This window comes from Pseudomonas sp. BN606, from assembly GCF_029873115.1.
Lineage (GTDB): Bacteria > Pseudomonadota > Gammaproteobacteria > Pseudomonadales > Pseudomonadaceae > Metapseudomonas.
In genome coordinates this window covers 57672-107116 of the sequence record NZ_SSOF01000087.1, presented here as the reverse complement: position 1 = coordinate 107116, position 49445 = coordinate 57672, and the positions used below count along the sequence as shown (strand labels likewise).

At 60.6% G+C, this 49445-nt stretch carries 38 protein-coding genes and 6 pseudogenes (1 of these 44 only partly in view); 32 read left to right on the top strand and 12 right to left on the bottom strand.

What is annotated here, in order from left to right; translation table 11 throughout:
- Positions 1–62: 62 nt before the first annotated feature.
- The 3 genes and pseudogenes from E8E75_RS28390 (at position 63) to E8E75_RS28380 (ending at position 4102) form a co-directional block, all read left to right on the top strand.
- A pseudogene (locus E8E75_RS28390) lies at positions 63–1218 on the top strand (IS3 family transposase).
- Between the two features lie 350 nt (positions 1219–1568).
- A pseudogene (locus E8E75_RS28385) lies at positions 1569–2851 on the top strand (site-specific integrase).
- Between the two features lie 306 nt (positions 2852–3157).
- Entirely contained in the window at positions 3158–4102 is a 945-nt protein-coding gene (locus E8E75_RS28380) for a transporter (RefSeq protein ID WP_028628317.1), read from the top strand.
- Between the two features lie 199 nt (positions 4103–4301).
- On the opposite strand, the gene E8E75_RS28375 is transcribed toward E8E75_RS28380, so the two are convergent.
- Positions 4302–4457 (bottom strand): hypothetical protein, encoded by a 156-nt coding sequence (locus E8E75_RS28375; RefSeq protein WP_280360058.1) that lies wholly within the window; start codon positions 4455–4457, stop codon positions 4302–4304.
- A gap of 237 nt (positions 4458–4694) precedes the next feature.
- On the opposite strand from E8E75_RS28375, the gene E8E75_RS28370 reads away from it, so the two are divergent.
- From E8E75_RS28370 to E8E75_RS28335, 8 genes are all read left to right on the top strand, one after another.
- Complete coding sequence (locus E8E75_RS28370; RefSeq protein ID WP_280360056.1) at positions 4695–4823, top strand: hypothetical protein; 129 nt, start codon at positions 4695–4697, stop codon at positions 4821–4823.
- Between the two features lie 137 nt (positions 4824–4960).
- Positions 4961–7975: a Tn3 family transposase gene (locus E8E75_RS28365; RefSeq protein WP_280360054.1), complete on the top strand. Its 3015-nt coding sequence runs from the start codon at positions 4961–4963 to the stop codon at positions 7973–7975.
- Positions 7972–8334: a Tn3 family transposase post-transcriptional regulator TnpC gene (gene tnpC / locus E8E75_RS28360; protein WP_280360052.1), complete on the top strand. Its 363-nt coding sequence runs from the start codon at positions 7972–7974 to the stop codon at positions 8332–8334. The genes E8E75_RS28365 and tnpC overlap by 4 nt, the downstream gene beginning before the upstream one ends.
- Positions 8335–8623: 289 nt before the next feature.
- Positions 8624–8791 (top strand): periplasmic nitrate reductase, NapE protein, encoded by a 168-nt coding sequence (gene napE, locus E8E75_RS28355; RefSeq protein WP_280360051.1) that lies wholly within the window; start codon positions 8624–8626, stop codon positions 8789–8791.
- A 61-nt stretch (positions 8792–8852) separates the two neighbouring features.
- A complete protein-coding gene (locus E8E75_RS28350; protein WP_280360049.1) occupies positions 8853–9146 on the top strand; it encodes a chaperone NapD in 294 nt (97 codons plus the stop codon).
- On the top strand, positions 9146–11650 hold the full coding sequence (gene napA / locus E8E75_RS28345) for a nitrate reductase catalytic subunit NapA (RefSeq protein WP_280360048.1): 2505 nt from the start codon (positions 9146–9148) through the stop codon (positions 11648–11650). Before E8E75_RS28350 ends, napA begins: the two co-directional genes overlap by 1 nt.
- 10 nt (positions 11651–11660) lie before the next feature.
- Complete coding sequence (locus E8E75_RS28340; RefSeq protein ID WP_280360046.1) at positions 11661–12149, top strand: nitrate reductase cytochrome c-type subunit; 489 nt, start codon at positions 11661–11663, stop codon at positions 12147–12149.
- Positions 12150–12158: 9 nt separating this feature from the next.
- Positions 12159–12758 (top strand): cytochrome c3 family protein, encoded by a 600-nt coding sequence (locus tag E8E75_RS28335; protein WP_280360044.1) that lies wholly within the window; start codon positions 12159–12161, stop codon positions 12756–12758.
- Positions 12759–12995: 237 nt separating this feature from the next.
- Here the strand turns inward: E8E75_RS28335 and arcD are convergent, their stop codons facing one another.
- Complete coding sequence (arcD, locus tag E8E75_RS28330) at positions 12996–14486, bottom strand: arginine-ornithine antiporter (RefSeq protein ID WP_280360042.1); 1491 nt, start codon at positions 14484–14486, stop codon at positions 12996–12998.
- Positions 14487–15454: 968 nt separating this feature from the next.
- Here arcD and E8E75_RS28325 point away from each other — a divergent pair.
- Positions 15455–16221, top strand: a pseudogene (locus tag E8E75_RS28325) (ParA family protein).
- Entirely contained in the window at positions 16202–17065 is an 864-nt protein-coding gene (locus E8E75_RS28320; protein WP_280360040.1) for a CHAD domain-containing protein, read from the top strand. Before E8E75_RS28325 ends, E8E75_RS28320 begins: the two are co-directional and overlap by 20 nt.
- 5 nt (positions 17066–17070) lie before the next feature.
- Here the strand turns inward: E8E75_RS28320 and E8E75_RS28315 are convergent, their stop codons facing one another.
- The 6 genes and pseudogenes from E8E75_RS28315 to E8E75_RS28290 all read right to left on the bottom strand — a co-directional run bounded on the left by E8E75_RS28315 (position 17071) and on the right by E8E75_RS28290 (position 20117).
- The gene (locus E8E75_RS28315; RefSeq protein WP_280360062.1) at positions 17071–17253 is read right to left on the bottom strand and encodes a hypothetical protein; all 183 of its coding nucleotides are present in this window, start codon (positions 17251–17253) and stop codon (positions 17071–17073) included.
- Positions 17254–17568: 315 nt separating this feature from the next.
- Positions 17569–18150, bottom strand: a pseudogene (locus E8E75_RS28310) (IS66 family transposase); the annotation flags it as partial.
- Between the two features lie 96 nt (positions 18151–18246).
- Positions 18247–18378, bottom strand: a pseudogene (locus E8E75_RS28305) (transposase); the annotation flags it as partial.
- Between the two features lie 211 nt (positions 18379–18589).
- Complete coding sequence (locus E8E75_RS28300) at positions 18590–19093, bottom strand: Hsp20/alpha crystallin family protein (protein ID WP_280360039.1); 504 nt, start codon at positions 19091–19093, stop codon at positions 18590–18592.
- Between the two features lie 59 nt (positions 19094–19152).
- The gene (locus tag E8E75_RS28295; RefSeq protein WP_280360037.1) at positions 19153–19524 is read right to left on the bottom strand and encodes an Hsp20/alpha crystallin family protein; all 372 of its coding nucleotides are present in this window, start codon (positions 19522–19524) and stop codon (positions 19153–19155) included.
- A 29-nt stretch (positions 19525–19553) separates the two neighbouring features.
- Positions 19554–20117: an Hsp20/alpha crystallin family protein gene (locus tag E8E75_RS28290; protein ID WP_280360036.1), complete on the bottom strand. Its 564-nt coding sequence runs from the start codon at positions 20115–20117 to the stop codon at positions 19554–19556.
- 249 nt (positions 20118–20366) lie between these two features.
- Here E8E75_RS28290 and E8E75_RS28285 point away from each other — a divergent pair, with 249 nt between their 5' ends.
- A complete protein-coding gene (locus E8E75_RS28285) occupies positions 20367–20795 on the top strand; it encodes an SCO family protein (RefSeq protein ID WP_280360035.1) in 429 nt (142 codons plus the stop codon).
- Between the two features lie 146 nt (positions 20796–20941).
- Here E8E75_RS28285 and E8E75_RS28280 read toward each other — a convergent pair.
- Positions 20942–21460, bottom strand: a pseudogene (locus E8E75_RS28280) (IS5 family transposase); the annotation flags it as partial.
- A 1241-nt stretch (positions 21461–22701) separates the two neighbouring features.
- Between E8E75_RS28280 and E8E75_RS28275 the strand changes: the two are divergent.
- From E8E75_RS28275 to rpoS, 4 genes are all read left to right on the top strand, one after another.
- Positions 22702–23664, top strand: coding sequence for a diguanylate cyclase (locus E8E75_RS28275; RefSeq protein WP_280360034.1), 963 nt, complete (start codon positions 22702–22704; stop codon positions 23662–23664).
- Positions 23654–28324 carry a CHASE domain-containing protein gene (locus tag E8E75_RS28270; RefSeq protein WP_280360032.1) on the top strand — a complete coding sequence of 1557 codons (4671 nt, stop codon included), beginning with the start codon at positions 23654–23656 and terminating at the stop codon, positions 28322–28324. Before E8E75_RS28275 ends, E8E75_RS28270 begins: the two co-directional genes overlap by 11 nt.
- Before the next feature lie 638 nt (positions 28325–28962).
- Complete coding sequence (locus E8E75_RS28265; RefSeq protein WP_280360031.1) at positions 28963–29235, top strand: hypothetical protein; 273 nt, start codon at positions 28963–28965, stop codon at positions 29233–29235.
- Between the two features lie 696 nt (positions 29236–29931).
- Positions 29932–30927, top strand: a complete 996-nt coding sequence (gene rpoS / locus E8E75_RS28260; protein ID WP_280360029.1) for an RNA polymerase sigma factor RpoS — start codon at positions 29932–29934, stop codon at positions 30925–30927.
- Positions 30928–31027: 100 nt separating this feature from the next.
- On the opposite strand, the gene E8E75_RS28255 is transcribed toward rpoS, so the two are convergent.
- The 3 genes from E8E75_RS28255 to E8E75_RS28245 are packed head-to-tail and all read right to left on the bottom strand — an operon-like array spanning position 31028 to position 34095.
- On the bottom strand, positions 31028–32329 hold the full coding sequence (locus E8E75_RS28255) for a three-Cys-motif partner protein TcmP (RefSeq protein ID WP_280360027.1): 1302 nt from the start codon (positions 32327–32329) through the stop codon (positions 31028–31030).
- Between the two features lie 21 nt (positions 32330–32350).
- The gene (locus E8E75_RS28250) at positions 32351–33094 is read right to left on the bottom strand and encodes a phage Gp37/Gp68 family protein (RefSeq protein ID WP_280360025.1); all 744 of its coding nucleotides are present in this window, start codon (positions 33092–33094) and stop codon (positions 32351–32353) included.
- A gap of 29 nt (positions 33095–33123) precedes the next feature.
- The gene (locus E8E75_RS28245; protein WP_280360023.1) at positions 33124–34095 is read right to left on the bottom strand and encodes a site-specific integrase; all 972 of its coding nucleotides are present in this window, start codon (positions 34093–34095) and stop codon (positions 33124–33126) included.
- A 180-nt stretch (positions 34096–34275) separates the two neighbouring features.
- Between E8E75_RS28245 and E8E75_RS28240 the strand changes: the two genes are divergently transcribed.
- The 14 genes from E8E75_RS28240 to E8E75_RS28175 all read left to right on the top strand — a co-directional run.
- Positions 34276–35277, top strand: coding sequence for a DNA-binding protein (locus E8E75_RS28240; protein WP_280360021.1), 1002 nt, complete (start codon positions 34276–34278; stop codon positions 35275–35277).
- Positions 35278–35331: 54 nt separating this feature from the next.
- Entirely contained in the window at positions 35332–36831 is a 1500-nt protein-coding gene (locus tag E8E75_RS28235; protein ID WP_280360019.1) for a diguanylate cyclase, read from the top strand.
- Between the two features lie 965 nt (positions 36832–37796).
- On the top strand, positions 37797–38630 hold the full coding sequence (locus tag E8E75_RS28230) for a phytanoyl-CoA dioxygenase family protein (protein WP_280360017.1): 834 nt from the start codon (positions 37797–37799) through the stop codon (positions 38628–38630).
- Between the two features lie 14 nt (positions 38631–38644).
- Positions 38645–39061 carry a RidA family protein gene (locus tag E8E75_RS28225; RefSeq protein ID WP_179058723.1) on the top strand — a complete coding sequence of 139 codons (417 nt, stop codon included), beginning with the start codon at positions 38645–38647 and terminating at the stop codon, positions 39059–39061.
- A gap of 44 nt (positions 39062–39105) precedes the next feature.
- Positions 39106–39402, top strand: coding sequence for an EthD family reductase (locus tag E8E75_RS28220; protein ID WP_280360015.1), 297 nt, complete (start codon positions 39106–39108; stop codon positions 39400–39402).
- A gap of 158 nt (positions 39403–39560) precedes the next feature.
- Positions 39561–40265, top strand: a complete 705-nt coding sequence (locus tag E8E75_RS28215; RefSeq protein ID WP_280353285.1) for a TetR/AcrR family transcriptional regulator — start codon at positions 39561–39563, stop codon at positions 40263–40265.
- Positions 40266–40571: 306 nt separating this feature from the next.
- Positions 40572–41630, top strand: a complete 1059-nt coding sequence (locus tag E8E75_RS28210) for an extracellular solute-binding protein (RefSeq protein WP_280353287.1) — start codon at positions 40572–40574, stop codon at positions 41628–41630.
- A 191-nt stretch (positions 41631–41821) separates the two neighbouring features.
- On the top strand, positions 41822–43441 hold the full coding sequence (locus tag E8E75_RS28205; protein ID WP_280360014.1) for a methyl-accepting chemotaxis protein: 1620 nt from the start codon (positions 41822–41824) through the stop codon (positions 43439–43441).
- Positions 43442–43470: 29 nt separating this feature from the next.
- Positions 43471–44631, top strand: a complete 1161-nt coding sequence (locus E8E75_RS28200) for a porin (protein WP_280360013.1) — start codon at positions 43471–43473, stop codon at positions 44629–44631.
- An 11-nt stretch (positions 44632–44642) separates the two neighbouring features.
- Positions 44643–45047 (top strand): phosphate ABC transporter substrate-binding protein, encoded by a 405-nt coding sequence (locus E8E75_RS28195; protein WP_280360012.1) that lies wholly within the window; start codon positions 44643–44645, stop codon positions 45045–45047.
- Between the two features lie 182 nt (positions 45048–45229).
- Positions 45230–46717 (top strand): FAD-dependent oxidoreductase, encoded by a 1488-nt coding sequence (locus E8E75_RS28190; protein ID WP_179058730.1) that lies wholly within the window; start codon positions 45230–45232, stop codon positions 46715–46717.
- On the top strand, positions 46717–46902 hold the full coding sequence (locus E8E75_RS28185) for a hypothetical protein (RefSeq protein ID WP_179058731.1): 186 nt from the start codon (positions 46717–46719) through the stop codon (positions 46900–46902). The genes E8E75_RS28190 and E8E75_RS28185 overlap by 1 nt, the downstream gene beginning before the upstream one ends.
- Positions 46899–47570, top strand: coding sequence for a c-type cytochrome (locus tag E8E75_RS28180; RefSeq protein ID WP_280360011.1), 672 nt, complete (start codon positions 46899–46901; stop codon positions 47568–47570). The genes E8E75_RS28185 and E8E75_RS28180 overlap by 4 nt, the downstream gene beginning before the upstream one ends.
- A 260-nt stretch (positions 47571–47830) precedes the next feature.
- Positions 47831–49445, top strand: partial view of a DUF1302 domain-containing protein gene (locus E8E75_RS28175; RefSeq protein ID WP_280360010.1) — the 5' portion only. 158 nt of this gene lie beyond the right edge of the window; only the first 1615 of its 1773 coding nucleotides appear in the window; the start codon lies at positions 47831–47833; the stop codon falls past the right edge of the window.

Below are 49445 nucleotides of genomic sequence, written 5' to 3'. Positions count from 1 at the left end.
GGGTTCTACCCCGTTAGCACGGACACTTTCGAGTAAGCTCACGCTGAGCTGAAGGAGTGTTCATGTCCAAGCGCAAGAGATACAGCCCCGAGTTCAAGCGGGAAGCCATCGAGCTGGTTCGTCGTTCAGGGGCGAGCTGCCGACAGGTTGCCCTGGAGATTGGTGTTGCTCCGAACCTGCTCACCCGCTGGGTTAGAGAGTCGCAGCCAGGCGTAGAAAAGGCGTTTCCAGGAACCGGAAGTCCGCGAGATGAGGAGCTTGCCCGCCTCAAGCGTGAGTTGGCTCGGGTGACCAAGGAACGTGATTTTTTAAGAGACGCGGCAGCGTACTTTGCCAGGGAGTCATCGAGCGGTACTCGGTGATCCAGCGCTGCCGCAACGAGTACCCGGTACGACTGATGTGCCGTTGCCTGAAGGTTTCTGCCAGCGGCTATTACGACTGGCAGGATCGCGAACCAAGTCCACGCGCTCAAGAGAATGCGCGCCTAGTAAGGCGCATTCGGGAGATTCATGAGGACAGCCGTGGTGTGATCGGCGCTCCTCGTATGCGTGAGGATCTGCTCGACGAAGGTGAAACCGTCAGCCTGAACCGCGTTGCTCGCCTGATGTCCGCAGAGAGGATTCAAGGATGGCCACGTCGGAAGAAGCGCGGCCTTGGTCGAGTAGCCTCTGGTCGTCCAGCTGGCGTGAAAAATCTACTGGAGCGCGACTTCACCGCCGTGGAGCCGGAGCGCAAGTGGGTCACCGACATCACGGAAGTCGCCACCCTGGAGGGCAAACTGTTCTGTGCGTGGTGCTCGACCTGTACAGCAAGCTGGTGATTGGCTGGTCGATGCATCACCGTCAGGATCGGCAGATGGTGATCCGAGCGGTGGAAATGGCCATCTGGCAACGCCAGGGCGATTGGTCAGTAATCCTGCATTCGGATCGTGGCAGCCAGTTCACCAGTGCGGATTACCAGCGCTTTCTGACTCGCAACACGCTGGTTTGTAGCATGAGTGCCGTCGGGCATTGTGGCGATAACGCTGCCTGTGAAGGCTTCTTTGGCCTGCTCAAACGGGAGCGTGTTGCCCATCAAGCGTATCGAACGCGCGATGAAGCACGGGCGGATCTATTCGACTACATCGAGCGGTTTCATAACCCACGAATGCGTCGTAGAGTCGCCCGGCAAGATTTGAGGTTTTCAGCCCTTTTCAAACCGTCCGTGGAAATGGGGTAGAACCCCAAAGCGCAATTACCTGGCGGCGCTTTGCGCTTTGCAAGGTGATCACTGTGTGCTGTGTGCTTGCCAACCACGGCATGGGCGTCTTGTTGACATGGTCAACATAGACTCCTAGCATGCCCGCAACACGGCCCCTCTTGGCCTCCAGTTTCTTGGAGGCTACTGAGGGGTTTTTTATGCCTGCGATTAGAGCGGCCACCACTGAAGCGGCCAATAGGGATACCGCGCGTACCTACTGGATGAAGAGCAACACGCTAGCAATATCCGATAATCACCAGACCCGGATATTGCTCTATGCTGCGCCGAAAGCACCAATCTAGATGCACATACCCAGGTTGACCATTTCCATGCCGCGGCATCCGCAACCGCTTTTCGAGACCTTCGATCGATTTCACGAGCTCAACTTTCTCAACCTCAATGGAGAGCTTCCCCTGGTTCGGGACTTTGTCCTGAGCTGTGCCGGCGGCTGAGGGCTATCGAGCGGTCCGCGGATTTCTGAAGTCCTACGCGGGCAACGAGGCCACCTACAACTCCTACAGGACTCATGTCGAGCGGCTACTTCTTTGGTCCCTGCTGGTGGCGGCCAAGCCCCTCGTCGATTTGCGTCGACGGGATGCCGAAATCTTCATGTAGTTCTGCCTCAACCCGCCAGCCGACTGGATCGGCCCTGTGGTGAAATCCCGCTTCTTGCGCGTCGGTGGCCGCAAGAAACTGAATACCGATACCTATATCATCAATGAGCACTGGCGGCCGTTCAGTCATACGGTGGCCAAGCACGAACGCAAGATCGCCGATGAAACCCTCGTCGCCCTTCCCCCCCGCCCTTATCGTATGTCCCAAGGGTCAGTGGCCCAGGGTATTCGCCGTGTGCGGCAGCTTCTTCCAGCACGCCATAGATGAAGGCCTGACCGAGGTAAACCCCTTCCGGGCCGTGAAGCAGAAATCCATCTACAAACAACGCAACACTCTGGATGTCGCCTCCCGTTCCCTGACCCAGTTGCAGTGGAGCTATGTGATCGAGACCGCCGAACAGATGGCTGCCGCCGATCCGATCCATGAACGCACGCTATTCATCGTTGCCACCCTATTTTCCATGTACTTGCGGGTACCTGACCTGGTTGGGCGTGATAACTGGACACCCACCATGGGCGACATCCGCCGTGATAGCACGGGCAACTGGTGGTTCCATGTGGTGGGCAAGGGCAATAAGGCGGCGAAGATCAGCATCCGCGATGACTACATTCAGAGCTATCTGGTGCGCTATCGCCAACACCTGCAGCTCTCTCCCCTACCCTCCGCCCATGAGAAAGCGCCGCTGATCAGCACCCTAAAGGGACGAGGTGGCCTGTCCGATCGGCATCTCCGACTGCTGTTGCAAGACGTGTTCGACAGCACGTTGGCGCGGATGGCCCTGGAAGGCTGGAATGACGACGAGATCGACCAACTCCGCTCGGCCTCGCTCCACTGGTTGCGGCATACCTCCGCTACTTTCGATGCACCCCACCGGGATATGAAGGACCTACAGGCTGACTTGCGCCACAACAGCCTCAGCACTACCCAGAACACCTATTACAACTCGTTGGACGAGCAGCGGGCACATTCGGTCAAGCGCCTTCCTGTTAAGCGCTAACTGCGTTGAGGGTCCTACATACAGTTCTGTATCAGGTTTTGCTGGCTGCAGCCGTGCTCACCAATATTTTGCTGGTCGATTCCAATGTCTGATCATCAAGTCTGGTCCAGACAAGTTCCTATCGGACACTCGCCTCGCGGCCCCTGACGCTATCATCTAAACAGCGGAGATCATGGCGATGGAAGACCCCGTGCATGAATGTACGCTTGCTGACCGCCAATACCCCTGCCCCAACGGCCAATTCGGCCTATACCTAGAGCAGGGCCAAGACCTGCCACTCCGTATCCAATAATGATGAGCGCAAACATGACTTCGACCCTTGCGCGTACGCCGCTGCGTGTGGCGACCTGCCTCATCCTGGCCCTCAGCGCGTCCGCCCACGCCACCGAGAACGGCGTGGACAACATCGCGCCGGGAACCGATGGCTTCTTCACCCTGCCCCTGGACGTGGACAACCTGCCCGACCACCTGTTCGCCTTCGTTCTCTACTACAACCATTACAAAGCCAGAAAGCTGAACATCAGCTCCCAAGGAGGCGAGGTTCCCGGCGCCGAGATCACCTCGGATTCGATCACTGCGCGCCTGGACTACGTGAGCCCGCTGCGGGTCTTCGGGGGGCGGCTAGGAGGCTACGTCGCCGTACCCTACGTACGGCAGCGGGTCTCCGCATTTGGCCTGAACGACGAGCGGAAAAGCATCGGTGACACCACCTTGGCCCCGATCATCCTCTGGGACATGGGCAAGAATCTCACCCTGGGCGCCGCGCTGGAAATCACCATTCCCACCGGCGATTACGACCCCGGCCGGCTGGCCAACACCAGCAACAACTTCTACACGTACAAGCCGCTGTTTTCCTTCACCTTGCTACCCACGGAACGCACCGAACTGTCGCTGAAGGCTACCTACAGCTTCAACAAGGAAAACCACGACACTGACTATCGCTCTGGGCAGATCTTTCATTTCGACTATTCGGCCAGCTATCGGGTGGCCGAAAACCTGCGCCTGGGGCTGAATGGCTACTACCTCAAGCAGACCACCGACGACAAACAGCATGGACGATCCGTGCAGTTCCTCGGCGAGGATGTGGATGACGGCGTGCGCGGCCAGGTCTTCGCCATCGGCCCGGCACTGCACTACACCTTCCTCGAGTACTGCAGCGCCGAGATCCGCTGGGCCAAGGAGTTCGACGTGGAGAACCGCCCGGAGGGCGACATGCTGTGGGCTAAGCTCAGCATTCCGTTCGAGCTCTGACCTTCCGGAGAGGTCCGAAAGCTCAGGCAGGACACTGGGCTAGCGTAGCGTGCAGCGGACCTTCCCCCCACCCCCTAACCGGATACGGGTCAGCGCTCGACGATTTGCCTGCCCCGCCAGCAGGTCGCCGAATTGCAGCAGCACCGACTCGGACTGGATGGACCGCAGGGCCACCTGAACATCCGCGCTCAGGAATCAGTTAGCGTTCCAGGTCGGTGGCATCGAGGATGCGAAGGTTCAGGGTCTTGAGCAGAGCGTAACTTTCACCGTGCCGACCGTGGCAGGTCGCGCAGGTGCCTGGATAGACATTTTTTGCCATGGGCTGCCCCGGCTTGACCACCGGCTCCTTGGCCATCTCCAACCGCTGGCGGGCATAGTGGCCGCAGCCCTCCTCCTCTTCGCTCAGTCGCTCACGGCCAGTTCAAAAAACCGGCAGCGCCGTCTTGACGCGGAGTCGCGAACGTGGTGGCACGGATGGCGTCATTCAGGCGTCGCCCAGCAACAATGTCGATGACAAATTCCTTTGGATCACCTCCACCAAAATGAAGGCGGGGGTAGTAGTGAATACCCACGCTGAATGGAGAACGGTCAGTTGATTTTGGAGGTCAGGGTGGAAGACTCGGAGCGACTGCGCCAGTACTACAGCGAACACACACTCGTGGTGATCATGACCCAGCTACGCGAGGACTGTCTGCATCCCGTGACACCGCTGTACGCATAGTTGGGGGCATGCCGGGATAAGGGGAAAATTCATTCATTTGGTCTGTAAGTAACTAATTTAACGAGATTTTTAAAGCGGCAGAGGTTGCTGCTAATCCATGGTCTATCTTTTCCGCTTAGCCGAGAAAGGAGTTGTCCATGGCATCCCTCGAACGTACTGCCTACCCCGCTCTGTCGCGTTCCTATTCGAGGGCGGAGCTGCAGCGGGATTTCACGTTCTCTGCGGAAGAAGTCACTTGGGTGAAAAGCCGCTCTAATTCTGCCTTTCGACTGAATCTCGCGGTTTTATTCAAGACCTTTCAGGTCCTGAGGTACTTCCCAGAGATAGCTGACGTGCCAGAGCCAGTTGTCGACTTCATCCGCACTCAGATAGGTCTGCGAAACAAGATAGCTTTGTCGCCCTATAAGTGGATGCAGCTTTACCGCCATATGAATGCGGTGCGGGAAAAGCTTGGGGTTCAGCCGTTTTACGGGTCAGAGGGCCAGGACATCGCTGCCGCACATGCGCAGCTGATGGCCCCTCTGCTCGAACAGCGAGCCGACATCATCAATGCGGTCATCGAGGAACTGCTTAGCCGGAATTACGAGTTGCCTGCCTATTCGACGTTGAACGATCTGGCGGAGGCCGCTCGGGCGGAATCTCAAGAGAAAATTTTCAACCTGGTGGTAACCCGAGCGCCTATCGAGGTGATTTACCAGTTGAAGGACCTGCTGGATACGGACTTTGGGCGGAGGCAAAGCGACTTCAATTCCCTCAAGCAGGCGCCCAAGAAGCCGTCGCGCAAGCATCTTGAGGTTTTGATCGACCACCTTGCCTGGCTGGATAGCTTTGGCGACCTGGACACTATTTTCGAGGGAATTGTTGAGACGAAGATTCGGCATTTTGCTGCTCAGGCCGCCGCCGCAGACGTTTCAGAACTGAAGGAATGCTCACTACCCAAGCGCTACACCCTGATGTTGGCGCTGATCTATCGGATGCGAGTGCGAACCCGGGACCACCTGGCTGAAATGTTCATCCGCCGCATTTCGACCATTCACAAACGCGCCAAGGAGGAGCTGGAGCAAATCCAGGTCCGACAACGTCAGAAGGTGGAACAACTGGTAGCCACCCTGGGCGGGGTGCTGCAGATTCTGGCCCAGGAGCCAAGCAACGAGGAAGCCGGCAGCCTGATTCGAGAGTACCTCTGCCCCGACGGCAATCTCGATCGGCTGCTGGAGTCCTGTGCCGAAGTACAGGCCACCGGGGGCAATAACTACTTGCCCCTGATCTGGAAACACTTCAAATCTCATCGCTCGCTGCTGTTTCGCTTGAGTCACCTGCTGCAACTGGAGCCGACCACCCAGGACCGCACACTGATTCAGGCCCTCCAACTGATCCAAGACAACGAGAATTTGCATCGCGAGTGGATCGATGAACATGTCGATCTTTCGTTTGCAACGGAACGTTGGGGCAAAGTCGTACGCCGCCCCGCCAGCGAGGGTCCGCCGACCAACCGCCGCTACTTGGAAGTCTGCGTGTTCTCCTTCCTGGCCAGCGAATTGCGCTCCGGGGATCTTTGCGTGCTAGGGTCTGAGTCCTTCGATGATTACCGAAGGCAGCTGCTCCCTTGGGAGGAGTGTTTGGAGCGACTGCCGGCTTACTGCGAGAAGGTTGGCCTGCCCAGTTCGGCCAAAGAATTTGTTGCATCCCTCAAGGCGCACTTGGAGGAAACCGCGCAACAACTGGACGACAAGTTCCCTTCCTGCCGTGGCGATGTTTCGATCAATGACGCCGGCGAGCCCGTGCTGCGGCGGGTGATGGCGCGGGATATCCCGCCCTCAGCCATCTCCTTGCAAACGGCGGTTATCCAGCGGATGCCCGCCCGGCACGTGCTCGACATCATGGCCAACATCGAGCACTGGATTCAGTTCACCCGGCATTTCGGACCGATCTCTGGCAACGAGTCGAAGCTCAAAGATCCAGCTGAGCGCTACCTGATGACCATCTTCGCCATGGGCTGCAACCTGGGGCCCAACCAGGCGGCCCGGCATCTGGCCGGAAATGTTACGCCGCACATGCTCTCCTACACCAATCGCCGCCATCTTTCGCTGGAAAAATTGGACAAGGCCAACCGGGAGCTGGTGGAGCTCTATCTGCAACTCGATCTGCCCAAGCTGTGGGGAGACGGCAAGGCGGTGGCGGCGGACGGCACTCAATTCGACTTCTACGACGACAACCTGCTGGCCGGCTATCACTTCCGCTATCGCAAAATGGGGGCGGTGGCCTATCGGCACGTGGCCAATAACTACATCGCCGTGTTCCAGCACTTCATCCCGCCGGGCATCTGGGAGGCGATCTACGTAATTGAGGGTCTGCTGAAGGCCGACCTCAGCGTGGAAGCGGACACGGTGTATTCCGACACCCAGGGACAGTCGGCCACGGTGTTCGCGTTTACCCACCTGCTCGGCATCAACCTCATGCCGCGCATCCGCAATTGGCGCGAGCTGGTGATGTGCCGACCGGAGCGCGGGGTGGCGTACAAGCACATCAACCGCCTGTTCACCGATACCGCTGACTGGCAACTGATCGAGACCCATTGGCAGGATCTGATGCAGGTGGCGCTGTCGATCCAGGCCGGGAAGATCTCCTCGCCCATGCTCTTACGCAAGCTGGGCTCCTACAGCCGGCGCAACAAGCTGTACCACGCAGCTCAGGCGTTGGGCAGCGTGGTGCGGACGATCTTCCTGCTCAACTGGATCGGCAGCCGCGAGTTGCGCCAGGAAGTCACCGCGAACACCAACAAGATCGAGTCCTACAACGGCTTTTCCAAGTGGTTGTCTTTCGGCGGCGATGTGATCGCCGAGAACGACCCGGACGAGCAGCAGAAGCGGCTGCGCTACAACGATATGGTGGCCTCCTCGGTGATCCTGCAGAACACCGTGGACATGATGCGTATCCTGCAGAAATTGGCGCGCGAGGGCTGGCAGTTCACCGATGAGGATGTGTCCTTCCTTAGCCCCTACCTGACCAGTAACGTCAAGCGCTTCGGTGAGTTCAACCTCAAGCTAAACCGCCCGCCGGAACCCTGGATCAAAGACTCGGTCTTCCAGCAGGCGGCGGGTTCGCTCCGGGGCAGCACGCCCATCCAGGCTACAGTGGAGGAAATACAATGATCGAAGTCCCACCGGCGTCGTTTCGTGTCACCGCCTATGGTGAGGTGGATGCAGCAGCACTGGAGAAACTGCGCGAGAGTTATGACACCACTCAGCTTCTGCAATTGGTTGAGCGTCTGGATGCCTGCCTGGCTGAGATGGGCGGTGTCGTCGCACTGCGCGACGAGCTGCTGAGACTCCATGCTATGGCCCTGACCGTTGTCGACGGCGCCGCACCGGCAGTGCCCACCGAAAACGCCTGTATCTGGGCTGAAGCTGAATCCGTGCAGCTGGACCTCGAAACGCTGGCGGCCTGGGCTCGCGTCGCGCAGGTATTCCTAACGCCACTGGTCAACCTTGTGCCAGACCACGAGCAGTAGTTCAGCTCTGTCGTCTATCAAAGCCTCGTAGCAGCCGGCATCGGCCTGCCCAAGCCGCCACAACCGCTGGGTGCCTACCTGGCGGTTGTCGAAGCCGGAACGATGTAAGCGTCCGGCCAAGGCGCCCTCGCCAGGGGGAGCGCGTGTTCATGATTTGGATTGCTGTCCCATGCCAATCATCCCTGAATCCGCCATGCAGGCTTGTTGCAACATTCCATGAACGCTCGGTCGTTCCACTTCTGCCAGCATGATCTAGGCTAATGCCAGTTGCCGACGGAGATCTGCCGCCATGACTGCCGAGACTGGGGTTAACAGAAGCAAGAGCAAGGAAACCCGGCTGTTCCTTTTCCTGGTGGCCTGCCTGTTTCCCATCCTGTCCGTGATGATCGTTGGCGGATATGGCTTCATCGTCTGGATGTACCAGCTGATCGCCGGCCCGCCGGGCCCGCCCGTGTAACGGACAGCGCGCTGCGCGTTTTTTTACCCGCCGCCAAACGACTGCCAAGAGGCCAGGGACGATGCAGGATTCCCTCCATATCGCCAGCCTGATTGTGCACACCCATCCGCACCTGCTTTCAGCGGTGAAAGCCAACCTGCGCCGGATACCGGACCTTGAACTGCACCAGGAAAGCCCCGAGGGCAAGCTGGTGGTCGTGCTCGAGGCGCGGAACGAAGGCCAGATTCTCACCACCCTCGACGCCATCCAGAACCTGCCCGGCGTACTCAACGCCGCGCTGGTCTATCACGAGATCCTCGATGACCCGGAGCCACCCGCATTCACCGTGGACGGCAACCACACCGGAGATGCCTGATGAAACTCACCCGCCGTGAATTCGCCAAGGCCAATGCCGCCGCCATCGCGGCTGCGGCCGTCGGCCTGCCGATCTTCAGCACTGCCAGCAACCTCGTTACCGGATCGGACATGACCCGCCTCGAGTGGAACAAGGCACCCTGCCGTTTCTGCGGCACCGGGTGCGGCGTGATGGTGGCCACTCGAAACGGCAAGGTCGTCGCCACCCACGGCGATATCAAGGCCGAGGTGAATCGTGGCATCAATTGCGTGAAGGGCTACTTCCTGTCGAAGATCATGTACGGCAGCGACCGCCTCACCGAGCCATTGCTGCGTATGAAGGACGGCAAGTTCGACAAGCAGGGCGAGTTCCAGCCAATCAGCTGGGACCAGGCGTTCGACATCATGGCGGAGAAGTTCAAGGCCGCCCTCGAGGCCAAGGGGCCGGGCTCCATCGGCATGTTCGGTTCCGGCCAATGGACGGTCTGGGAAGGCTATGCCGCGAACAAGCTGTTCAAGGCCGGGTTCCGCTCCAACAACATCGACCCCAACGCCCGTCACTGCATGGCGTCGGCGGTGATGGGCTTCATGCGCACCTTCGGCATGGATGAGCCGATGGGTTGTTATGACGACATCGAGGCCACGGACACCTTCGTGCTCTGGGGCTCGAACATGGCCGAGATGCACCCGGTGCTCTGGTCGCGGGTCACCGACCGCCGGCTCAGCGCGCCCCAGGTCAAGGTCGCCGTGCTCTCCACCTTCCAGCACCGCAGCTTCGACCTCGCCGACATTCCCATGGTGTTCAAGCCGCAGAGCGACCTGTTCATCCTCAACTACATCGCCAACCACATCATCCAGAGCGGCGCGGTCAACCAGGACTTCATCGGCAAGCACGTCAGGTTCGCCCACGGTGCCGAAGACATCGGCTATGGCCTGCGCCCCACCGATCCGCTGGAGCAGAAGGCGAAGAACGCGGCCAAGGCCAACACCTGGACCGACATCGGCTTCGACGAGTTCGCCGCCTTCGTCAAGCCCTATACCCTCAAGCGCGCGGCCGAGGAATCCGGGGTTTCCGCCGAGCACCTCAAGGCGCTGGCCGACATGTATGCCGACCCGAAACGCAAGGTGGTGTCCTTCTGGACCATGGGCTTCAACCAGCACACCCGAGGGGTCTGGGCGAACAACCTGATCTACAACATCCACCTGCTCACCGGGAAGATCAGCGAGGCCGGCAACAGTCCCTTCTCCCTCACCGGCCAGCCCTCGGCCTGTGGCACCGCGCGGGAAGTCGGCACCTTCTCCCACCGCCTGCCCGCCGACCTGCTGGTGGCCAACCCGAAGCATCGGGAAACCGCCGAGAAGATCTGGAAGCTGCCAGCCGGCACCATCCAGGAAAAGCCCGGTTTCCATGCCGTGGAGCAGAGCCGGATGCTCAAGGACGGCGTGCTCAACGTCTACTGGCAGCAGGTCAGCAACAACATCCAGGCCGGCCCGAACCTGATGCAGGAAACCCTGCCGGGGTGGCGCAACCCGGACAACTTCGTGATCGTCTCCGACGTCTATCCGACCACCTCGGCTCAGGCCGCGGACCTGATCCTGCCGAGCGCCATGTGGGTGGAAAAGGAGGGCGCGTATGGCAACGCCGAGCGCCGTACCCAGTTCTGGCACCAGCTGGTCAGTGCGCCTGGCCAGGCAAGGTCCGATCTCTGGCAACTGGTCGAGTTCTCCAAACGCTTCACCACTGACGAGGTCTGGCCCGAGGAGCTGCTGGCCAAGACGCCCGCATTGAAAGGCAAGACGCTATTCGAGGTGCTCTTCAAGAATGGCCAGGTCGATGCGTATGGTCCGGGGGAAGTCGCCCAGGGCTACGCGAACGACGAAGCCAAGGCATTCGGTTTCTACATCCAGAAGGGCCTGTTCGAGGAGTACGCCAGCTTCGGCCGCGGCCACGGGCACGACCTGGCGCCCTTCGATGCCTACCATGAGGCACGCGGACTGCGCTGGCCGGTGGTGGATGGCAAGGAAACCCTCTGGCGCTACCGGGAAGGCCACGACCCCTATGTCACCAAGGGCAGCGGCGTGCAGTTCTATGGCTACCCCGACAAGAAGGCGATCGTCTTCGCGTTGCCCTACGAGCCGCCGGCCGAGGCGCCGGACCAGGAATACCCCTTCTGGCTGAGTACCGGGCGCGTGCTCGAACACTGGCACACCGGGACCATGACCGCGCGGGTTCCCGAGCTTTACAAGGCGGTTCCCGATGCCCTGGTCTACATGCACCCCGATGACGCCCGGGAGCTGAAGCTGCGCCGTGGCAGCGAAGTGAAGGTCATTAGCCGGCGTGGCGAGATCCGCGCGCGGGTGGAAACCCGAGGGCGCAACAAGCCGCCCCAGGGGCTGGTGTTCGTGCCCTTCTTCGACGCCAACAAGCTGATCAACAAAGTCACTCTGGACGCCACCGACCCGATCTCCAAACAGACCGATTTCAAGAAGTGCGCGGTCCGCATCGAACTGGTCAGCCTGGTGTGAGGAAGAAGCCATGAAACGGATCACACTCGCGCTCCTGGCCCTGCTTTGCAGCACGGCGTCACTGGCCGCCGACCCGAGCTACCCGCTGGACGCGCCGGGACCGGACGGTCGTCGCCCGGGCGGCACGCTGGTCGAATCGCAACCGGCGCCACCGCTGGCCAATGACGAAAACAAGGATATGCGCCGCGAACGCAACTATCCCGAACAGCCGCCCACAATTCCCCACAGCATTCGCGGCTACCTGATCGACATCAACAGCAACAAGTGCCTGACCTGCCACAGCCGGGCCGCGAGCGCGAAGACCCAGGCGCCGATGATCAGCATCACCCATTACATGGACCGCGACGGCCAGCCGCTGGCCGCAGTGGCACCCCGGCGCTATTTCTGCACCCAGTGCCATGTGGTGCAGAAGGAAGTGCAGCCACTGGTCGGCAACACTTACGAAAATATCGACCAGCTACTCCAGCAAGAAGCCGCGAACGCCGAGAAGAAGCCCTGAGGAGCCACCATGAAAGCACTCTTCGCCTGGCTCCTCGGATACTGGAGCATCCTGCGCCGGCCCAGCGTGCACTACAGCCTGGGCTTCCTGACGTTGGGCGGCTACATCGCCGGCATCATCTTCTGGGGTGGCTTCAACACGGCACTGGAGGCCACCAATACCGAGACCTTCTGCATTTCCTGCCACGAGATGCGCGACAACGTCTACGCCGAACTCAAGGACACCATCCACTACACCAATCGCTCCGGTGTGCGCGCCACCTGCCCGGACTGCCATGTGCCGCACCAGTGGACCGACAAGATCGCGCGCAAGATGCAGGCTTCGAAGGAGGTCTGGGGCAAGGTCTTCGGTACCATCGACACCCGCGACAAGTTCCTTGCGCTCAGGCGTGAACTCGCCGAGCACGAATGGGCCAGGCTCAAGGCCAACGATTCACTGGAGTGCCGTAACTGCCACAACTTCGACTACATGGACTTCACCCGCCAGGGGCAACGCGCCAGGCAGATGCACTCCACCGCACTGGCCTCGGGTGAGGCCACCTGCATCGACTGTCACAAGGGGATTGCGCACCGCCTTCCCGATATGAGCGGCGTGCCCGGTTGGCACTAGCGGTCTAGCCTTCGATAAACCGTAGCTAAAGGCAACCCCGACGGTGTCTCGAGGCCATTCCAGTGCGCCTAAGCTATAGAGACAATCCAGGTGCTTGCTTTGTGAATGTAGATGGCTGCTGCCGCATCAGCGGGTACCTGCCTAAGTCACGCAAGGTGAGTGTTTGCGAATGACATAAGCTCCTCCTCGGACTACTTATGGCGGACGGATTGAACTATCCGCCATAAGCTTCTCGATTCAGAGGCTGAGGAAGCCGCTGTAGAGCCCATATCCCGCGATCAGGGCGCCGATCACCACCACTAGGAAGATCAGCGTCTCCACACTAGTGAACACCGGCTGGCCCAGCTCACGCTTCGCCTTGGCGAACAGGATCGCCCCCGGCGCATACAGCAGCGCCGACAGCAGCAGGTACTGCACGCCCGCCGCATAAACCAGCCATACGGCGTAGAGCACCGCGATCAGCGCTATCACCAGATCCTTGCCGCGCTCACCAGGGGACTGCTCGTAGGTTTCGTGGCGCCAGGCCAACAGCAAGGCATAGGCCGCGGACCAGAAATACGGCACCAGGATCATCGAGGTGGCCAGGTACAGCAGGCTGAGGTAGGTGGAGCTGTTGAACAGGGTGATGATCAGGAACAGCTGGATCAGGCCGTTGGACAACCACAGCGCGTTGGCCGGAACCTGATTGGCGTTCTCCTTGCGCAGGAACTCCGGCATGGTGTGGTCACGGGCACTGGCGAAGAGGATTTCAGCGCAGAGCAGTGTCCAGGACAGCAGCGCACCGGCCAGGGAGATGACCAGCCCGACACTGATTAACACAGCGCCCCAGTGGCCCACCACATGTTCCAGCACACCGGCCATGGAGGGGTTCTTCAGGCCAGACAGCTCAGCCTGAGCCATGATGCCTTGCGACAGCACGTTGACCAGCACCAAAAGCAGTAATACACCGACGAAGCCCATCACGGTCGCCTTGCCGACGTCGCTACGCTTCTCGGCGCGGGCGGAGAAGATGCTCGCCCCTTCGATGCCGATGAACACCCACACGGTGACCAGCATCATCTTGCGCACCTGGTCCATCACCGTGCCCAGGTCACTGTTGCCCGCCCCCCAGAAGTCGGACGAGAACACATCCAGCTTGAAGGCCACTGCAGCGATCACGATAAACAGCGCCAGCGGCACCATCTTGGCGATGGTGGTCAGCGTATTGATGAAAGCGGCTTCCTTGATGCCTCGTAGTACCAGGAAGTGCAGCAACCATAGCAGCACCGAAGCACAGATGATCGCCGGAAGCGTATTGCCTTCACCGAACATGGGGAAGAAGAAGCCCAGGGTGCTGAACAGCAGCACCATGTAGCTGACGTTACCTATCCACGCACTGATCCAGTAACCCCAGGCCGAAGAGAAGCCCATGTAGTCACCGAAGCCGGCCTTGGCGTAGGCATACACCCCACCGTCGAGCTTGGGTTTGCGGTTGGCGAGGGTCTGGAACACGAACGCCAGCATCAACATGCCGACGCCAGTGATCAGCCAGCCGATCAGGGTGGCGCCGGCACTGGCGCTGGCAGCGATGTTCTGCGGTAGCGAAAAAATCCCGCCGCCCACCATGGAGCCGACAACCAGGGCGATCAACGCCCCGACTTTCAATTTATCGCTGGAGGCAGCGACCTGCGTCTGTTTATCGGGCTCCGACTGCTTGCCCAACTGCCCATCACTCGTTGAATCGACCATGTAAAGCTCCTTGCCGTAACGGCTTCGCCCAAATGAATGGCCGGCCAACAAGGAATGGTCGCAATTGCACAGCATGACCTTTCGCGTGGCCCACGCCACCGAACAGACTGCTTTCATCGCTGCTGGGAGTTGGTTCGACTCAACTCATGCCCCGCAGCCGGGCACTGCCATTCAAATCACCTGGCGCGCTATGACCCGCGCAGCATGCGGAAATGCTCCGCCGCCCAGCGCTTTATCGTTGCCGCCGGGAGTTGGTGCGGCGCATTAACACGCTCTGCCAGCTTGGCCGCGAAAGCTACGGCAGAAGCTCGGTCCGAAAAGTTGAACGTCATACCGCAGGCGTGCACCAGCCAGGCCGAATTGCCTTCCTCTGAGGCATGTTCAATTCGTAGGTCCACCTAGCTCTCTCCCGACTTTTGGAGAAGCGCAACCGGAAGTAATCCCAGTGTAGCGAACAAGTTGAGGACGGCAGGCGGTTAAGCGTTTCGTTGACACATGAAGATCCGCTTGCAAGGGCGAACAATGGTGTCCCCTTGAATAGATGGAGCGCCATCGCGCTGATGCAGGAAGCAGATAGGTGCTTTCGCGGAACGCTTACTCCTGGAAAGCTCAACACTGAACCAGTTCTTCATCCGCCTGGACGAGTGGCCTTCGGCCTTTCGTGCAGCCGAGCTCAGAGGAGAGTTACACCAACTGCAAGAGCAAGTCGCCAGTAAGCGTGTGGCGATCCCGCCTTGCATGATTAAAGCCGGCCGCCACCTGCTCGGCAGCAACTCACCGCTTGCACTGGCCTTTTGGATCAGCAGCTGAGCGCGCTGCCGCCGGCAGTGCCCATTGGAGCAAATAAAACGGGGCAGCCGAATGTCTGAGACTGCGCCGCAAGCTGTTCAAGTCGAGCAGGAATTGACCTGGGTTTCCTAGCGGCCATCACCTAGTCTTTCTCTACTATCGGCCCCTCAGGAGCAACAATGCGCCGCGTCGTGTTCAACAAAAAGGGGGGAGTCGGCAAAACCAGCATTGCCTGCAACCTGGCGGCGATCAGTGCCGCCGAGGGCTACCTCACGCTGTTAGTCGACCTTGATGCCCAGGCCAACGCCACCCAATACCTGACGGGTCTTACCAACGATGACATTCCCATCGGTATCGCCGATTTCTTCAAACAGACGCTTTCTTCTGGCCCAATGCTGAAGAGGCCGCGCGTCCATATTCATGAAACTCGCTTCGAAAACCTGCACCTGATCACTGCGTCAGCTGAACTACGCGAGTTGCAATCCAAGCTCGACGCCCACTACAAGACCCAAAAACTGAAGAAGCTCTTGGATCGCCTAGATTCCGACTACGAGCGGATCTACCTCGACACGCCTCCAGGACTCAATTTTTACAGCATCTCGGCTCTGGTCGCGGCTGAACGCTGCCTGATCCCCTTCGACTGCGACAGCTTTTCTCGCCAAACGCTCTATGAGGTGCTCAGGGAAATCGAGGAAGTCCAGCTGGATCACAACGAAAACCTGGTAATCGAGGGCATAGTAGTCAACCAGTTCCAGACTCACGCATTGCTGCCCCTGCACCTTTTGAATGTGCTGATCAGCGAATCGCTACCCGTGTTGCCGGTTCATTTGATGGCTTCGGTAAAATGCGTGAGTCCCACCAGGCTTGTAAGCCGCTGATCTACCTCGAACCGCACCACAAATTGACGCTGCAATTTCGCGAACTATTTGACTTACTGGAAGGCTAAGCCGGTCAGCGCTGGTTTAGCTGGTCTGGATTTACTGCATCCACAGGCGGGGTATGTGATGTCATTCGTCGATGCACTGATCGCCCAGGTCTTAAAGCTCGAGATCGCCCTCCACCACACCTCTGCACGGCTGGCAGCCAACACCGACGCTGAGGCGCTGCATGACCTCCGGATCAACGTGCGGCGGTTGCGGAGCTTGCTGAAGCCGCTGCGGGGAAAAGATGGCGTGGCCCTTCTGGATGAAGCTGCGGCAGACGTCGGCCAACTGACGACACCGGTACGCGATCTGGAGGTTTTGGTGGATGAACTCCATGCACGCGGGCTTTCTGAGCAGGCCAGCGTGAGGCGGGAGCTGCTGCATTCCAGCTATGCCTGCATCCTGGAAAGCTCAACACTGAACCAGTTCTTCATCCGCCTGGACGAGTGGCCTTCGGCCTTTCGTGCAGCCGAACTCAGAGGAGAGTTACACCAACTGCCAGAGCTGGTGGCCAAGCGCTTGCGCAAACAAATCGTAGGTCTACAAACAGCACTGGCGAATCCGGAACACGACCCTCATCGGCTGCGCCTACTGGTTAAGCGTACCCGTTACGCCACCGATGCGTACCCGCAGCATTCCCCCATTTCCGTCGAGGCCGCTGTGGCACTAAAAGCCGTGCAGTCCTCGCTGGGTAACTGGCACGACCGGTATCAGTGGTGCCTCAAGGCCAGTCGAGAACCCGACCTAGAAGTGCTCAGGTCTCAATGGCAGGCCGAAGCCCATGCTGCGCTAATACAGGCAGAGGAAGACTGGCGTCGACTTGGAGGACTACTGCCCCGAGGCCCGAAGATGAAGCTCAAGACCTAGCGGCACTAATTCTGGGGGCTGGTGTGCTCACCAAGCTCCTTGACCAGTTCATGACAGCTCTCCGGCAACTGATGGGGAGCAGAAAGGCGGGCCTGCAACCGCTCGACGAAGCTCTGCGCTTCTGCGCGGCTCCTAAAATTGACCGCACAGAAGTCCAAGCGAACTGTCCAGCCAGGCTGATCCCGCATTTCTTCAATGGCGATATTCAATTGCTGCGTCCTAACGGGCATCGAAGGATCACTGATAGTAGGGCTTTTACCGCGCCCCGCCAATTCCGTTCGACAGCTCTAGTTCGATGTTTACGAGCACGCCCGCTCCTGAAATTACTCCCGCCCGATTCATTCCGAGCGATGCCAACGAGCAGGCAGCCAAGGCCGAGCATTTTCGTTGGGCAAAATTAGTCAGACGGCTGACCGACATGGTCGATGTTGATTGGTGCAGACAGTTTTGACTGCTGTCCCAGACGTATCAGGGTAAGCATGTGACGATGCTTCCTTGCGTGATTACGCCGGCTGCCACCTGTGCGGCAGCAGCTCACCGAGCGCGCTGGCCTTGTGCGTCGGCAGCCGCGTGAGCACATCCTTCAAATAGGCATAGGAGTCATGCCCGTTGAGGCGCGCTGACTGGATCAGACTCATGATTGCCGCCGCCCGTTTGCCACTGCGCAGCGACCCAGCAAACAGCCAGTTCGAGCGCCCCAGTGCCCACGGCCGGATCTGGTTCTCGACCCAGTTGTTGTCGATGGGAACAGCGCCGTCATCAAGGTAGCGCGTCAGCGCTGCCCAGCGTTTTAAGCTGTAGTCCAGCGCCTTGGCAGTCGCTGACCCTTCGGGCACCAAGTCGCGCTGGGCCAGCATCCAGGTATCCAGGGTTTCGAGGATAGGAGCGGCTTTCTCCAGTCGTATTCGCCCGCGCGCTTCATCGCTCATGTCGCGCGCTTTGCGTTCGATTTCGTACAGCCCAGCGATTGAGTGCAGCGCCGGTTCGGCCAGTTGGTTTTTTTTCGCCGCGTGCAGGTCGAAGAACTTGCGCCGGGCGTGGGCCATGCAGCCGATTTCGGCGATGCCCTGCTCGAAGCTGGCCTTGTCGATGATCACTGACGCCTCGGGGTGACACTTCACTCCGACCGTCAAGGGAACAAAGGCAGGCAGGTTGGTGGATGGCTGGTCGCGGTAGAGTGGTAACCACTTGCGCACGACATTGGCGTTGATGCCATGGCTCAAGGCAACACTGGCCACCGAGGCACCAGGTTGCAGGCATTCCTGGACGACCTGGGATTTGAACGGCTTTGGATAGGAGTTTCGTTGGCGCATTGCGATCCGCCCTCAACACCGGCTGCCAGCTATTCCAGTGGTAGGGCGGAATGGCGGCCTGGGCAGGCGCTCCAAAATCGTGATGATTCCCCTGACTTGACTTGCCATGGACCAGCAAAGTTAGCTGTATGGCGTTTGCCTCGCAGCCATATCGGAATCATCACGGAACGCGGGGCCGGGTCGACCCCGCGTTGATCCGCCGGCTGGAGCATCAGCCGGCACGCACGATAATGCGCCGGCCGCGCGCATGTTCTTCCTTAGGCAACTCGATGCGCAGGACCCCATTGCTGCAGCGGGCGTGGGCCTTGTCGGCAATTACCGGCGCGGGTAGATGAAAAACGCGACGGAAACTGCCGAACGCGCACTGGCGGATGCGGTAGCGGCCGTTTCCGGACTGCTGCTCGACGCGTTTCTCACCTCGGACGATCAGTATGTCGCCACACACCTCCAAGCCCAAATCCGCCTTGTCCACGCCAGGCACTTCCAACCGCACAACAATCTGATCAGCATCCTCGTAGAGATCGCCAGCCAACAACGCCCAGTCCGAAGACTGGCTCTGTGCCGCCGGTTGGCTCTCGGCTACCGTCTTGTTCTTCGCGGCGGGAGTGAACCGGGTCAGGGCCTCGCTCGTTCGCTCCCGGAGCTGACGCCAACCCTCACCAACCGAATGCCAGGTCTCCTCCAGGCCATGCTTGATTTCCGTTAGCTTGTCCATTGGTTGACCTCCGCAATAGACTGGGCCGGGCGGCGCTCGCCGCGCCGGCCCCTGAGTGGTCAGTCAGCTTTCACCTCGATCCTGCGCGGCTGGGCATGGGCATGCCTGGGGATGCGCAGGTTCAGCACACCATCACGCAGCTGAGCATCGATCTTCGTCGTATCCAATTCGGTGCTCAAGGTGAAGGCGCGCCGGAAGCGCGACAGCCGCACCTCGGCATAGGTGGCCTCAAGCTGCTCGGACATATCCGGAGCAATCTCCCCTTCGATCAACAGGGTGTCGCCTTCTACATGGACATCCAGACGCTCCTTGGGCACCCCAGGCAAATCGGCGAGCACTTGGATACCGTCGTTGTCCTCGAATACATCCACGCGCGGCAACAGCGTTTGGAATTCACTTTCGTCGCGCACGACTGCTTGCTTGTCGTTCATGGTGACTTCCTCCTACTGGACCGATGCGGTTACAGAATGGCGATACGCTTGGGCTGTGCCGTCTCGCGCCGTGCCAGGGTAATGCGAAGTACGCCATCGCGATAACGCGCCTCAACCTTGTCCAGATCAACCTCATCGGACAGGCTAACGGTGCGTTTGAATCGGCCGGCGAAGCGTTCGTTGGCATACACCGAGCAGCTCTCGTCGCGGTCCGCTCGCGCAGGCTCGCGCTCGCCGGAAATCGAAAGCAAGCCATGGTGGATCTGGACATCGAGTTTGCTCGGATCGACACCGGGCACGAAGGCGTAAACTTCGACGCTGGCCAGCGTGCTGCCGATATTGATCGCCGGGAACGCTCCGCTTGCAAGGGCACGAATGCTGCCTGGACGGCCCGCGGCTCCACCAAACGCCTGTTGCAGCTCGCGCTGCAGCCGCTCGAACTCGGCAAATGGATCGCTCGATAGAGTGAGAAGGGACTCGTACATGACAAACCTCCTTCTGGCTAATTGAACGAAGAATTGCGCACGAAAACCGAAGCCTTGCACCTCGATCTCCGCCGACGTCAAATATGTTGGCGATTCCAGCAGTTTCAAGCGCCGTGTTTAAACCATCATGGAATTTCATTATTCCTCGAAGTCACAATGCGGGCCGCTACAGGTTGACAGCCTCTTTCAATTTTTGCGCGTCACGCCCGTCCAAGAACTCCGCCCCAACGTGTGCAACCGGACTCGTGATGCTGCCGAGATAAAGAGCAAGAGTCCGGTCGGTCTGTTTAACTTTATAGCCCTCATTGATAGACGCTTAATAGCCAGATTGGCGCGCCAAGGTGGTTGCCCCCAAACATGATGTACGTCCACTACGAAGGCAGTTGCCCGGCCATGACCGCCAATCTGCGCAGGCTCCAGGTCCTGCTCGGCGAACGCCTGGGTCGCGACGTCTTCCTGTATACCATTAGCCTGCAGCCGGAACTGGATACCCCGCCGGAGCTCAAGGTCTATGCCGAACGTCATGGCGCGCGACCGGGCTGGCTGTTCCTCACCGGCACCCCCGCCGATATCTACAGCCTGCGCTACAGCCTGGGCTTCTACGACCCGGTGCCGGAGGTGGATGACGCCCTGGCCAGCCACACCGGCGTGCTGCGCATCGGCAACGACCGCACCAATCGCTGGGCAATGGCCACGGCACTTGGCAGCGCCGAACGCATCATCGCCACCATCAACCATGTGGATACCACGATGATCGCCACTCGTTATGGTGTCGCGTCAACCTAACGCTAGCCGCACAATCAAACCTTGCCCGCGGTTAATAGCCGGGTCGAGCAGCGGCCGAAGTTAAAGGCGCATCTGTTCGAACGCCTACTTGCGAGAAAACTTCAACCTACTGGGAAAGTTGCTTTAGGGATGGTCTGAAATAGCCACGTACCCACCACGCTGTGCACTAGACCAGACTCGTCATCCACTCCGATATGCGCCTTCATGCCGAAGTAGTACTGATTGCCTTTCTTGGTTTGGTGCATTTCCGGGTCGCGCTTGCCGTCCTGGTTCTTGGTCGAACTGGGCGCATGGATCAGCGTGGCGTCGACGATGGTGCCCTGACGCAGCGACAGCCCGCGATCCCCCAGGTAGCCATTGATCACGCCCAAGATGCCGGCTGCCAGTTCATGTTTTTCCAGCAGGCGACGGAAGTTGAGGATCGTGGTTTCGTCTGGAATACGCTCCAGGCTCAGCCCGGCAAACTGGCGCAGGATGGTGGTCTCGTAGAGCGCTTCCTCCATCGCCGGGTCGCTGTAGCCGAACCAGTTTTGCATCAGATGCACGCGCAGCATGGCCATCAACGGATAGGCCGGACGGCCCCCTTCGCCCTTCGGGTAGTGCGGTTCGATCAGGGCCACTAATCCCTTCCACGGCACCACCTGATCCATCTCGATCAGGAACAACTCCTTGCGGGTCTGCTTACGCTTGCCGGCTTACTCGGCGTCGGCGAAGGTCAACTGCTTCATCGAAAAACTCGGGCAACAGGATCGGCGTATTTCACCAGAAACAGGAAGTCTTCTTCAGAGTTTCCTTAGCAGTCGGCTTGCCCCCTTCCCGTAAAGGCACGATGTGGTTGAATGACCCGATCACGGTATCACCGCGATTTGGTTCATTGCCATTGTTCCACCTGCCCAAACTACTGTGCCCGGGAGGCCACGAAGCAGCCCTTTTGAGGTCAGACATTCGTCCAGCGCCGACCGATAATCAGACCCTAACAAGGGCGGAGACCGGGGGATTGATCAGCGTAATCATGGTCTCGCCTCATAGGTATTCCCACGTCACCGCCGAGATCCCGAGTTCGTCGACCTGGGCCCGTAATGTCTCCACATCTCTGGCCGTCCAATCCACGTCGGCGACGCCATTCCCCTCATAACTATGCAGTATGTGTACCAGGACTGTACTTTCGTCAGCCCCTAACGGGGCGCTCACCATTACCAGCTGTGGCTTACCGTTATCCTGATAGCCAATTATTAGCCGTCCAATCTGCGCCATGGCCATTCCTCAGCGTTGGAGTCAGTCCGCACACCAAGGCATCACTCTCACCCTGGCAAATTCGAAGTATTGTCCCAGCGCTCTTCCTCAAGCAGCTAGAGCCTGCTCTGTCCAAGCAATCTTAGAGGGGCACAGCGGATGCACAAGGTAATCAACCTGCAGATGCGCGGCCCTGGCCATGGGCCATCAATGCATTACGGATCCGCTGTCGGCAGACCCAACTCGCCGAATGCATTTCGCGATGATTTTATGCTTAATAGAAAAATAATGGCCGCCAGCTTTGGAGGAAGTTGCGCGAGTGCGAACTAATCAGGCAGCTAAAAGGACAATGAGCCTGATGAGGCAGAGGTTGCAGCCAGCCCGCGCAGCACGAACCGCAAGTAACTTAGGAAAGGTATCTATACTACGGCTCGCGGCCGGATTCCGGGATGCCAAGGTACCCCAGGTAGCAACCAGGTCGAATCGATTAGGCCAGGGAGTACTCGATCGACCAGTTCCTGTCGGGCTGGTTTGGCTGAGGACAACCGTTTACGCCCTGGGACAAGCTGCCGGGCGCAGCAGGCCCGGACGGCTGTACAACAATGCTTTGCTTGACGGCACCTTGTGGTTGGACCCAGGGGCGAGCAATGAAAATTACGAAAAGGATGTCGGAATGCCCGAGCTAGATGCCGGAACGAACCTGATCCTCATCATCGACGACAGCGCCGATACCATTCGTTTGTTGAGTGGGATGCTCAAGGGGCACGGTCAGATTCTATTTGCCACCAGCGGCGAAGCCGGCATCCGGCTGGCGCAAGCACAACAGCCAGCGCTGATCCTGCTCGATGTGGAAATGGCCGGCATGAACGGCTACGAGGTCTGTGCCGCGCTTAAAACTGACCCCACCACCACCGATTGCGCTGTCATCATCGTCACCGCGCACACCGGTATGGGCAGCGAAATCCGAGCGCTGGAGGCCGGTGCGGTGGACTTCATCACCAAGCCCTTCAATCCGCCCGTGGTGCAGGCCCGTGTCCAGACGCACCTGCGGTTGCAGCAACACACGGCCATGATGCGGCAGCTCGCTAACCGCGATGGTCTGACCGGGTTATACAATCGCCGGTATTTCGATAAGGCCTTGACGCAAGAATTCGAGCGCCATCGCCGGCAACACTTGAGCCTGGCCTTGGCGCTCATCGACATCGACCATTTCAAGGCTTACAACGATCACTACGGTCACCCGCAAGGTGATATCTGCTTGCAGCGCGTGGCCACGGCCATTAGCACGGCCACCCGCCGCCCGGGTGAGTTGGCGGCGCGCTACGGGGGCGAAGAGTTCGTCGTTATCCTGCCGCACAGCGACGCCGACGACACCAAGCGATACGGCGAACGGCTCTGCGAGGTCGTTCGGAGTCTTCAACTCCCCCATCACGCCTCAGCGACCGCAGCCATGGTCACCATTAGCATCGGGTCGGTCTCGATGGTGCCGTCAGAGGAGAGCACCACGCTCCAACTGATTGCCTTGGCGGACCAAGCGCTCTACCAAGCGAAGGCAGCGGGCCGTAATCGCGCCATCGTCAGTACTTGGCCATTGATGCCAAGGCCGATCGGAAAAGGCTCGCCCCATGCGGTATAGCGTCCTGCGTCCAACCACCACCGCCCAAGGGCTGCTCACCGTCCTGGCGCTTGCTGCCTTGTACTACGCCGCCGCCCGACTGGGACTGGCGTTGGCCTTTGCCAACACCAACGCATCGCCGGTCTGGCCACCGTCTGGCATGGCCTTCGCGATGCTGCTGCTGTTCGGCTATCGGGTATGGCCGGCGATTGCCATCGGTGCCTTTGCCGCCAATTTCGCCGTGTTTGCCGCCAACCAGGTCGCCGCGGACAGCACGGTGGTCGTCGTGTCCTTTTGCATCGCCATCGGTAACACCCTTGAGGCCGTCGTCGGCTGTTATTTGTTGCGCGCCTGGGTGAAGGCCAAGCATTTCCTGGCGACGCCCCTCGCCGTTGCCCAGTTTGTGCTGATCACCCTGCTGACGTGCACGATCAGCGCAAGCATCGGCACCAGCGGCTTGATCCTCAGTGGCATCGCGCCCACGTCCGCACAAACGGTCATCGCCACGACCTGGTGGCTGGGGGACACCGCCGGCATCCTTGTGCTGACCCCATTTCTACTCAGTTGGGCCATTCGCTCCGCGCCCCCGGTAGTAACCCGGCCAGCCCTGGAAATGGTCCTGTCCGCGACAGTGCTGACGGTGGTCCTACTGGCTTTGTTCGGCCAGCGTTTCCCCAGCGACGCCAACACCCGGGCGTTAGTGTATTTGCTTTTGCCCGCGATTGCCTGGGTCGCTTATCGCTATGGGGTCCACGCCGTGACGACGGTCGTGGTGCTGGTCACCGGCAGCGCCGTCTGGAGTACGACGCAGGGGTATGGGCCGTTCACGACGGGCACGCTGCATGAATCGTTGCTGACCCTGGAGATATTCATTGCCCTCGCCAGTATCACCGGCCTGGTGCTGGCGGCGGATCTCGCTGAGCGCTCCCAGCGCGCCCAGGCAAGAGTGCTTGCCGTACCGTTTCGTCAGCTTCGCCCGCATTGGTTGGCCCTGTTTGTCAGCCTCGGCCTGACCGTGCTGGCTTGGCATGTCGTGACATCGGAGGCGGATACCAATGCCAGGACTCGCTTCGCGTTCTTGGAAAGCGATGTCAAGCAGCGAATCGCCGAGCGTCTGAAAGCCTACGAACAGGTGCTCCGCAGCAGCCAGGGACTGTTTCGCGCGTCCCAGTCGGTCGAGCGTGACGAATGGCGGCAGTTCGTGCTGGCCCAGGACGTCGCGCAGACATATCCCGGCATTCAGGGCATCGGTTACGCCAAGCGATTTTCTCCAGCGCACAAGGCTGCGCTGGAGGCCCGCATACGGGCCGAAGGCTTCCCCGATTTCCGGGTTTGGCCATCGGGCGTGCGTGAGGAATACAGCTCGATCCTGTTTCTGGAGCCCTTTACCGGGCGCAATCTGCGGGCGTTTGGTTACGACATGCTGGCCGAATCGGTGCGGCGCACCGCCATGACCCAAGCGCGAGACTCGGGGCTGGCCACGCTCTCGGGGAAGATCAAGCTGGTACAAGAGACCGACAACGACGTACAGGTCGGGGTGCTGCTGTATCTGCCGATTTATCGCAACGGCCTGCCGACCACGACCGTGGCTGAACGACGTTTAGCCCTGGACGGTTTTGTGTACTGCGCGTTACGGATCAACGATTTCATGGCAGGCACGCTCGGCACCAGACCTGCGGAATTTGCCGTGCAGATTTTCGATGGCGACGAGGCCCCCGAATCGGCCCGGATGTACGCCAACGGCTTGCTGTCGGTGCAGCAGCAAGCCCAATATCCCAATCCGCTTATCCGCCAGTCCACGCTATCGCTGGCACAACATCACTGGACCCTCAAGCTCACGACGCTCCCGGCGTTTGAAGCCTCGATCGACCGACAGAAGTCGAATGTCGTCCTGGTCTGCGGCTCGCTCATCAGCCTGCTGTTGTACTTTGTGGTGCGCAACCTGACCACTTTGCGGGAGGATGCTCGGGCGCTGGCCGAGAAGTTGACGGTCGCCTTTACCGAGTCCGAAATCCGCTTTGGCACCCTGGTCGATGCGGCCAGTGAATTCGCGATTATCGCAACCGATGAGCGCGGCACTATCAAGACGTTCAACACCGGAGCGGAGCGGATGCTCGGCTATCGAGCGGAGGAACTGGTCGACCGGTTCACGACGTCCGTGTTGCACGTCCATGAGGAGGTGCAAGCACGCGGCCTCGCACTGAGCCGCGAGCTGAGTTGCCCGGTGTCGGGCTTCGACGTGTTCGTCGCCCGGGCCCGTCAAGGGCACGCCGAAACGCGCGAATGGACCTATGTGCGCAAGGATGGTTCGCAACTCCCCGTTCAACTGACGGTCACCGCCGTACGGGATTCGGCCGACACCATTGTGGGGTTTCTCGGCATTGGCAAAGACATCAGCCACGAGAAGGAAGTGGCGCAGCAACTCCGCAACGCCAAGGAGCGTGCGGAGTTCGCCAGTCGCTCCAAGAGCGAATTCGTCGCCAGCATGAGCCACGAAATCCGCACCCCGATGAATGCAGTGCTGGGCGTCGCCCAACTACTGACCAACACGTCCTTGTCTGCCGATCAACGCAAGTACGTCCAGATGCTGCGCGGTGCCGGCGAGTCGTTGCTCGTCATTCTCAATGACGTCCTGGACTTCTCCAAGCTGGAGGCCGGACAACTGTCGATCAACCCCGCCCCGTTCCGCTTGGACGATGTGCTCAATACCCTGGCCACCGTCATGTCGGTCAATGCTGCACACAAGGACCTGGAGTTGGTGATCGGGGTCGAGCCCGACGTACCGCAAGCTTGCATCGGCGATGCCCAACGTCTTCAGCAGGTGCTGGTCAACCTGGTGGGGAACGCCATCAAGTTCACCGAGCGCGGCGAAGTCGCTGTCTTCGTTGAGCGCGTGGGTCACGGCGCGGAGACCGCCACCTTGTGCTTCCGGGTGTGCGATACCGGTATCGGCATGACTGCCGAACAACAGGAGCGCTTGTTCGCGCCATTCGCCCAGGCCGACAGCACCATTGCACGCCGTTTTGGTGGCACAGGTTTGGGCCTGGCGATTTCAAAACGCCTGGTGACCCTCATGGACGGCACCATCAGCGTTGATAGCACAGTCGGCACTGGCAGTGAGTTCCGAGTGGTGCTGCCACTATCGCTGCAGCCGCGCCATGCCGGGGAAGACGCTGCGCAACAGACGCGAATCAGTTTGGGCAACTTGCACATCCTGGTCGTTGATGACAGCCCGACCAACCGTGAGTACTTGTGCAAGATGATCACCGGCTGGCACTGGCAAGTCGATGGCGTGGCCTCCGGCGAGCAGGCGGTGGAACGGGTCCGGACGCTGCAGCTGCGTGACGAATTCTATGACGTGATCATTGCCGATTGGCAGATGCCCGATATGGATGGTCTCAGCACCCTGCAGGCGATCCGCGAGCTGCTCCCGATGCGTGCGCTTCCCACGATCATCATGGTCGGTGCGTTTGCCCAGGGGCAGTTGATGCAATCACCCGCGTCGACCGTGGCCGATGCGGTGTTGATCAAACCCGTCACCAGCTCCAACCTGTTCGATACCTTGCTTGAGGCGCTGGCGGCACGGACCGCGCTACCGCTCAGCGACCTCGCCGAGAGCGTGAACCCTGGTTCGACCAAGCCGTTGCAAGGCGTGCACCTGTTGCTGGCCGAAGACAATGCCCTGAATCAGGCGGTGGCCACCGGCATGCTGGAGCACGCCGGGGCAACCGTGGAGGTCGCCGACAATGGCCAGCAGGCGGTCGACAAGTTGCGTGCCAATCCGCAGCGTTATCAGATCGTGCTGATGGACGTGCACATGCCGGTGCTGGATGGTTTCTCCGCGACGCGAGTGATCCGCGAAGAACTGCAGCTGCAATTGCCGATACTGGCCATCTCCGCCGGCGTGCTGGAATACGAACGTGACCAGTGCGTTACCGCCGGCATGAATGGCTTTATCGCCAAACCCATTGACGTCGAGCAAATGCTGGCGGCGATTCTTCAACATTTGCCCAATGCCCCCCGTGCAGAAGATCAGCTCCCGGCCGTCCAGGCGCAGACAGCCCCGCCATTTGCCGCTGACGAGCTGGCAACCTTTGATGTGGGGGCGTTAGTCGCGCTCGGCAAGAACGATCAAGGCTACCTGGGCACCCTCGTCGCCTTGATCGACAAAGCCGTGGCCGATGGGCTCACGCCCATCGCCGATGCGCAACGTGCCTGGCAGGAAGGGCGGCACCGCGAGGCGGCGATGGCGTTTCACACGCTACGCGGATCCTTCGGCACGCTGGGAGCGCGGCGTTTCGCCGCCAGGGCGCTGCAACTCGAACTGGCCATTCACAGCGGCCACCGTGCAGAGGCCGAAACGTTGTTTCCGGTGATCGCGGAGGATCTGCAGGCCACGTTGACGGCTGCGCAAACTTGGCTCGCCAGCCTAGGCAGACCTGAAGGGTCCGAGCACGTACCCACAGACTACGATGCAGCCGAAGTCTCCCAGCTCTGCGACCTTCTGCAGCAACAGAATTTCGGGGCCTGCGCGCTTTACCGGCGCTTGCGCCCAGCATTACTTGCACAGTTGGGCAGTGGCACCATGATCCGGCTTGACCAGGCCATGGACCAGTTGGACTTCCAAGCGGCCATCGGGGTCATTGCGTCGCTGTTGGATGCAAAGTCGCAACAAGTTTGAGCGAAATTCGGCGTCCGCCATTGAGACGAGCCCCGAAGAAACGGGGGAGCATTTCAGCCCCAGCGGCATCATCAGACGGCCCAGTGTCGTAGCTGAAAAGGCGTCGACAACTACACTTGAGGCACGCGTAATGGATGCCCCGAGGAAATTCAGTCATGTGCATCACCAGGGCCCTCCGGGTAATGCTGACCGCGCTGATGCTTTACTCAGGAGTGTTACCAGCTGACAATTTCTCCGGGTCAGCCCCCAAGACAGCCGCTCGACACACTTCAACTGACGCTGCCGTTAGTGGCAAGGTCAATGGGCTCCGGAAGTCCGACGTCAATGCACGTGAAAAGGATCACCAGCGCGCAATTGAGGATCACATTAGCCAGTCCGAATATCGCATTCGATTGCTCTTGCGCACAGCGAACATGGCCAATATCGACTCCGTACTCGATACGATTGAGGCGATACGGAGAAGCAATAGAGAATGCGTTAAGCGTTATGAAAGCTGCGGCCAGACCCCGGCGACACCCACTACAGCGGAAGCCTCGCGTCCGGGCGGGTTGCTGGAACCTTCCTCCAGACCATGACTCTCAATAGATGAGCCCGAGCTAGCTATACCTTCAGCGGGCAAGCGCCATTGAGGTCGAAGGATGAAGGACCGCCTCCAAGCGCAACTCCAGGCGCAAGTTTCCGCACACCTTCCGGGTTTTCGGGTTGAGTGTAAGTACATGTCGCACCATCGGATCGACATCTTACTTTTCGCACCGAAAACGAAAGAGGCGATGCGCATTACCGGCATCACTGTGCAATCGCTGCTCGGCGCGGGGGCCTTGGATGAGGTGGTTGAACAACTGTTATTTGAAATACTGAACGCCACACAGATAAAAGCTGAACGACGACCTCGCGCTAACGGATCGGACTAATGTCCGCGGCCTGCAGCACGTTATTTACTGGCGTGTCCGCCCGACCACGCTGAGGAACCTTCCTGGGTTAGGAACCGAACTGAATCGCCTTTGCATGGACTTGGGTTTTATCCGAACACCCAGCGGCGCTCGTTCGCCCTGGTCATGGCCCCCGATATTTCCAAAGGTACTCCCCACTCTAGGGGACGGACAGGACGCCCCCCTCCGCCGCACTCTGGGCGGTAGTCAGGGAGGCCCATACCCGCATTTAAATGGGCCTAACGAACCGCACACCTGGCTACTGGCGGGTTTTGCTGTTCCCGCTTTCGCCGCTCCGTCTCTGCGCGGCTGAAGCTGCGGTCAACCGCTCAATGGCAGCCCCTATGAGCTCTGCATTCTCCACTAAGACCCGCAGGTGCTTTCGCGTACGGTTAGCGACCGCCGAGGAACCACAGCTATCGGCCCATGTCGCCAACTCTACAATCGCACAGCCCAAGGCGTTCTGAAATCGGGCGCCCTGCCTCAAACGACGGTTTGAATAAACGGATTGAGAGCACTGGAGAATCTGGCGCAGCCTGAACTATAGAGATACTCAAGTCTTGGGCCATTACCGCAGATTATCGACACGGGCGGGGTAGTAAGTCGCAGTCCGGGCGACAATGCACGAGAGGGGTTCAGCGGAGACGAACCGGGCGAATCGAGATAGGAGCAGCAGCAATGCCACGCGAGGCAAAAGTGTCAGAGATTGATCTCGACACTGAAGTGCTCCGACTGCGCGCTGACGTTGGCTTGGGCGAGGGGGATGACGCGTCTCGGTATACCGCCACATCCCGTCGCTCAAACCCAGCCAAGCAACACAAGTACGTCGACTACGCCCGGGCGCTCGATACTACCCAGTTGTACCTCAACGAAATCGGCTTTGCCCCGCTGCTCACCCCGCAAGAAGAAGTGCACTTCGCGCGCCTGGCGCAGCGCGGCGATGCTGCTGGGCGAAGCCGCATGATTGAAAGCAATCTCCGCCTGGTGGTGACGATCGCGCGACGTTACGTCAACAGCCGCCTTTCACTGCTCGATCTGATCGAAGAAGGAAACCTGGGCCTGATCCACGCGGTAGAGAAATTCGATCCGGAGAGGGGCTTCCGCTTCTCCACCTATGCCACCTGGTGGATCCGCCAGGCGATCGAACGGGCCATCATGAACCAAACCCGGACCATTCGATTGCCTATCCATGTGGTCAAGGAGCTCAACGTTTACCTGCGGGCAGCGCGTGAGCTGACCCACAAGCTTGACCACGAGCCTTCCCCGGCCGACATTGCCAACCTGCTGGAACAGCCGGTCGATGAGGTTAAGCGCATGCTCGGCCTCAATGAGCGGGTGACGTCGCTGGACGTTGCCCTCGGGTCGGGTTCCCACAGTACCTTGCTGGATACGCTGACCGACGAGCGCCCGACCGATCCTTGCGAATTGCTGCAGGTCGATGAGCTCTCGCACAGCATCGACCAATGGCTGTCCGCGTTGACCGTCCAACAGCGCGACGTGGTGGTGCGGCGCTTCGGCCTCCGCGGATACGAGAGCCGCACCCTTGAGGAGGTGGGACAGGAGTTCGGCCTGACCCGCGAGGGGGTGCGGCAGATCCAGGTCAAGGCGCTCCAGTGCCTGCGGGGAATCCTGGAGAAGCACGGCTTGTCCAGCGAGGTGATTGCCAAGCATTAGGCGTTCGGCCTGAAGGCACTCGGCGCCACCTGGTACGTTGCCTGCCTACCTTTGAGGCCTGGATACACTTAGCGCCTGACCACCCGCACGTCCAACGGCATCAACGCTTGGACGGGGGCAGGAAAAAGAACGTCTTCTGCGGCGACGCAATCAAAATGTCAGTGGATTTGATGCTCGTGCCTTTGCGGCGCCGGCTTTTACCGTCCTTGTCGACCGCCTGCAGATCGCCGTTGGCGACGGCGACGTTCAGGGCCTGCTTCACGCGGGCCTCATCCGCCATGGTGTAGTTGGTCAGTCCGCTCATCAGCTGCATGAATGGGCGCCGCTCGACCTCAAACACTTGCTTGGGCAGCAGTTCGGACAGTTCCCCTCGAATTCGGCTGTCGGTGACCTCATCGAACCGATGCTCTTCCGCACAGAGCAGGTCAGGCTGGCCGGTCACGCCCACATCCCGATTGGCGTCGTAGCCAAAGAAGCAGGACGGTGACAACAGGTGCGAGAAGTTGTTGCCGTACTTCCAGTGAATGGCCTTCATCACATCATTGGCGCGGTAGTTGTTTGCCAGATGGATGAACCAATAGGCCATCGGGTTGTTTCCTAGCGGGCGGATGAAGAAGACCGTCATGTATTTCGCGCCGCTTTCCTGCAGGATTCCCTCCGACAGATAACGCTGGATCAGGTATTGCCAGTTCCGCGGGTTATGGGCCTTCAGGTAGCGGAGCATGTCCCACGGGATATGATGGTCCAGACCGATGTTGGCGATGGCTTGGCGATTGGCCTGGCGATCCGCCAGGTACGCCACCAGAAAGTCGACATTGAAGGTCAGCAGCACTTCGGCGTTGCTGAAATGCTCGAAGATCCATTTGACCTTGGGAAACGGCACGTCGGCATAGCCGTACTGGTCCAGGAGGAACAGCACGCGCTCCCCTTTGCCGAAGCTTCTGAGGTTGTTGGCGATCACCGGCAGGGCTTGGGTGAACTCGGCGGTATGCAGATGCACATCGTTGCCGAAGCGTGCGCTATGGCCACGCGCCGCGAGCACGGTGTGCAGGCAGTCGATGTTCGTCCGCTTCACGTCGATGAAGTAATGCTGAGAACGGATGGGGCGGTGCTTGAGCCGACCGATGTTGTTGCGTACTTCGGACGCTTGAATCGCTTCGAGGGCGATCACCGGCGAGCCAAAGTGATGACCGCCCAACCCATCGTGGTAGATCCCGCCGCCACTGAAGCCGTCGACAATCGACAGGCCCAATTCTGGCATCAGCTGGTTGCGCATCAGCACATCGATGTACGTCTGGATGTACTCATCGATGATCTGGTGTTTGATCTTGCTGTGCGGATCGATCGTGGGAAAGGTTTGGGTTACCCAGTCCCAGCGGTACTTCTCGTCATCCTTGGCCATCGGGTCATCCTTGTTCTGAAATCAGGCGAGATTGAGCAATGGAATCTCGTCCCAGATCTGGCCGTTGAGCAAACGGCCATTGGCTTTCTTCGAGCGTTTCACCCCATCGGCGCCCCAACCGCCCCATTGCTTGAAGAAGAAGGCCGAGCCGAAGGCATCGCATTGCCGGTGGATGTTGTCGACCCACTCCTGCTTCATGGGGCGGGCCTTGGCGCCGGACTCGCCGCCGACAATCACCCAATGGATGTCGGTCAGGTCCAACTCACCCAGGTCTTCGAGTAAAGGCTCGGCAGAGAGAAAGCGGATGGTCGCATTGACGCGGCGCAAGCAGTCGATCCTCGGTACGCCGTATTCCTGGTCCTCGACGGACACCCCGAGCCAAGCATTGGCGGGCGGCGTGCGCTGGCTGAAATAGTCGGCCAGGCGCTCGGCCCGTTTGGTGAGAATCTGAAAAGTGTGTTGCGAGGCCTGACGGATCACCTCGAACACTTGGTCAATGTACGCGTCCGGCACGTGCTCATGGAACAGGTCGGACATCGAGTTGACGAAGTAGATGGTCGGCTTCTTGCGCTGCAATGGCTCCTGCAGCTTCTCCGGGCGCAAGCTCAGCCGAAAGCCGTTCTCATAGCCCGGCGTGCCCATGGCCTGCAGTCGGTGCGCCATGTTCTCCGCGTAGCAGTGTTTGCAGCCCGGCGACACCTTGGTGCAGCCTACTACCGGGTTCCAGGTCATTTCCGTCCATTCGATGCTGGTCTGCGTACTCATTGCACCGTCACTCCTGTCGTGCGTCGATGTTAGTGAGAAGCTGGCAGTTGAGTCAAAGTGCCAGCATTCAGGTCAAGGGCGGGCTTGGCCGCCAGGCCGCCAAAGGAAATGGCCGGGTCGATGTAGCGCATCGCTGATTTGATGTCCTTCCAGCCCACATAGGTCATCAGGGCCTTGAGGTCCCAGCCATTCGCCGTGGCCCAGGTGGCAAAACCACGGCGCAGGGAATGGCTGGTGTACAGGTCGGCGGGGATCCCCGCGCGTCGCAGAATCTGCCGCAGCAGGCTGATCAGGCTGCCCGGGTGGAGGCCATCTTCGGCCAGGTGCCCCCAGCGGTCCAGCCGTCGGAACACCGCGCCGCGGGCAATGCCGGCCACACCGATCCAATCGAGGTAGGCCTGTACTGGGCAGAGGCGTTTCAAGGCCGGCGCGTAGTGGATGGTGCCGAGATTGTCCCGATCACCCTTGCTTTGCGGCAGGAACAGGGTCATGCCGGCGCCGGCTTCGGCCTGGATATGCTCCACCTGAAGGCGACATAGCTCGTCGCTGCGGAAGCCGCGCCAGAAACCGATCAGCAGCAGCGCCGCATCCCGTCGGCTCCGCAGCAAACCGCCCAGGTCGCCGGCCTGTTGAGCGCGGAGGGCTTCGCGGTCCAGCCAGTGAATCGCCTGCTCCAAGTGTTGCAATTGCAGCGGTGCGGCCTGCTTCGCCTGGGCCGGATGCAGGGTACGGATGCCCTTCAGCACCTGCCGCACGGTCGGCGTCTTGGTCGGGTCGGGAAAGCCCTGAGTGATGTGCCACTGCGCCAAGGCGGCCAAACGTTGCTTGAGCGTGCTCAGCGCCAACGAATCGGCATAGTCCACCAGGTAGCGCACGATGCTGTCGCTGGTGGCCGGCAGGAAGCCGCCCCAGGTCACCTCGAAGTGCTCGATGGCCGATTGGTAGCTACGCCGGGTGTTCTCCCGCGTGCCGGCCTGTAGATAACGCCCGACGTCCTTCATCGCCCGAGTTTGCCCGTTGCGTACTGAAACGCGACCGCCAAGCGGTCATTTTTGACTCTCTGCTTGAATAAGCCTCCATTATTCTATCAGAAAATACACCAATACCTTGGTTTCATTTTCTGCATAATTAGTATGTAAATACGTGGTATGTAAACCACTACGAAATCGTAGGAGCAATTCATGGCCCGTGGCGGCATCAACAAGGCGCTGGTTCAGAAGGCACGGCAGGCGATCCTGGCGCGGGGTGAGCACCCCAGCATCGATGCCGTTCGGGTCGAGCTGGGCAATACCGGTTCGAAGACCACCATCCACCGCTACCTGAAAGAGCTGGAGGAAGCCGAGCAAGGCCGGGGGGCGGCGCCCGTACCCCTCAGCAGTCAACTGGCCAACCTCGTGGCCCACCTGGCAGATCAGCTGCAGGAGGAAGCTCAGGCGGCCGTGGCCCAGGAGCGTGAGCAGCTGGCGCACGAACGGCGCGACTACCTGGAACGCATCCGCCAAGCGGAGAGCCGCAGCCAGCAGCTCGAAACGCAATGCGCCGGTCTGATCGAGCAGCTACAAGGCGCTCAGCAGACACTGGAGCAGGAGCAGCAGCAACGTCAGCAGGCCGCGGTAGAGAACGCCCGCCTGCTACAAGCCAACCGCGATCAGGAAGCGCGCCTGGAGGATCGCGAGGGGCAGGTACGCTCGCTGGAGGAGAAGCATCAGCATGCCCGCGATGCGTTGGAGCACTACCGGCAGGCCAGCAAGGAACAGCGCGAGCAGGAGCAGCGTCGGCACGAGGCCCAGGTGCAACAACTGCAACTGGAGCTGCGGCAGTTGCAGCAGGCCCTGATGGTCAAACAGGACGAGCTGACCCAGCTCAACCGCGACAACGCGCACTTGCTCACCGAGGCGCGGCAGTTGCAGAAAGACCAGCATGCGCAACAGCAGCTGTTGGCACAAAAAAACCAGGTCCTGGAAGCGGCTCAGGCTGCGCTGAGCGGCGCACAGTGCTCGAATGAAGCCTTGGAGCAGCGTTGTTCCAGCTTGCAGAATGACGTGGCCCAGCTTCGCGAAGCTGCCTCGATCCAGGCACAGCAAGCACAGAGCCTGCAAGAGCGTTTGATTGAAGCCACCACTCAGCTGAAATTGCTCGGTCATGTCCCGCTAGCGAACGTCGATGGTGCCAATGACACCTGACGCGTTGGCTGCATAATGGCGAATCAATTGAAGGTAAGAAGTCCTGTACCTGTGATGGAGAAGACTCTGAGTCCGTCGTTGCACGCCCGATTGCGTTTCCTTCGGGCATTTTCCTGGTTTGCTGCCGGTTCTGTGGCTCTGGTGGGGGTCGCCGCTCTTTCCGGCTGGATCTTCGAGATTGGCTTCCTGAAGAGCGTGGTCCCCGGCTGGGTGACAATGATGGTCAATACCGCGTGCATTTTGATCGCCGCTGGATTGGCCCTCGGGGCGGGTCTGCCGAACACCCCACGGCAGCCGCGCCTGATATTCAAGCAGTTGCTCGCCGCTCTGGTGACGTTAGTTGGCCTGCTGACCCTGATTGAGTACATCTTCGGGGTGAACCTGGGAATCGATCAACTGCTGATGGCGGATGACACGACCACGAATTCCGCCAACCATCCAGGGCGTATGGCGCCGGCAGCAGCGCTGTGTGCAGTCGCTTCCGGAGTGAGTTTGTTTTTCCTGGGATTCAGGTCGCGGGTGTCGCCGGTGTTCGCTGTGATCACGTTGCTGACGGCACTGATCGCGCTGGTCGGCTACGTGTTCGACGTCGGGACACTGCGCACGGTGGGCGCCTATACCTCGATGGCGATCCACACCGTTACCTCGTTCATGTTGCTTAGTCTGGGGATCATGGCGGCACAGCCGTTGGCCGGTTTCATCAATGTCCTGGTCAGCGATACGGCAGGGGGAACCGTTGCCCGTGGCACGCTGGCCACTATCCCGATCGTGGTGTTTTCGATTGGTGTGCTGTTGTTGTTCGGTGAGGCCCAAGGGCTCTACGACAATCGTTTCACCCTTGCCTTGATGGCGACCTTGAGCATCGTGGGGCTGGCCCATGTGATCATTCGAATTTCTACCCGACTCCACCGAGTCGATTTGTCGCGGGAGCAGGCGCAAGTGGAACTCCAGGCGCTGAACGCCGTGCTTGAGCGCCGTGTGGCAGATCGTACCCAGGAACTTGAGACGGTGAACGCCAGCCTGGTTACCGAGATTGCGGAGCGCAAGCGGGCTGAAGACGATATTCGAAGGCTTTCGTTTACGGACGAGTTGACTGGACTGCACAACCGCAGAAGCTTTTTCCTCCTGGCGGAGCAGGGACTCAAAGCGGCGCGTCGGAACAACCTTGCCAGCCTCCTGTTCTTTATTGACCTGGACGGTCTGAAGCGAACCAACGATACCTTCGGCCATGAGGCTGGTGACTTGGTGATTACGGCCGCCGCTCAGGTGCTGAAGGCCGGTTTTCGCGACACTGATGTCGTCGCGCGCATCGGCGGCGATGAGTTCGTGGTCCTGGCCATCGGTGGTGGGGAACTGCCGGAGGTCATCAGTGCGCGTGTGCAGGCTCTGGTTGACGAGTTGAACCAGAGTGGCCGCTGCCGCTACCCGTTGTCGCTGAGCATAGGTGTGACCAGTTGCCAGCCCCAGGAGCTGAGGCCACTTGATGAGTTGCTCGCGAATGCGGACGCGCTTATGTACGCAAACAAGCAACGTCGGCGTGACCAGGCAAGCTAACTGCAGCTTCCCCGGCGCAGGGCTAACCCTGGATAGGCAGCAGCTTCCAATGGTCGTTCGCTTTCAGCCAGAGCGTGCTACCCCGGCAGCGGCAGAACCCGACCTGAATGAAGTGCTCCCTAGGGAGACCATGACCAATGCCACGACTCAAGGTCTGGATCGTACAGGCCTGGCACTGGTTTGCGGCCGAGCGGACGTTCACTGAGTTACGAAGCGTAGATTACAAAGTTCGCCGGCAGACGATTACAAAATCAAAAGCTAAAAGGCCTATCCAAAAAAAGACCTTATAGAACAATTACGTACAGACCAAATGAATGAATTTTCCCCTTATCCCGGCATGACCCCTAGTTCGACTATCCACGTCCGCCGAACCATGAGGAGTACGTGGGATGGTTTGGTGTGCATGTGCAACTGCCATCAAACACGCCTGGCATTCGAAGCGAGCATCCTCGAGGTACCAGTGCGTGGCCACCATCCGGTACGGGCAGAGATGATCGTCAGTGAACTGGAGCGGCGAATGGCCCGTCTGCACCAATTCAGCGGCTTGGCCGCAGACGTGGCTAAGCGCATCCGCTTCGAAGTTGGAACATGCGATCGTGCCCAGTTTAGAAAGCCCTGCCGACGCCTTACACGTCACTTCTCGCACCCTGCGTCGGCGCCTCCAGACGGAAGCGCTCAGTTACCGCCAGATACTGACCGCTGTACGCATAGAGCTCGAGCCGTACTACGAGCTACAGGGCCTGAACCGAGAGAGCATTGCCTCTCGTCTGGGCTAATCGGACATTATCGTGTTTCTACGCGCCCGCAAGAGCTGGCAAGATTCCAATGCTAACTAAACATCCAGCTAGCCACTCAAGGGATCGATCGATTCGGTCTCGATTTTTAAAATAACAGTCGTTGCGTTAAATATTTCACGCTGCTAGTCTCCCCTCCATCCGAGAGAAAACCTCAGAGGAGACAGCACCATGAACGACGCGCTACGCACGGCGTTTCAGGCAGACGGGGCGGTTCTGATCAAGGGCCTGCTGAACCAGGAGCAACTGACCCGTTGCCGGGCGGCGTTTGACTGGGCCTTGGAGAACCACGGTCCTCACGCGACCCGGATGTTCAATGGAACCGAGCAGCAATCCCATGTCGACAATGCCAACCCGCTTGCCAAGGAACGACTGGAAGAACTTGTGGCTTCCCTTCCGTTCGGCCAGCTGTTCGCTGATCTCTGGGGCTCGAAAAATGTCTGGTACTTCGCCGAAGAGGTGTTCCTCAAAGCCGGAGGGCATGGCTCCCGGACCCTCTGGCACCAGGACACCTCCTACCTGCCCTGGGCCGGCAACCACTGGGGTAATGCCTGGATCAGCTTCGAGTCCGTTCCCCGGAAAAATGCACTGGAGATCGTTCGCGGCTCTCATCGCGGCCCACGCTACGACGGCACCACGTTCATAGACCCCAACGATCCGACCCAGCCCCTGCATGGCGGCGGCACCCTGCCCCGCCTTCCGGATGTCGAAGCCGAGCGCCGACTAAACCCTGACGCCTACGAAATTCTGTCCTGGGCCACCGAGCCCGGAGACGTTGTGCTGCTGCACCCCGGCTCGCTTCACGGTGGTGCGCCGGTCGACACCGACTTCCCGGATCGTCATACCTTCGTTTTCCGCTTCTTCGGCGACGACGCCACCTTCCACCCGCTACCGGAGAACAGCGATTCGGGCTACCCGAGACAAGGCGTCCTGTTCACCGAGCAGCTGTCGACCCTGAACGCCGGCGACGCCTTCCGCCACCCGACCTTCCGCCAACTCGTCTGACAGGAGCGCCGCGAATGAATGCCCAGAACCTGAAGCGACAGTCCATCAATCCGCCACCCACCCAGGTGTTCTACGACAACTTCCACTTCTCCCAGGCCACCCGCGTGGGCGACATGATCTGGGTGTCTGGCCAGGTCGGAATCGACGCCACCATGACGCCGGGCAAGGATGTCGAAGAGCAAGCGCATCTTGCCTTCCAAGGCTTGAAGAATGTGCTTGAAGCGGCAGGTGCCACCCTGGCCGATGTGGTTGAGTTGATGACCTTCCACACCGAGTTGCAGGGTGATATGCAGGCCTTCGCGCAGGTCAAGGACCAGTACTTCCCCGATCGTTACCCCTCCTGGACCGCAGTGGGCATCTCGCAACTGGCCCTGCCCGGGCTGCGCCTGGAGATCCGCGCGGTGGCCGTGGCCGGTTGCGCAAGCGACTGAACATCCCACAGCAACACTACCAACAACCCGCACAAGGACTTTTCATGGCAACCCTGACCGTCAGCTACCCCTTGACCGCCGAATCCCGTTTCGACCGCAACTACTACGTGACCACCCACCTGCCCCTTGCACAAGCCGCGTGGGGCGAGTTCGGCCTGCAATCGGCGGAAGTGCTTTTCCCGGCCTCAGGCTCGCAGCCCCTGGCCGCGCTGGCGATCCTGCGCTTCGCAGACCAGCCGGCCATCGATGCCGCCCTTAACTCGCCGAAGGCGCTGGAAGTGCTCGGTGATATCGCCAAGTTCACCGACATCAAGCCGGTGATCTTCCGCGCCGACGACTAAGGCAAGCATCGCCGGGGTGGTTCCGCGCGTCATGCGGCTACCCCGGCGCTCCTGGAGTGCTTTATTCCAATTATTTCCCTATGCTGGGCCGCGCTCACCCGCCGTTGCAGCCGGGCAGCAATACTTCAAACTGACCTGACAATCCTCCAGAGCCCCCCATGTCCGACGCCAAAACCCGCCCTCGAACCGAAACCCAGCGCACGAGTGACAGCGAGTCCGAACCCGTCGCACGTCGGGGCAGGCCTGTCGGCGACCATAACGCCAAGCGCGCCGAGCTGCTGGCAGCCGCGATCGCGGTAATTGCGCAGGAGGGCTACGCCGGGGCCTCGATGCGCAAGGTGGCGCAGCACGCCGGCTGCACTACGGGCGCCGTGACCTACTACTTCGCCAACAAGGAAGAGATGGTCAGCGCCGTGGCGCAGAACCTATTCGACAGGGTGGATGCCTTGCTGGAAACCAACCGCGAGCAGGTTGATATCAGGGCGCTCATCCGGCAATGGCTCGACTGGACCACGTCCGACGAACCGGACAATTGGCTGGCCTGGTTGCAACTGCTGACCCACGCCCGTCACGAACCCGCCTTCGCCGTCGTCATCAAGCAGCGTTACGCACGCTTCCGTCAGGTATTCACCGCAGTGCTGGAAGAAGGCCAGGCCAAGGGCAAGATTCGCGACGATATCGCGGCCGATCTGCTGGCCGACCAGGTCAGCGCCATCAGCGACGGTTGGCTGATGATGTTGCCAATCGAGCCTGAACGCTTCAGCGCGCAACGCGGCCAGGCCCTGCTCGATGCATTGATCATCCTGATTTCACCGCCCGCCCCCACCAAGCGCCCGTCCAGAGGCAAGGCATCCGCGCAGTAATCCATTCGCTCCCGGGCCCGTCGCAGGGCCCGTCGCCCTTCCCTCCCAAGCCTTCCTTGACTTAACCCCTCACTCCTCCTGAATACGCGCCACGCCACGCCACGCCACGCCCCGCGCCTGGTGCCGGCTGCGCGTATCTGACGCTTTTTCCCTTGCACGATTCCGAAACTCCTGTATTTTGCGTAACACATGAAATAATAAATAAACCGCAACCAAGTGGTGAGGGCTAGGATGGACCTGTTAAACATGGCGCTGTCGCTGTCCAGAAAGGTAACTCCATCGTCTCAAGGCAAACGCGGAAAGCGTTTGCGAACGAGCCTGCTGGCAGGCTTCTGGATGGCTTTCACCGCGGTCCAGGTGACAGCGGGCGACGTCGTCAGAGTGCACAACTGGGCCGAGTACATAGACCCCGAAGTGATTGACGACTTCGAGCGGGATACCGGCATCCGGGTCGATTACAGCCAGTTCACCACCGCCGCCGAGCTGGAGGCTGACCTGGCAGCGGGGCAGCGTTACGACGTGATAGTCCCCACCGACTTCCAGCTCGAACGCATGATCAAGGCGAAGCAACTGCTCGAACTGGACCTGCAGCTGTTGCCGAATCGAGCCGAAGTGAGCGGTGAACTGCTGGCCAGGCTGTCGTCGAAGAACCGCGCGGAACGCTTCGTCGTGCCCTACATGTGGGGTATCGCCGGACTGGTCGTCCATCAAAAGGCCGCTGCCCGGGCATTGCAGGGACCGGTGACGAACAGCTGGGGCCTGCTGTTCGACCCCGCCAACGCCAACAGCTTGAAATCCTGCGGCGCCGTCCTGCACAACGAGCCGGAACAGATGCTCTCGGTCTTCCTCAACTACCGGGGCAAGAACCTGCGTAGCCAGAGTGCGCGGGGCATCGAGAAGGCCACGCGAGAACTCCATGACCTGGGTATTCCCCTGGGCCCGTCCGGCTTCGCCGACCTGGTGGAACAGTTGGCCCAGGGCCGTATCTGCGCAACTGTCACCTGGAACGGTATCGCCTCCCTGGCCAACCAGAATGGCGAACTCCGCTTCCTGATTCCCCAGGAAGGCGGATTGATGTTCATCGACAGCCTGGCCATTCCGCGCGATGCCCCCAACAAGGCCGCGGCCTATCGCTTCATCAACCACCTGCTGGACCCGCGCAACGCCGCACGCAACGCCAGGGCTACGCACTTCACGCCCAGCCTCGACCTGACCCGCGAGCGAAACCGGAGACTACTGCCGGACATCGCCCTGCCGAGCCAGGAGGAACGCCGACGCCTGTTCTTCCTGGAACGACTGAGCGACTCACAGAAGCGCGCAGTCGATACGGCATGGTCACAGCTGGATGGGCGAGACCGGATGTAGACCACCGGAAACGCCGCCGGACTGCCGCGTCGCAGAGCGCGGCGCGCCCCCAGATTGCCACCCCGCCAGCGGGCCGGTACCGACCGTGGAACCTCCACGACCGGCAACCGGCAAGGCCCGCTGCGCCCGCGGCCAGGCGCGCCGGGCGTTCTTTCACGACTCACACAGGTTCCACCAAGAGCGACAGACCCATGTTCAACTCCATGCCACTGACTCTGAAACTCTCTCTTCCGCCAACCGTCGCCCTGCTGGGCCTGCTGCTGTTCGTGGGTTACACCGCCGTGCAGCTGAACGACAACGACAACCGCCTGCTGGAATTGGAGACCCTGAGCTATCCGACACTGGAGAGCGCGGATCGGGTGATCTTCCAGTTCGCTCGCGTTCCCGACCTGCTCAATGGAGCCGTCGCCGCCGGCGAACGGGAAACCCTCGAAGAGGCCCGCACCACGCTGGTGGACGTGCAGGCCAGGCTGGCGGAGCTGAAGTCGTTGACAGACGGGCGAAACGGCAGGAGTGACGAGCTACGGGACTGGACGAACGCCATAGAGCGTTACGCCGAAAACGCGCTTGCGACAACCGAACGGTTGCTCGTAGATGCCTCCTTCGATGAGGTTCGACCGAACCTGAACCGCATGGCCAGCGACCTCAGCCAGGCCAGGGAGGCGGGAGACCGCTTCCGCAATGATGTCTACACGGACTTCCAGACCGGCCTCACCCAGGTCCGGAAGGACAATGCCACGACCACGCGCGTCGGCTATCTGCTCAGCCTCATGTTGTTGCTGCTGGTGAGCCTCGGCGCCGTGATGGTGATTCGCCAGGTCATGACCAACGTGCGGGGTGTCATCGCGTCGCTCAGGGCCATCGCCAGCGGCGACGGAGATCTGACACGCCACGTGAACGTCCAGTCCGACGATGAAATCGGCGAGATGATCAACCTGTTCAACGGTCTGCTGGACCGGCTGCAGGGCACCATTCGCGCCATCATCGAAACGGCCGACCCGCTGGAGCAGATGTCGAGGGAGCTGCATCGCCTGACCCAGGGGGCCGAAGAGAGCGCCCGCTCCCAGCAGGAACGCACGGACTCCATCAGCCGCGACATCGGCACCATGGCGGGCAGCATCCAGGAAGTGGCGCAGCGCTCGCGGCAAGCCTCCGAAGAGGCCAGCGCCGCCACCCGCCAGGCGGACGAGGCGCGACGGAACATCGACAACCTGTCCTCGAGCATCGGCGACCTCGGTAGCAGCGTGCTGGGTTCAGTGCAGGCGATGCAGAAACTGGACGAAGAGACCCAGCAGGTCGGCTCCGTGCTGACGGTGATCCGCAGCATCGCCGAACAGACCAACCTCCTCGCACTCAATGCCGCCATCGAGGCGGCGCGCGCCGGCGAGCAGGGACGCGGCTTCGCCGTGGTGGCCGACGAGGTGCGCAACCTCGCACAGAAGACCGCCGCGTCCACCGCGGAGATCCAGGCCATCATCCAGCGCCTGCAGAACAGCGCCAATGGCGTCCTGCAGGCAATGACGCTGAATGGCGCCAAGGCCAGGGCCAGCATCGAAAGCTCCGACCAGGCCACGCGGACCCTGGAGGCGATCACCCGCGCCGTACTCCTGATCGATGAGCTGAACGCGGGCATCGCCCAGTTCACTCAGGAGCAGATTGGACTCTCCCGATCGATCCAGCAGGACACCGAAGCCCTGCAGCAGGACACCCAAGCCACGACCCAGGGGGCCGACGCCACCGCGCGCCTGGGCGAACAACTCGTGGATACCGGTGAGCAGCTGCGCTGCGCCACGGCCCAGTTCCGCATCTGACCTTTTCCAACCACACGAGCAGTAACAGCATGCAAGGCATTAGAACACTCGGTCTGGCCGGCCTCATCGCGAGCGCGCCGGCCATCGCCCTGGAACAGGGCGAATATCGATTCAATGGTTTCGGCAGCGCCGGCCTCACCTACCTGGGGGGAGAGGACGGCGGACGCGGCTATGGCATCAACGGCCAAACCACCGATTCCTGGCGAGGGGACCAGCTCTCCAAGCTGGGCGCCCAATTCCAGTACGGACTGACCGACACGCTGGGCGCTACCGTCCAGGCCACCGCCAAAGCGGAGCAGGACACCTGGAAAACGAACCTGGAATGGGCCTACCTCTCCTGGGCCGCCACCGATGGCCTGACCCTGCGCGCGGGCCGCTTGCGCCTGCCGGTGTACATGTACTCGGAAACCCTGGACGTGGGCTTCACCCACCCCTGGGTCCGACTGCCCGACGAGGTCTACAGCCAGGTCCAGCTGAGCAACTACGAAGGCGGCGACCTTCTCTACAGCCTGCCGGTCGGCATCGGTTCCCTGGCGCTCCAGGTAGCCGGGGGCCAGGCGGTCAGCCGCAACCTGTTCACCCTGGATGACCTCTACGACATCGACTACAAGAAGGTCTTCGCCGCCAACGTCACTCTGGAAACCAACGACTTCGGTGCCTTGCGCGTGGGCTACGCCGAGGCCGACATCGACGCCGACATCACCACTTCGGTCATCGTCCCCGGCGGTGTGCCGGCCAGCGTCGGCTTCAAGCAATTGGAACGACAGAAGGCCAAGTTCACCTCTATCGGTTACCAGTACGACAATGGGACCTGGATCACCTCCAACGAATGGACCAGCAACAACAGCGAGGCGGACCAGGAAGGCAGCATCGACGCGTTCTACCTGATGGGCGGTCGTCGCATAGGTGACGTGCTGCTCCACGTCACCTACGCACAACTGGATGAAGACAATGGCCGCCAGAGCTCCTGGACCTATGGCCTGAACTACAACCTGGCGCCGACCCTCATCCTCAAGGGCGAGTACAAGCGGGTGGACACCCGGGGCAATGGCTATCGCGGCACCTTCGTCGAAAGCGCCCAGGAGACCTTCGATCACGCCAGCTTCGTTGCCAGCAATGGTGCGGCCGGCATCCCCCCGCGCAACTATGACGGCGACATCATCAGCGTCGGCATCGACTTCGTGTTCTAAGGAGTGACCTCATGCAGCCGTTTTCAAAGGCCGTGCTGGCCATCGCCCTGCTATTGGCAGCCACCCAGGCTCACTCCGAAGTGGTGGTGGTGGTGAACGCTGGCACCAGCGCCGCCCCCAGCCAATCGGATGTAGCCAACATCTTCCTCGGCAAGGACACGCGCCTCAAAGGCATCGACCAGGCAGGCTGGAACCCGACCAAGGAGAAGTTCTACGGCAGCGTGACCGGCAAGAACGAGTCGCAGCTCAAGTCCTACTGGTCCGGCCTGGTGTTCACCGGCAAGGGCCAGCCGCTGCGAAGCGCCGCCGATGACGCCGCAGTGGTGGCGCTGGTCGCCGAGGAATCGAACGCCATCGGCTATGTCGACAGAAACGCCGTCAACGACAAGGTGAAGGTGCTCTTCACCCTGCCCTGACGCCGCCCTCCCCCAAACTCCGCCGCGGCAGACCCGGTGTCCGCCACGGCGGCTATCCGCCTGCGACACCCAACGCTTTTGCGACAGCCCTGCCATTCTTCTCTTTGCACATGACTCGTTGTGAGTTAATTTACATAACGTCAGTTATTCAAATTAAAACAACAGAGTTGACCGAGGCGAAGATGGATTCAGACAACAATGAACTGTCGCTGTCGGCGCGCCAGCGGCGCCTGCTCCTGCAGGCGATTGGAAGCGCGACACTGGTGGGCGGAGTGGCCTTGGCCGGCCGGTCCATGGCTCAGGACGCTTCAGCGCGACAGGACGATGTTCTTGACGTGGCGATCATCGGTGGAGGGTTGGCCGGCCTGACCGCCGCACGGGATCTGCAGCGCGCTGGCTGCGAGTCCTTCGTGGTACTGGAGGCCCGGGACCGCGTGGGCGGGCGCACCTACAACCACGACCTGGGCGACGGCGTCATCTCCGAGGCCGGCGGGCAATGGATCGGCCCGGGCCAGACCGCCATCTTCGACCTAGCCCGCGAGCTGGAAGTCGATACCTTCCCCACCTACTACCAGGGCAGGAACGTCTACCTGGTGGGTGGCGCCAAGTATGAGCAGGACCTATCCAGCGGCCAGAATAGCCACGCCCCGGTCGTCATGAAGCTCGATGAACTGGCGCGGCGAGTCCCTAGCAGGGAACCCTGGACCGCGACAGACGCAGCCGCCATCGACAAGCTGTCGGTCGGCCAGTGGCTGGACCAGCAGGGCATCGACAATGAAGGGCGGTTGAGCTTCGACGCCTCCATCGGCCTCACCACGGGAACGCCGCCCTCCAACCTTTCGCTGCTGCACTATCTCTCGCTGATCAACTCCGCCGACAGCAGCATGGAGAAGCTCGAAGGCTTCAAGGGCGGCGCCCAGGAAACCCGCTTCGTCGGTGGCTCCCAGGTCCTGTGCACCCGGATGCGGGAGGCCCTGGGCGACAAGGTGCGGCTGTCCAGCCCCGTGCGCAAGATCGTCGGCTGGGATCGCGATATCGTCGAGATCCATACCGACCGGGGCCTGATCCGTGCACGCCAGGTTATCGCCGCGCTGCACCCGGCGCTGTGCAATCAGATCGCCTTCGAACCCGCGCTGCCCGAGGGCCGCGCACAACTGCAACGCCTCTGGCCGTCCCATGCGCCGATGCGCAAGACCGTGCATGTCTACGACCGGCCGTTCTGGCGCGAAAAGGGACTCAACGGGCAGATCACCCAGGCCGATGGTCCGGTGATTCTCTCCTACGACAACTCACCGCCAGACGGACGCGTCGGCGTACTCGCCACCTTTGTCAGAACCGCCCAACTGCCCCATGACGCCAAGCGAGCAGGGAGCATTCTCTCGGGCATCTTCGCCCAGGCCCTGGGTGACGAAGCGCTGCATCCCAAGCAGTTCCACGACTACGACTGGGGCAAGGTAGACCCCTGGACCCTGACCTGCGTCGCGTCCATCCCCCCCGGTTTCCTGACGAAATGGGGCCATTACCTGAAACCCGCGGTGGGTCGCCTGATCTGGTCGGGTACCGAAACCGCCGACATCTGGGCCAGCTCAATGGACGGCGCGGTGCGCTCGGGACACAGGGCGGCACTGGAAGCCCTGCAAGCGCTTGCCAAGGCACGGAGGAGCGCCTGATGAAACGTGCCACCGTACTTGGGGTAGCCATCGCGGCGGCGGCGCTGATGGCCCTGGCCACCAACCTAGGCCATGAACCCTGGAGCGCCCAACGCTTCTCGATCTTCGGAACCCTTCGCTCCGGACGCCTGGCCGTCCTCCAAGCGCTCCAATCACTTGTCCAGGGCCTGGGAGCTTCGCAATGAAACGACCCTTTCTTATCGGCACCACGGTGATCACGGCTGGCCTCGCGGCGGCAGCCACCCTGCTGGGTCCGGAGTTGCTGACGGGCTATCGATTCATGGATGCCCTGGATGGCTACTACAGCGACTACGAGGCCAACGGAGGGCCCTGGCCGCAGATTCAGGATTCCTGCGCGCTCTGCCACGGCGTCAAGGGACAGCCCCGTGACGGGCAGTACGCGGCCCTGGCCGGCCAGCCAGCGCCCTATATCGAGTCCCAGCTGCACGCCTTCGCCCAGGGTCGCCGTCACAGCGCGCAGATGGGGCCGCTGGCCGCGAGCCTGACCGATGCCCAGATCAAGTCCCTGGCGGACTACTTCTCCAGGCAGACGCCGGAAACCACGGAGGCACCGGGCCAGGATGCAGCACTGGCGAAACAGGGGAAAGCCGTTGTCGCCGCCAGAGGATGCATTGCCTGCCACGGAGAAAACCTCTCCGGCGGTCCCCTCGGCCCACGCATCGCCGGACAGGGCGAAGGCTATCTTCTCGACCAGTTGCAGGCCTTCAAGCAGGGGCAGCGCCAAGACCCTACCCAGGCCATGAACGCCATGGCCGGCTTGCTCTCGGAAGACGAACTCAAGGCCACGGTCCACTACCTCTCCAGCCTGGCGCCGAAATCGACCGCCAGGTAATCCGCTGCCAGCCAAGGTGGGCAAGGACGCTCACCACCACCGCCGTACCTCCTCCAAAATTGCACTGAGCGTCCATCGGCATGGCTTGGTGCACGCAGCGCACCCTATGAGCGAGCGCGAAGTGTAAGGCCGGGGCGCCGCATCAGCGGTATGACGCGACACTGGGGGTATTGGCGAATACCCATTAAGAGGCATTCACCTCGTCGAGCCCTGTCTGTGAGTCTGATGCCGCCAAACGGCACCACTTCACAGGAAACGCTATGACGACAAGAACAACAAATAGCTGGCGGCAACCCGTACTGCTGCCCCTCGTTACACTGTTCCTGGCCTCCCAGGCCCAGGCCGTGAACTTCGACATCGGGGAGATTCAGGGGAGTTTCGACAGTTCGCTGTCCGTCGGCACCAGTTGGGCGACGCGCGATCCGGATAAGGACTTCATTGGCGTTGCCAACGGCGGCACATCATCTACGACCACGGCCGATGATGGCCGACTGAACTTCAAGAAGCACGAGGTGATCTCCAGCATCTTCAAGGGCGTCCACGACCTCGAACTGAAGTACGGTGATTCCGGCCTTTTCGTCCGCGGCAAGTACTGGTACGACTTCGAACTGAAGGATGGCCACCAGCACCTCTACGACATTGACGACCACGGCCGTGCACGCAGCGCCAAGGCTTCCGGTGCAGAGTTCCTCGACGCCTTCGTCTATACCGGCTACGAGATCAATGACCTGGCTGGCACGGTGCGCCTTGGCAAGCAGGTGGTCAGCTGGGGGGAGAACCTGTTCATTCGTGGCGTCAATCAGATCAACCCTGTCGACGTCGCGGCCTTCCGCCGCCCAGGTGCGGAGATCAAGGAAGGGCTGATCCCTGTCAACATGTTCTATGTTGCCCAGGACCTGAGCGACAGCTTATCTATGGAGGCTTTCTACCAGCTGGAGTGGGCCAAGACGGTCATCGACAACTGCGGCACCTTTTACTCCAGTACTGACGTCGCCGCCGATGGTTGCAACGATAGGAACCTGATCTTCGGCAGCGATTTCGATCCCGCTAACGCCATATTCCTGCCACGCCTTAAAGACCGCGACGCCAGTGACACCGGCCAGTACGGGGTGGCCCTGCGTTGGTTCGTCCCGCAGCTGAACGACAGCGAGATCGGCATCTATGCCATGAATCTGCACAGCAGATTGCCGGTATACAGCCTGGTCAACAGCGCGGTACTGGACCCGTCCGACCCGGCCTTCGATCCCAACCTGATAGGTAACACGCCCAACACCGGTTACTTCATCGAGTACCCCGAAGATATGCGCCTGTATGGTCTGAGCTTCCAGACCACCCTGGGCGCCACTGCGGTTACCGGCGAGATCAGTTATCGGCCGAACATGCCTCTGGCGCTCAATAGCACCGACCTGACCTTCGCAGCCCTCGGTCTGGACTCGATTCTCGGCCCAACGAGCCCGGAGGTGATACAGGACGGCCCCCTCACCCCCGGCGCCGACCTGGCCGGCTACAAGCGCATGCCGGTCACTCAATTCCAACTCGGTGCTGTCCACTTGATCGAGCAGGTCGCAGGTGCGCAACGCCTCGCTCTCGCGGGCGAGGTGGCCTACAACCGAATCAACGGCCTGAAGAGTGGTCCGGGTGAGCTGCGCTTCGGCCGCGACTCCATCTATGGCTACGGTGAGGTCGCAACGCCTGGCGTGTGCGAGACCGTGCTCAACCCCGACAATCCGCGCTTCTGCAACGGGCACGGTTACTTCAGCAGCAGCTCATGGGGCTATCGCCTGGCCGCCAGCCTTGAGTACAGCAACGTCTTCGCCGGCATCAACCTCATTCCCGAGATTGCCTGGTCCCATGATGTCGACGGTTACGGCCCCA

Bases quoted from the DNA above. Each gene is read 5' to 3' on its own strand.
- E8E75_RS28380 (WP_028628317.1), top strand. From the start codon at position 3,158: ATGACTTCGACCCTTGCGCGTACGCCGCTGCGTGTGGCGACCTGCCTC.
- E8E75_RS28285 (WP_280360035.1), top strand. From the start codon at position 20,367: ATGATGTACGTCCACTACGAAGGCAGTTGCCCGGCCATGACCGCCAAT.
- E8E75_RS28350 (WP_280360049.1), top strand. From the start codon at position 8,853: ATGCAGGATTCCCTCCATATCGCCAGCCTGATTGTGCACACCCATCCG.
- E8E75_RS28340 (WP_280360046.1), top strand. From the start codon at position 11,661: ATGAAACGGATCACACTCGCGCTCCTGGCCCTGCTTTGCAGCACGGCG.
- E8E75_RS28265 (WP_280360031.1), top strand. From the start codon at position 28,963: ATGAAGGACCGCCTCCAAGCGCAACTCCAGGCGCAAGTTTCCGCACAC.
- E8E75_RS28205 (WP_280360014.1), top strand. From the start codon at position 41,822: ATGTTCAACTCCATGCCACTGACTCTGAAACTCTCTCTTCCGCCAACC.
- E8E75_RS28195 (WP_280360012.1), top strand. From the start codon at position 44,643: ATGCAGCCGTTTTCAAAGGCCGTGCTGGCCATCGCCCTGCTATTGGCA.
- E8E75_RS28235 (WP_280360019.1), top strand. From the start codon at position 35,332: ATGGAGAAGACTCTGAGTCCGTCGTTGCACGCCCGATTGCGTTTCCTT.
- E8E75_RS28215 (WP_280353285.1), top strand. From the start codon at position 39,561: ATGTCCGACGCCAAAACCCGCCCTCGAACCGAAACCCAGCGCACGAGT.
- E8E75_RS28300 (WP_280360039.1), bottom strand. From the start codon at position 19,093: ATGGACAAGCTAACGGAAATCAAGCATGGCCTGGAGGAGACCTGGCAT.
- E8E75_RS28335 (WP_280360044.1), top strand. From the start codon at position 12,159: ATGAAAGCACTCTTCGCCTGGCTCCTCGGATACTGGAGCATCCTGCGC.
- E8E75_RS28365 (WP_280360054.1), top strand. From the start codon at position 4,961: ATGGCATCCCTCGAACGTACTGCCTACCCCGCTCTGTCGCGTTCCTAT.
- E8E75_RS28240 (WP_280360021.1), top strand. From the start codon at position 34,276: ATGGCCCGTGGCGGCATCAACAAGGCGCTGGTTCAGAAGGCACGGCAG.
- E8E75_RS28245 (WP_280360023.1), bottom strand. From the start codon at position 34,095: ATGAAGGACGTCGGGCGTTATCTACAGGCCGGCACGCGGGAGAACACC.
- E8E75_RS28270 (WP_280360032.1), top strand. From the start codon at position 23,654: ATGCGGTATAGCGTCCTGCGTCCAACCACCACCGCCCAAGGGCTGCTC.
- E8E75_RS28295 (WP_280360037.1), bottom strand. From the start codon at position 19,524: ATGAACGACAAGCAAGCAGTCGTGCGCGACGAAAGTGAATTCCAAACG.
- E8E75_RS28230 (WP_280360017.1), top strand. From the start codon at position 37,797: ATGAACGACGCGCTACGCACGGCGTTTCAGGCAGACGGGGCGGTTCTG.
- E8E75_RS28225 (WP_179058723.1), top strand. From the start codon at position 38,645: ATGAATGCCCAGAACCTGAAGCGACAGTCCATCAATCCGCCACCCACC.
- arcD (WP_280360042.1), bottom strand. From the start codon at position 14,486: ATGGTCGATTCAACGAGTGATGGGCAGTTGGGCAAGCAGTCGGAGCCC.
- E8E75_RS28200 (WP_280360013.1), top strand. From the start codon at position 43,471: ATGCAAGGCATTAGAACACTCGGTCTGGCCGGCCTCATCGCGAGCGCG.
- E8E75_RS28220 (WP_280360015.1), top strand. From the start codon at position 39,106: ATGGCAACCCTGACCGTCAGCTACCCCTTGACCGCCGAATCCCGTTTC.
- rpoS (WP_280360029.1), top strand. From the start codon at position 29,932: ATGCCACGCGAGGCAAAAGTGTCAGAGATTGATCTCGACACTGAAGTG.
- E8E75_RS28185 (WP_179058731.1), top strand. From the start codon at position 46,717: ATGAAACGTGCCACCGTACTTGGGGTAGCCATCGCGGCGGCGGCGCTG.
- E8E75_RS28375 (WP_280360058.1), bottom strand. From the start codon at position 4,457: ATGGCCAAGGAGCCGGTGGTCAAGCCGGGGCAGCCCATGGCAAAAAAT.
- napE (WP_280360051.1), top strand. From the start codon at position 8,624: ATGACTGCCGAGACTGGGGTTAACAGAAGCAAGAGCAAGGAAACCCGG.
- E8E75_RS28250 (WP_280360025.1), bottom strand. From the start codon at position 33,094: ATGAGTACGCAGACCAGCATCGAATGGACGGAAATGACCTGGAACCCG.
- E8E75_RS28190 (WP_179058730.1), top strand. From the start codon at position 45,230: ATGGATTCAGACAACAATGAACTGTCGCTGTCGGCGCGCCAGCGGCGC.
- E8E75_RS28315 (WP_280360062.1), bottom strand. From the start codon at position 17,253: ATGCGGGATCAGCCTGGCTGGACAGTTCGCTTGGACTTCTGTGCGGTC.
- E8E75_RS28275 (WP_280360034.1), top strand. From the start codon at position 22,702: ATGCCCGAGCTAGATGCCGGAACGAACCTGATCCTCATCATCGACGAC.
- E8E75_RS28255 (WP_280360027.1), bottom strand. From the start codon at position 32,329: ATGGCCAAGGATGACGAGAAGTACCGCTGGGACTGGGTAACCCAAACC.
- tnpC (WP_280360052.1), top strand. From the start codon at position 7,972: ATGATCGAAGTCCCACCGGCGTCGTTTCGTGTCACCGCCTATGGTGAG.
- napA (WP_280360048.1), top strand. From the start codon at position 9,146: ATGAAACTCACCCGCCGTGAATTCGCCAAGGCCAATGCCGCCGCCATC.
- E8E75_RS28180 (WP_280360011.1), top strand. From the start codon at position 46,899: ATGAAACGACCCTTTCTTATCGGCACCACGGTGATCACGGCTGGCCTC.